44 protein-coding genes and 1 pseudogene (2 of these 45 only partly in view) are annotated in these 57,671 nt (G+C 65.4%); 30 read left to right on the forward strand and 15 right to left on the reverse strand.

Features of this window, described 5'->3' with window-relative positions; translation table 11 throughout:
* Both BRSPCE3_RS13460 and BRSPCE3_RS13465 read right to left on the reverse strand, forming a co-directional pair.
* A protein-coding gene (locus tag BRSPCE3_RS13460) for a hypothetical protein (protein ID WP_244066297.1) crosses the window boundary here: on the reverse strand, positions 1 to 283 show its start. It extends 488 nt beyond the left edge of the window; only the first 283 of its 771 coding nucleotides appear in the window; it begins with the start codon at positions 281 to 283; its stop codon lies off the left edge, out of view.
* Positions 284 to 360: 77 nt separating this feature from the next.
* Entirely contained in the window at positions 361 to 1,905 is a 1,545-nt protein-coding gene (locus BRSPCE3_RS13465) for a sodium:proton antiporter (RefSeq protein ID WP_244066298.1), read from the reverse strand.
* 152 nt (positions 1,906 to 2,057) lie between these two features.
* On the opposite strand from BRSPCE3_RS13465, the gene BRSPCE3_RS13470 reads away from it, so the two are divergent.
* From BRSPCE3_RS13470 to BRSPCE3_RS13480, 3 genes are all read left to right on the forward strand, one after another.
* On the forward strand, positions 2,058 to 2,813 hold the full coding sequence (locus BRSPCE3_RS13470) for a tetratricopeptide repeat protein (protein ID WP_244066299.1): 756 nt from the start codon (positions 2,058 to 2,060) through the stop codon (positions 2,811 to 2,813).
* Positions 2,814 to 2,941: 128 nt separating this feature from the next.
* Positions 2,942 to 4,849, forward strand: a complete 1,908-nt coding sequence (locus BRSPCE3_RS13475; protein ID WP_244066300.1) for a propionyl-CoA synthetase — start codon at positions 2,942 to 2,944, stop codon at positions 4,847 to 4,849.
* 360 nt (positions 4,850 to 5,209) lie between these two features.
* Positions 5,210 to 5,482, forward strand: a complete 273-nt coding sequence (locus BRSPCE3_RS13480; RefSeq protein WP_244066301.1) for a hypothetical protein — start codon at positions 5,210 to 5,212, stop codon at positions 5,480 to 5,482.
* A gap of 105 nt (positions 5,483 to 5,587) precedes the next feature.
* Here the strand turns inward: BRSPCE3_RS13480 and BRSPCE3_RS13485 are convergent, their stop codons facing one another.
* On the reverse strand, positions 5,588 to 6,286 hold the full coding sequence (locus BRSPCE3_RS13485; protein ID WP_244066302.1) for a DUF1013 domain-containing protein: 699 nt from the start codon (positions 6,284 to 6,286) through the stop codon (positions 5,588 to 5,590).
* A gap of 229 nt (positions 6,287 to 6,515) precedes the next feature.
* Here BRSPCE3_RS13485 and ispH point away from each other — a divergent pair, with 229 nt between their 5' ends.
* The 3 genes from ispH to rnhA are packed head-to-tail and all read left to right on the forward strand — an operon-like array spanning position 6,516 to position 8,925.
* Entirely contained in the window at positions 6,516 to 7,490 is a 975-nt protein-coding gene (ispH, locus tag BRSPCE3_RS13490; protein ID WP_244066303.1) for a 4-hydroxy-3-methylbut-2-enyl diphosphate reductase, read from the forward strand.
* A 5-nt stretch (positions 7,491 to 7,495) separates the two neighbouring features.
* Positions 7,496 to 8,476, forward strand: a complete 981-nt coding sequence (locus tag BRSPCE3_RS13495) for a homoserine kinase (protein ID WP_244066304.1) — start codon at positions 7,496 to 7,498, stop codon at positions 8,474 to 8,476.
* Positions 8,464 to 8,925 (forward strand): ribonuclease HI, encoded by a 462-nt coding sequence (gene rnhA / locus BRSPCE3_RS13500; protein ID WP_244066305.1) that lies wholly within the window; start codon positions 8,464 to 8,466, stop codon positions 8,923 to 8,925. The genes BRSPCE3_RS13495 and rnhA overlap by 13 nt, the downstream gene beginning before the upstream one ends.
* Positions 8,926 to 8,961: 36 nt before the next feature.
* Here the strand turns inward: rnhA and BRSPCE3_RS13505 are convergent, their stop codons facing one another.
* Complete coding sequence (locus BRSPCE3_RS13505) at positions 8,962 to 10,152, reverse strand: helix-turn-helix transcriptional regulator (protein ID WP_244066306.1); 1,191 nt, start codon at positions 10,150 to 10,152, stop codon at positions 8,962 to 8,964.
* Positions 10,153 to 10,301: 149 nt separating this feature from the next.
* Between BRSPCE3_RS13505 and BRSPCE3_RS13510 the strand changes: the two genes are divergently transcribed.
* Positions 10,302 to 13,154 (forward strand): calcium-binding protein, encoded by a 2,853-nt coding sequence (locus tag BRSPCE3_RS13510; protein WP_244066307.1) that lies wholly within the window; start codon positions 10,302 to 10,304, stop codon positions 13,152 to 13,154.
* Between the two features lie 134 nt (positions 13,155 to 13,288).
* Here the strand turns inward: BRSPCE3_RS13510 and BRSPCE3_RS13515 are convergent, their stop codons facing one another.
* Both BRSPCE3_RS13515 and BRSPCE3_RS13520 read right to left on the reverse strand, forming a co-directional pair.
* Complete coding sequence (locus tag BRSPCE3_RS13515; RefSeq protein ID WP_244066308.1) at positions 13,289 to 14,515, reverse strand: calcium-binding protein; 1,227 nt, start codon at positions 14,513 to 14,515, stop codon at positions 13,289 to 13,291.
* Between the two features lie 410 nt (positions 14,516 to 14,925).
* Positions 14,926 to 15,411 carry a peroxiredoxin gene (locus BRSPCE3_RS13520; RefSeq protein ID WP_229185912.1) on the reverse strand — a complete coding sequence of 162 codons (486 nt, stop codon included), beginning with the start codon at positions 15,409 to 15,411 and terminating at the stop codon, positions 14,926 to 14,928.
* An 80-nt stretch (positions 15,412 to 15,491) separates the two neighbouring features.
* Here BRSPCE3_RS13520 and BRSPCE3_RS13525 point away from each other — a divergent pair.
* Positions 15,492 to 15,596 (forward strand): annotated as a pseudogene (locus BRSPCE3_RS13525) (ABC transporter permease); the annotation flags it as partial.
* Between the two features lie 26 nt (positions 15,597 to 15,622).
* Here BRSPCE3_RS13525 and BRSPCE3_RS13530 read toward each other — a convergent pair.
* The 5 genes from BRSPCE3_RS13530 to BRSPCE3_RS13550 form a co-directional block, all read right to left on the reverse strand.
* Positions 15,623 to 16,180, reverse strand: coding sequence for a DUF924 family protein (locus tag BRSPCE3_RS13530; RefSeq protein ID WP_244066309.1), 558 nt, complete (start codon positions 16,178 to 16,180; stop codon positions 15,623 to 15,625).
* Positions 16,181 to 16,207: 27 nt separating this feature from the next.
* Entirely contained in the window at positions 16,208 to 17,890 is a 1,683-nt protein-coding gene (locus BRSPCE3_RS13535) for a long-chain fatty acid--CoA ligase (protein WP_244066538.1), read from the reverse strand.
* A gap of 169 nt (positions 17,891 to 18,059) precedes the next feature.
* A complete protein-coding gene (locus BRSPCE3_RS13540; protein WP_244066539.1) occupies positions 18,060 to 19,451 on the reverse strand; it encodes a D-alanyl-D-alanine carboxypeptidase family protein in 1,392 nt (463 codons plus the stop codon).
* 258 nt (positions 19,452 to 19,709) lie between these two features.
* Complete coding sequence (locus tag BRSPCE3_RS13545) at positions 19,710 to 21,488, reverse strand: glucan ABC transporter ATP-binding protein/ permease (protein WP_244066310.1); 1,779 nt, start codon at positions 21,486 to 21,488, stop codon at positions 19,710 to 19,712.
* Positions 21,489 to 21,682: 194 nt separating this feature from the next.
* The gene (locus tag BRSPCE3_RS13550; protein WP_244066311.1) at positions 21,683 to 22,735 is read right to left on the reverse strand and encodes an ABC transporter substrate-binding protein; all 1,053 of its coding nucleotides are present in this window, start codon (positions 22,733 to 22,735) and stop codon (positions 21,683 to 21,685) included.
* A 263-nt stretch (positions 22,736 to 22,998) separates the two neighbouring features.
* Between BRSPCE3_RS13550 and BRSPCE3_RS13555 the strand changes: the two genes are divergently transcribed.
* From BRSPCE3_RS13555 to BRSPCE3_RS13590, 8 genes are all read left to right on the forward strand, one after another.
* The gene (locus BRSPCE3_RS13555; RefSeq protein ID WP_244066312.1) at positions 22,999 to 23,439 is read left to right on the forward strand and encodes a hypothetical protein; all 441 of its coding nucleotides are present in this window, start codon (positions 22,999 to 23,001) and stop codon (positions 23,437 to 23,439) included.
* 125 nt (positions 23,440 to 23,564) lie between these two features.
* Positions 23,565 to 23,972, forward strand: coding sequence for a phosphoribosyl-ATP diphosphatase (gene hisE, locus BRSPCE3_RS13560; protein WP_244066313.1), 408 nt, complete (start codon positions 23,565 to 23,567; stop codon positions 23,970 to 23,972).
* Positions 23,973 to 24,041: 69 nt separating this feature from the next.
* The gene (locus tag BRSPCE3_RS13565; protein WP_244066314.1) at positions 24,042 to 24,623 is read left to right on the forward strand and encodes a YqaA family protein; all 582 of its coding nucleotides are present in this window, start codon (positions 24,042 to 24,044) and stop codon (positions 24,621 to 24,623) included.
* Between the two features lie 48 nt (positions 24,624 to 24,671).
* Entirely contained in the window at positions 24,672 to 25,232 is a 561-nt protein-coding gene (locus BRSPCE3_RS13570) for a hypothetical protein (RefSeq protein ID WP_244066315.1), read from the forward strand.
* A gap of 178 nt (positions 25,233 to 25,410) precedes the next feature.
* The gene (locus tag BRSPCE3_RS13575) at positions 25,411 to 26,382 is read left to right on the forward strand and encodes a nitronate monooxygenase family protein (RefSeq protein WP_244066316.1); all 972 of its coding nucleotides are present in this window, start codon (positions 25,411 to 25,413) and stop codon (positions 26,380 to 26,382) included.
* The gene (locus tag BRSPCE3_RS13580) at positions 26,382 to 27,155 is read left to right on the forward strand and encodes a thioesterase family protein (protein WP_244066317.1); all 774 of its coding nucleotides are present in this window, start codon (positions 26,382 to 26,384) and stop codon (positions 27,153 to 27,155) included. Before BRSPCE3_RS13575 ends, BRSPCE3_RS13580 begins: the two co-directional genes overlap by 1 nt.
* 211 nt (positions 27,156 to 27,366) lie before the next feature.
* Entirely contained in the window at positions 27,367 to 29,490 is a 2,124-nt protein-coding gene (locus BRSPCE3_RS13585) for an ATP-binding protein (protein ID WP_244066318.1), read from the forward strand.
* Positions 29,491 to 29,652: 162 nt separating this feature from the next.
* Positions 29,653 to 30,606: an alpha/beta fold hydrolase gene (locus tag BRSPCE3_RS13590; RefSeq protein ID WP_375709911.1), complete on the forward strand. Its 954-nt coding sequence runs from the start codon at positions 29,653 to 29,655 to the stop codon at positions 30,604 to 30,606.
* 26 nt (positions 30,607 to 30,632) lie between these two features.
* Here BRSPCE3_RS13590 and BRSPCE3_RS13595 read toward each other — a convergent pair whose 3' ends face one another.
* Entirely contained in the window at positions 30,633 to 32,195 is a 1,563-nt protein-coding gene (locus BRSPCE3_RS13595) for an AMP-binding protein (protein ID WP_244066320.1), read from the reverse strand.
* 158 nt (positions 32,196 to 32,353) lie between these two features.
* On the opposite strand from BRSPCE3_RS13595, the gene BRSPCE3_RS13600 reads away from it, so the two are divergent.
* The 3 genes from BRSPCE3_RS13600 to BRSPCE3_RS13610 all read left to right on the forward strand — a co-directional run bounded on the left by BRSPCE3_RS13600 (position 32,354) and on the right by BRSPCE3_RS13610 (position 35,238).
* Complete coding sequence (locus tag BRSPCE3_RS13600; RefSeq protein ID WP_375709903.1) at positions 32,354 to 33,352, forward strand: NAD(P)H-dependent flavin oxidoreductase; 999 nt, start codon at positions 32,354 to 32,356, stop codon at positions 33,350 to 33,352.
* 802 nt (positions 33,353 to 34,154) lie between these two features.
* On the forward strand, positions 34,155 to 34,397 hold the full coding sequence (locus tag BRSPCE3_RS13605) for a hypothetical protein (protein WP_244066322.1): 243 nt from the start codon (positions 34,155 to 34,157) through the stop codon (positions 34,395 to 34,397).
* 109 nt (positions 34,398 to 34,506) lie between these two features.
* Positions 34,507 to 35,238, forward strand: a complete 732-nt coding sequence (locus tag BRSPCE3_RS13610) for a hypothetical protein (protein ID WP_244066323.1) — start codon at positions 34,507 to 34,509, stop codon at positions 35,236 to 35,238.
* 67 nt (positions 35,239 to 35,305) lie between these two features.
* Here BRSPCE3_RS13610 and BRSPCE3_RS13615 read toward each other — a convergent pair whose 3' ends face one another.
* On the reverse strand, positions 35,306 to 35,971 hold the full coding sequence (locus BRSPCE3_RS13615; protein WP_244066324.1) for an O-methyltransferase: 666 nt from the start codon (positions 35,969 to 35,971) through the stop codon (positions 35,306 to 35,308).
* Positions 35,972 to 36,065: 94 nt separating this feature from the next.
* Between BRSPCE3_RS13615 and BRSPCE3_RS13620 the strand changes: the two genes are divergently transcribed.
* Positions 36,066 to 36,698: a TetR family transcriptional regulator gene (locus BRSPCE3_RS13620; RefSeq protein ID WP_244066325.1), complete on the forward strand. Its 633-nt coding sequence runs from the start codon at positions 36,066 to 36,068 to the stop codon at positions 36,696 to 36,698.
* Positions 36,699 to 37,118: 420 nt separating this feature from the next.
* Here BRSPCE3_RS13620 and BRSPCE3_RS13625 read toward each other — a convergent pair whose 3' ends face one another.
* A complete protein-coding gene (locus tag BRSPCE3_RS13625) occupies positions 37,119 to 37,370 on the reverse strand; it encodes a hypothetical protein (RefSeq protein WP_097673702.1) in 252 nt (83 codons plus the stop codon).
* 581 nt (positions 37,371 to 37,951) lie between these two features.
* Between BRSPCE3_RS13625 and BRSPCE3_RS13630 the strand changes: the two genes are divergently transcribed.
* The 7 genes from BRSPCE3_RS13630 to BRSPCE3_RS13660 all read left to right on the forward strand — a co-directional run bounded on the left by BRSPCE3_RS13630 (position 37,952) and on the right by BRSPCE3_RS13660 (position 54,551).
* Positions 37,952 to 39,907 carry a thiamine pyrophosphate-binding protein gene (locus BRSPCE3_RS13630; RefSeq protein WP_244066326.1) on the forward strand — a complete coding sequence of 652 codons (1,956 nt, stop codon included), beginning with the start codon at positions 37,952 to 37,954 and terminating at the stop codon, positions 39,905 to 39,907.
* Between the two features lie 13 nt (positions 39,908 to 39,920).
* Positions 39,921 to 40,307: a cytochrome c gene (locus BRSPCE3_RS13635; protein ID WP_244066327.1), complete on the forward strand. Its 387-nt coding sequence runs from the start codon at positions 39,921 to 39,923 to the stop codon at positions 40,305 to 40,307.
* A 36-nt stretch (positions 40,308 to 40,343) separates the two neighbouring features.
* The gene (locus tag BRSPCE3_RS13640) at positions 40,344 to 40,685 is read left to right on the forward strand and encodes a hypothetical protein (RefSeq protein ID WP_244066328.1); all 342 of its coding nucleotides are present in this window, start codon (positions 40,344 to 40,346) and stop codon (positions 40,683 to 40,685) included.
* A 137-nt stretch (positions 40,686 to 40,822) separates the two neighbouring features.
* A complete protein-coding gene (locus BRSPCE3_RS13645) occupies positions 40,823 to 41,512 on the forward strand; it encodes a TonB family protein (protein ID WP_244066329.1) in 690 nt (229 codons plus the stop codon).
* Complete coding sequence (locus BRSPCE3_RS13650; protein ID WP_244066330.1) at positions 41,509 to 42,024, forward strand: RNA polymerase sigma factor; 516 nt, start codon at positions 41,509 to 41,511, stop codon at positions 42,022 to 42,024. Before BRSPCE3_RS13645 ends, BRSPCE3_RS13650 begins: the two co-directional genes overlap by 4 nt.
* 93 nt (positions 42,025 to 42,117) lie before the next feature.
* Positions 42,118 to 43,104 carry a FecR family protein gene (locus BRSPCE3_RS13655; protein ID WP_244066331.1) on the forward strand — a complete coding sequence of 329 codons (987 nt, stop codon included), beginning with the start codon at positions 42,118 to 42,120 and terminating at the stop codon, positions 43,102 to 43,104.
* A 128-nt stretch (positions 43,105 to 43,232) separates the two neighbouring features.
* Positions 43,233 to 54,551: a filamentous haemagglutinin family protein gene (locus BRSPCE3_RS13660; RefSeq protein WP_244066332.1), complete on the forward strand. Its 11,319-nt coding sequence runs from the start codon at positions 43,233 to 43,235 to the stop codon at positions 54,549 to 54,551.
* A 127-nt stretch (positions 54,552 to 54,678) separates the two neighbouring features.
* On the opposite strand, the gene BRSPCE3_RS13665 is transcribed toward BRSPCE3_RS13660, so the two are convergent.
* Positions 54,679 to 55,143 (reverse strand): MarR family winged helix-turn-helix transcriptional regulator, encoded by a 465-nt coding sequence (locus tag BRSPCE3_RS13665; RefSeq protein WP_244066333.1) that lies wholly within the window; start codon positions 55,141 to 55,143, stop codon positions 54,679 to 54,681.
* A 295-nt stretch (positions 55,144 to 55,438) separates the two neighbouring features.
* Here BRSPCE3_RS13665 and BRSPCE3_RS13670 point away from each other — a divergent pair, with 295 nt between their 5' ends.
* The 3 genes from BRSPCE3_RS13670 to BRSPCE3_RS13680 form a co-directional block, all read left to right on the forward strand.
* Complete coding sequence (locus BRSPCE3_RS13670; RefSeq protein ID WP_244066334.1) at positions 55,439 to 55,921, forward strand: hypothetical protein; 483 nt, start codon at positions 55,439 to 55,441, stop codon at positions 55,919 to 55,921.
* Between the two features lie 272 nt (positions 55,922 to 56,193).
* On the forward strand, positions 56,194 to 56,988 hold the full coding sequence (locus tag BRSPCE3_RS13675; protein WP_244066335.1) for an enoyl-CoA hydratase/isomerase family protein: 795 nt from the start codon (positions 56,194 to 56,196) through the stop codon (positions 56,986 to 56,988).
* Between the two features lie 2 nt (positions 56,989 to 56,990).
* Positions 56,991 to 57,671, forward strand: the 5' portion of a protein-coding gene (locus tag BRSPCE3_RS13680; RefSeq protein ID WP_244066336.1) for a CaiB/BaiF CoA-transferase family protein. 546 nt of this gene lie beyond the right edge of the window; the window shows 681 of its 1,227 coding nt (coding positions 1–681); its start codon is at positions 56,991 to 56,993; its stop codon lies off the right edge, out of view.

The following is a 57,671-nucleotide window of genomic DNA, read 5'->3' on the forward strand; positions in this document are numbered from 1 at the left end:
GCGACACGCCGATCAGGCCGACCCGGCGATGCCGCACGATCCGCCCTGAAGCCGCCAGCCAGCTCTGGAACACGAAATAGAGCGTCCAGGCGAAGAACAGCAGGCCATGCAAATGGACGACAGGGGGCGCGGACAGCGAGCCCCGCGCCATCGGCACCCAGTAGGTCGGGGCAAAGCCGAGCAGGGCGACCGCCATGCACGACAGCGCCATGTAGAAATAAAAGTACTGCGCCTCGACTGTCGCCGAAGCGCGCGGTGAATTGCGATCGATCAGGATTGTCATGATCTTGGGTCTGACAATTCGGGCGACGGTTCAACCGGGCGGGGCTTGCGAACAATGTTGTGAAGTCCGTGAGGCGGTCACGCTTCGACGCTGAGCTCGGCTCGGTCGAGCTCCTCCTCGACCAGATGGAAGGCGTCGTCGCCGATCGCCTCGGTGCGGCGCAGGCTGAGCAGTGCCTGACGGGCCGCGGCGATGGCGCGGCGGCGCAGCGGATCCGACGGCAGCTCGCGCGAGGTCAGGCCGCCGTCCGGGTCGTTCTCGGCGCGTAGCAGCACGGCGCGGTATTCGAGCCGGAGGATCTCGGCTTCCTCGGACGGGTCCTCGTCGATCTCGTCGAGCGCGGCGCGAAACACCACGCTGCGGGCATGGGCGGCCTCGCGCCCGACCGGATCGTCGTCGTCGAAATCCAGCGCCAGGATCAGCGGCCGCAAGGTCAGGCCCTGGATCACCAGCGAGCCCAGCACCACGGCAAACGCCGTCAGCAGGATCAGGTCGCGATAGGGAAAATACTCGGGCAGCGCAAACGCGGCGGCGAGAGTGACGATGCCGCGCATGCCGCACCAGGACACGATGAAGCCGCGCTTCAGGGTCGGCACCGCGTCCACCACATGGGTGGGCAGCCAATGGCGCGCCTTCAACGCGCGCAGCAGCGCCCCGTACGGCATCACCCAGAGGATACGGGCGAGGATCACGACGGCGAGAATCGCGGCGGCAAAGCTGCAATATTTCCACCGCACCTCGTCGTCGAGCTCGGACCAGATCGGGCGCAATTGCAGGCCGATCAGCATGAAGGCGAGCACGTTGAGCACGAAGACGACGGTTTCCCACACCGCATAGGAGGACACGCGCAGCCGCGCCGAGGTGCGGGCCGGCGCGGTGCGGGCGATGGTGATGGCATAGGCGATGATGGTCAGGATGCCGGACAGCCCGAGATGCTCGGCGACGATCCACACCATGAAGGTGCCGCCGAACTGCGTGATGATCGCGCTCGGCGCCTCGGTGATGCGGCGAGTGATCATCATCCAGACCTGCGCGAACAAATAGCCGGCGGCGAGGCTGCCGACCAGCGCGACCGTGATCGACGGCACGAATTCGCGGATCTTCATGTGCTCGGCGGCGACCAGGCCGACCGCGACCCGGTAGATCAACAGCGCGGTGGCATCGTTGAGCAGGCTTTCGCCCTCGAGGATCTTCTGGATCCGGTACGGCAGGCTGACCTGGCGCAGGATTGCGGTGGCCGCGGCCGCATCCGGCGGCGCCACGATGGCGCCGAGCGCGATCGCAACCGGCCAGGGCATGTCCGGGCGCAGCCAATGCGCGACCACGGCAACCGCCGTTGTGGTGACGCCAACCGCGACCACGACCAGCGTCGAGACCGGCAGCCAATTGTTGCGGAGATCGCGCAGCGAGGTATCGAAGGCGGCATCGAGCAGCACCGGCGCGACGAACAGAGCCAGCGCCAGTTTCGGTTCCAGTGCCCAGGTCGGGGCCCATGGCAGCAGGGTCAGCAGCACGCCGCCGAGCGCAAGAAAGGTCGGATAGGGCACCTTGATCCGCCGCGCCAGCGCCGACAGTGCCACCGCCGCGAGCAACAGGCCGATGATCCATTCGAACGTGAGCAAGACGAACCCCCAAGTGCGGCGCGCGACGTGCGGCCCAACAGCAGCCGATCGTCGCAATTGACGTATAATCCAGCGTGTGGTTTGGCGGCAAATGGCACTGCCGGAAAATCGGGGGCGGGGTTCAGCTGCAGGATGTCTTGTCGGTGATGGAAATGCGACGCAACTCTCCAAATCTGGCCGTCGCGCTGATTTGCGCATGTCTGTCGGTCGTGTCAGGCGTTGCGCGCGCCACCGGCAGCGAGCCGGGCGAGGATGTGCGAGCCAATGCCGGTCCCTGCGTCGCGGCGGCCGATGACGACAAGGTCATCGATGTCTGCGGCGCGTTGATCGACAATGAGAAGGCGGCGAGGCCCGATCGCGTCAAGGCGCTGCTGGCGCGGGCTGGCGCCTATGACCGCAAGCAGATGATCGATCGCGCGATCGCCGACTACGACACCGTGCTCAAGCTCGATCCGTCGCTGGCCGATGCGCATAATGCGCGCGGCGAACTGTGGCGCCGCAAGGGCGACCGGCCGAAGGCGATCATGGATTTCGGCGCCGCCGTCCAGCTCGATCCCAATCATGCCGCGGCCAAGGCCAACTACAAATCGCTGTCGCTGGAGCTGGAGCGGATCGGCGCCATGATGGCGGTCGCCGGCAAGCCGAGCTTCGACTGCCGCAAGGCGCGCCGGCCGGTGGAGAAGGCGATCTGCGCCAATCCCGCGCTCGCCGATCTCGATCGCGAGATCGTCGCATCGACTTTCCGCACCGTGCGCGAGGCGCAGAACCCGGGCCAGGCGCGCGACCTGCAGCGCGCGCAGGATCAGTTCATCGCCCGCCGCAACGCCGAATTCGGCAAGCCGGGCTACGACCTGGAAAAGGCGATGCGCGAGCGGCTGCAGCGGATCAACGGGGTCGACGGGTACTAGAGCCCGGCTTTGCAAACGCGCGCGCCGGAGCCGGCCGAAGGTCGCGGTCATTTCGGCTTGAAACGGCGCCGCTTCCCGTGACAATGGTCGGCAAATGACGCGCGACCGCGCGCGAGGGAGAAACCGCGATGAACACCCAGCAGAGCCGGTATCATGAGGTGTATGCCCGCTCGCTTCGAGACCCCGAGGGCTTTTGGGCCGAAGCGGCGCGCGAGATCGACTGGATCGAGCCGGCCAAGAAGGTGTTCGATCCCTCGACGGGCGCCTATGGACGCTGGTTCGCCGGCGCCGTGGTCAACACCTGTTATAACGCGCTGGATCGCCATGTCGCCGGTGGCCGCGCCGACCAGGTCGCGCTGATCCACGATTCTCCGCTGACGGGCACGATCACCAAATTCACCTATTCCGAGCTGCTCAAGGAAGTGCAGACGCTCGCCGCCGTGATGCAGGATTTCGGCGTCACCAAGGGCGATCGCGTCATCCTCTATATGCCGATGGTGCCGGAGGCGGTGGTCGCGATGCTGGCCTGCGCGCGGATCGGCGCGGTGCACAGCGTGGTGTTCGGCGGCTTCGCGGCCAAGGAGCTCGCGACCCGCATCGACGACGCCAAGCCGAAGCTGATCTTCTCGGCGAGCTGCGGCCTCGAGCCCGGGCGCATCGTGCACTACAAGCCGCTGCTCGACGAGGCGATCCGGCTCGCCGGCAGCAAGCCCGAGAGCTGCATCATCTTGCAGCGGCCGCAGCAGGCTTGCGAGCTCACCGCGGGCCGCGACCATGACTGGGCGACTTTGCGCCGCGCTGCATTGGACGCCGGCAAGGCCGCGCCCTGCGTGCCGGTCGCCGCGACCGATCCGCTCTACATCCTCTACACCTCGGGCACGACCGGAATCCCGAAAGGCGTGGTGCGCGACAATGGCGGGCATCTCGTCGCACTGAAATGGTCGATGGAAAATCTCTACGGCGTGAAGCCCGGCGAGATCTGGTGGTGCGGCTCCGACATCGGTTGGGTGGTCGGCCACTCCTACATCGTCTACGGCCCGCTGATCCATGGCGCGACCACGATCATGTACGAGGGCAAGCCGGTCGGCACGCCGGATGCCGGCGCGTTCTGGCGCGTGATCTCCGAGCACAAGGCGGTCGCCTTCTTCACCGCGCCGACCGCATTCCGCGCCATCAAGAAGGAAGACCCCGAAGGCAAGTTGCTCAGGAGTTACGACCTCTCGCGCTTCCGTACGCTCTTTCTCGCCGGCGAGCGCGCCGATCCGCCGACGGTGGAATGGGCCGAGCAGCAACTGAAAGTGCCCGTGATCGATCATTGGTGGCAGACCGAGACCGGCTGGTGCATCGCCGGCAATCCGATGGGCCTGGGCATGCTGCCGGTCAAGCACGGTTCGCCGACGGTGCCGATGCCGGGCTATCAGGTCGACATCGTCGACGAGGCGGCGAAGCCGGTGGCCGCAGGCACCATGGGCTCGATCGTGATCAAGCTGCCGATGCCGCCGGCCTGCCTGCCGACGCTGTGGCAGCAGGACGATCGCTTCCGCGACGCTTACCTCACGGAATTCCCTGGCTACTACAAGACCTCGGATGCCGGCTACAAGGATGCCGACGGCTATGTCTGGGTGATGGGCCGCACCGACGACATCATCAATGTCGCCGGCCACCGGCTCTCCACCGGAGGCATGGAGGAGATCCTGGCCTCGCATCCCGATGTCGCCGAATGTGCCGTGCTCGGCGTCAAGGATGCGATCAAGGGCGAGGTGCCCTGCGGCTTCCTGGTGCTGAAGGCCGGCGTGACCAAGCAGCCGGTCGAGGTCGAGAAGGAGGTGGTGGCGCTGGTGCGCGAGAGGCTCGGGCCGGTCGCAGCCTTCAAGCTCGCGATCACGGTGGCGCGGCTGCCGAAGACCCGCTCCGGCAAGATCCTGCGCGGCACCATCAAGAAGATCGCCGACGGCGAACCCTGGACCATGCCGGCGACGATCGAGGACCCCAAGGTGCTCGACGAGATCGGCGAGGCGCTGAAGGGGAAGGCGTAGGCGCGTCGTTCGTGCCTTGCTCTCGCTTTCGAGAGAGCACGCCGTGTGGCCACCCCTCTCCCTAACCCTCCCCCGCAAGGGGGGAGGGAACCCATCCGCCGGTGGCTCCCTCACGTCGGACCAACCGAAGGGATGCAGTTGCCGCTGCATCACGTGAGGTGAGCACGAGGGCCAGGCTCCCTCCCCCCTTGCGGGGGAGGGTGGGGAGAGGGGTGGCCCCGGGCGCGGTCGACGACGAGCGCACCATCGCCCAATCCGGCCACGCACCCCCGAAACCCGTCGGAAGCAAATCGGCCTTGATTTTGATGGATTGCCGGGTCATCCCGGCCCTGTCATAGCCCACGAGATACGGACCCACGGATGCGATCCATTTCCGCACGCGCGCCCCTCGCATTACTGCTCGCACTGCCGCTGTTGGCAGGCTGCCTCGAACGCGGGCGGTCGCCGATCGCGGAGAGCATGGGCGACGACGACCAGTATTGCCAGGGTGGCGGCAAGGTCGCGGTCGGCTCGCCCGAATATGTCGCCTGCCGCAAGGACCGTGACGTGCAGCGCCAGAACGCCGAAGCCCGCACCGATCGCCGGCAGCGCAATCTCGGCGAATACATGATGAACAATCCGGACCGGCACTGACGCGTCGCTGGCGCGCGGAGTCCCGTCTCTCGCATACACCACAAACAAAAACGCGGCGGGTTGCCCCGCCGCGTTTTCGTGTTCGGCTCGTCGCGCGGTCCGCGCTTACTCTTGGTCGTCGTCGGGCTTCTTGCCGCCGATCGTCTTCAGCTTGGCGAACACCGCATCGACGTTGAGATCGTCGTGGCGCTCGATCGGCTGATCGTCGAGCTCGTCCTTGCGCGTGGTCTCGGAAGCCGGCAGCAGCGTGGCGCCGCCGTAGACGGTCGTGGTCGGCTTCTCCTTGGCGGCGCGCTGCACCTCGAAATCGAGCTCGATCTGCGAGCACAGGCCGAGCGTCACCGGGTCCATCGGGGTCAGGGTCGAGGCGTTCCAGTGGGTGCGGTCGCGCACGCTCGCGATCGTGGTCTTGGTGGTGCCGACCAGACGCATGATCTGGGCGTCCTTCAGCTCGGGGTGGTTGCGCACCAGCCAGAGGATTGCGCTCGGCCGCTCATGGCGGCGCGACACCGGGGTGTAGCGCGGGCCCTTCTTCTTGGCGGCGGTGGGCAGCACCACCTTGCTCTCCTGCAGCCTGAGGCGATAGTTCTGGTCGCGCTCGCCGCGCTCGATCTCCTCGCGGGTCAGCTGGCCGTTGGAAATCGGGTCCATGCCCTTGATGCCCTGGGCGGCGTCGCCGTCGGCGATGGCGCGGACCTCGAGGGGGTGCATTTTGGTAAAATCAGCCACCTGATCGAAGGTCAGGGCGGTATTATCGACCAACCACACGGCAGTCGCCTTCGGCATCAGCGGTGCGTTGCTCATGGCAAATCTCCTTTGTGCTTCGCCCACCTCTGTCGAGGCGAAGCTGGTAGTCATCGGCGATGACGGGAATTATGCGGCCTATATAAGCCCTCCGGGGGGAATGGCGCAATGGGCCAGCAAAATCGCCTTGACAGCGCCCGAAAGCAGTCCCAAGTCCTTACCTTAACTGGCCGTTCCCCGCCCGCCGGCGAGGGGTGATTCGGTCCCGAGATTGCCCCGAGACAGCCTGATGTCAGCGAAAAAACCCGACCTTAGAATCGTGCTTTGTTCCCCCCGCGGCTTTTGCGCCGGGGTGGTCCGCGCCATCGACACGGTCGAACGTGCCCTGACCATTTACGGGGCGCCGGTCTATGTCCGGCACGAAATCGTCCATAACAAGTACGTGGTGGACAGCCTGAAGACCAAAGGCGCCATTTTCGTCGAGGAACTGTCCGAGATTCCCGACGAAACCAACGCCCCGGTGGTGTTTTCGGCCCATGGCGTTCCCAAGTCGGTTCCGGCCGAGGCCAAATCCCGCAATTTCTTCTCACTGGACGCGACCTGCCCGCTGGTGACCAAGGTCCACCGCGAGGCGGCGATCCACTTCAAGCGCGGCCGCGAGATCCTGCTGATCGGGCATTCCCACCACCCCGAGGTGGTCGGCACCTTGGGCCAGCTGCCGGAGGGCGCCGTGACCCTGATCGAGACGGCGGAGGATGCCAAGACCTTCGTCCCGAAGGATCCCGACAACCTCGCCTTCGTGACCCAGACCACGCTGTCGATCGACGACACCGCGGAGATCGTGGCGCTGCTCAAGGAGCGCTTCCCGAACGTCAACGGTCCGCACAAGGAAGACATCTGCTACGCCACCACCAACCGCCAGCTTGCGGTCAAGAAGGTGGCGCCGGTGGTCGATGCCCTGATCGTGGTCGGTGCGCCGAACTCGTCGAACTCGCAGCGCCTGCGCGAGGTCGCCGAGCGCGAGGGCTGCCCGATTGCGATTCTTGCGCAGCGCGCCAGCGACATCGACTGGAGCCGCTTCGAAGGCATCAGGAGCCTCGGCATCACCGCGGGCGCTTCGGCCCCGGAAGTGATCGTCGAGGAGATCATGGGCGCCTTCGCGGAGCGCTACGAACTGCACGTGGAGACGGTCTCGGCTGCGGAAGAGAACGAATTCTTCCCGCTGCCGCGTTCGCTGCGGCCCGACGCTGCCGCGGCGGAATAGACCATATGGCGGTTTACACCGACGTTGCCGCCGAAGACCTCGCGGAATTCCTCAAGAGCTACGACATCGGCGAATTGCTCTCCTACAAGGGCATCGCCGAGGGCGTCGAGAATTCGAACTTCCTGCTGCACACCAGCCAGGGCGCCTACATCCTCACGCTCTATGAGAAGCGCGTGGCGGAGGACGACCTGCCGTACTTCCTGTCGCTGATGGCGCATCTCGCCGGGCGCGGGGTGTCGTGCCCGCAGCCGGCGCGCAACCGCAAGGGCGAGGTCACGAGCCGGCTCGCCGGCCGGCCGGCGGCGATCATCAACTTCCTCGAAGGGGTGTGGCCGCGGCGGCCGAACGTGGCGCATTGCTCAGGCGTCGGCGAGGCGCTGGCCAGGATGCATCTGGCCGGTCGCGACTTTCCGCTGGTGCGCAAGAACCCGCTGTCGGTGTCCGGCTGGCGGCCGCTGTTTGCTCTCGCCGCCGCGCGGGCCGACAGCGTTCAGCCGGGCTTGCACGATTTCATCGCGCGCGAGCTCGATCATCTCGAGGCCGCGTGGCCCACGGACCTGCCGGTCGGCGTGATTCATGCCGATTTGTTTCCCGACAACGTCTTCTTCCTCGGCGACAAGCTTTCCGGCCTGATCGACTTCCCGTTCGCCTGCAACGACATCCTGGCCTACGACGTCGCGATCTGCCTCAACGCCTGGTGCTTCGAGCCGGATCATTCCTTCAACGTCACCAAGGCGCGCGCGCTGCTCAATGCCTATGGCCGCGAGCGGCCGCTGTCGGCGGCGGAAGAGGCCGCGCTGCCGCTGCTGGCGCGCGGCGCCTCGATGCGCTTCCTGCTGACGCGGCTGGTCGACTTCCTCAACGTGCCCGAGGGCGCGCTGGTGCAGCCGAAGGATCCGCTTGAATACGTCCGCAAGCTGCGCTTCCAGCAGAATGTCGCGAGCCTGCGCGACTACGGCATCACACCGGCAGGATGCGCGGCGTGAGCGACAAGCCGCATGTGATTGTTTTCACCGATGGTGCCTGCTCCGGAAATCCCGGACCGGGCGGTTGGGGCGCGATCCTCCGGTTCGGCGACGTCGAGAAGGAATTGAAGGGCGGCGAGGCGCACACCACCAACAACCGCATGGAGCTGATGGCGGCGATCTCGGCGCTGGAAGCCCTGAAGAAGCCCTGCGTGGTCGACCTCACCACCGACAGCCAGTATGTCCGCCAGGGCATCACCGGCTGGATCCACGGCTGGAAGCGCAACGGCTGGCGTACCGCCGACAAGAAGCCGGTCAAGAATGTCGAACTGTGGCAGCGGCTCGACGCCGCGCTGAAGCCGCACGAGGTGCGCTGGCACTGGATCAAGGGCCATGCCGGCCACGCCGAGAACGAACGCGCCGACGAGCTGGCGCGCGAGGGCGTGGCGATAGCGAGGCTGAAGGGCTGAGCCTCCGGATGATGGTCAATCCCTGCCATCTTCGAACTACCCCAGCATCGTAACCAATCTGATCAGCTCTGACTGGCGATGGGTGCTAGTCTTGAAGAACACCGACTTCAAATGGTTGCGCGCCGTTGCGGGAGAGATTTCCAATTGTTCTGCGGCGGCCTGAATAGGCAGACCGCCCCTTAGCAATGCGGTCAACCTTGCCTCTGCAGGTGTCAGATCGAAAGCTCGGGCAATGAGCTTCGCATCCAGCAGCGGGGGTGGCGACAGGTTGGAGAAGACCAGCATTGCACGAGCGCCCAAGAATACGCTGCTTGCGGCACCGTCGACCAATAACACGCGGATCAGGACGGGAGGCTTTGCTGCGCGACGGACCACGATCGGTTCTGTCGGCAGCGCAGCGCCGTCGGGCGACGTCCGGATCAAATCGACAAGGCGGTGATATTTCGCCATTGCATCCTTGTCGCGAAGCGCAAGCCGCCTGTTCCGGACCAGGATGTCCTGATCGAATCCGGCATCAGCCGCGGCGTTGCAGCTCAGCACAAAGCCCTGCCGATTGAGGACGACGGCGGGCCGCTGAACCTTCTCCAGCACGTTGGTCATCGAGGTGAGGGCCACTCGGCCGACCGCCGTCGCCAATGTCGCGGTCTCGGTCAATCTTGGCGCAAGACGGGCGAGTGCTCGCTTGTCCGCCTCGTCAAACGGCTCCTCGTTTTGGGTGCGCTGAATCGTGAGTGCCCATGCGGCGGTGTCCGCCCAAAAGCCGATGCCGGCAAACCATTTGAAGCCGAACGGAAACAGGACTTCGTTGTACATCGGATCAGCCTGGATCTGCTCGGGCGTCAGCAGGTCCTGATCCGTGACGACCTCGCCGGCCATCATGCGCGGAAATCCGATCGCACGCGGGTCTTTAGTGTGCCAATCGTTGGCAAAATAGAACCGGGTGGCTTCGTCGATGGACTTCGTTCGCGGCACGTCCGGTGTTCGGACGTCGCTCTGCAGCAGCAATGCAGCCGATCCGCCGACCGCCGCGCAGATGCTTTCCATCAGCTCAGGCCACAGCAATGGATCGACGACGGCCTCGCCGAGGCGGCGCATGACCTGGGTCAACTGATCGTGGTCTATGGCTTTCGGACTCAATGGGAGCGTCGTTGAACCTGCGGCGAGAAACATCAAGAAATACAGACGGATGCGGACCGGCAATACCGGGACTGCCGCGGATGTGCGCAATTGCCGCACCCAAATGGGTCAGGATCGAATCCCGACCCGCATGATATCCGGATCGAGGCGTTCTTTTCCTAAGCAAGTATCTGACTGAATTGACGATTTGTTCGATCCGGCGGCTCGGATCGAAGTTATTTTGATTGGGGGATTTGGGAATGGGATCTTTTCAGGGGACCGCGGGTGACGACACGGTTACCGGCACAGCTAACGGGTCGAATACCAACGATACGCTTCAGGGGCTCGCCGGAAACGACACCCTGGTCGGCGGCGACGGCGCGGACGCGCTCGATGGCGGTACCGGCACCGATTTCGCGTCCTACGCGGATGCGCCGGCCGGCGTGGTGGCCAATCTCGCCAACCCTGGCCTCAACACAGGCTACGCGCAGGGTGACACGTACACCTCGATCGAAGGCCTGATCGGAAGCAACAGCAACGACACGCTGACGGGCGACGGCAACAACAACCTGCTCCGCGGCGGACTGGGCGCGGACGTCCTCGACGGCGGCGCCGGCAGCGACACCGCGGACTATTTTGCCGCTTCGGCGGGACTGCTGGTCAGCCTGGCAAATCCCGCCAGCAACACCGGCGAGGCCGCCGGCGACACCTATACGTCAATCGAGAACCTCCGCGGCTCGGCCTTCAACGATACGCTGATCGGCGATGCCAATAGCAACACGCTGCGCGGCGGCCTCGGGGCGGATTCTCTCGATGGCGGCGCCGGATTCGATTTCGTCTCCTATGCGGATTCGACGACGGCCATCACCGCAAGCCTGGCCAATCCGGCATCCAATACGGGAGAGGCGGCCGGCGATACCTACGTCTCGATCGAAGCGATCCGCGGCAGCGACTTCAACGACTCGCTGACCGGTGATGGCAACATCAATTTCCTGCAAGGCGGTCTCGGCGCCGACACGCTGGACGGCGGGGCCGGTTTTGATTTTGCCGACTATTTCAACGCGACCACGGCGATCGTCGCGAACCTCTCGGATGCGTCCGCCAATACGGGAGAGGCCGCAGGCGACGTCTATATCGGCATCGAAGGGCTCAGAGGCGGCGCGTTCAACGATCTCCTGGTCGGTGACAACAATAACAATTATCTGCGCGGCGGCCTCGGCGCGGATACGCTGAACGGCGGCGGCGGCCTCGATGTTGCCGATTACAACAATGCCAGCGCGGGCATTGTTGTGAATCTCCGCAACACCTCGTTGAATACGGGCGAAGCTGCCGGTGACGTGTACATTTCGATCGAAGGCATCCAGGGCAGTAATTTCAACGATACGCTGATCGGATACGCGACGGCGGACACTTTATTCATCGGCGGACTCGGCGCCGACTCGATGGTTGGTGGCAGCAGCACGCTTGACACGGCTTCCTACCTGAATGCGACGTCCGGCGTCACTGCGAGTCTCGCCAATTCGGCAGTGAACACCGGCGAGGCGGCGGGAGATACCTATAGCGGCATCGAGGTGCTGGTCGGCAGTTCCTTTGCAGATCATCTGATCGGCGATGGCGGCAACAATCCGCTCGAAGGGCGAGGCGGGGCAGATACCCTCGATGGCGGCGCCGGCTTTGACACCGCTTCCTATCGACAATCAACAGCGGGTGTGGTGGCCAACCTTGCCGACAACTCACAGAATACCGGCGATGCGGCCGGCGACGTCTATAGCTCCATCGAAGCGCTGTTCGGGTCGAACTTCAACGACACGCTTGTCGGAGATGCAGGCGACAACATCTTGACCGGCTCTATCGGCGCGGATGCATTGAACGGCGGGGCCGGCAACGATATCGCTTCCTATTTTCTGGCCAGTTCCGGCGTGGTGGCCAGCCTTGCAAACCCGGCCGCCAACACCGGCGAGGCAGTCGGAGATACCTACACCTCCATCGAGGGGCTCGAAGGCAGCGATTTCGGCGATACGCTGATCGGCGACGGCGGGAGCAATGTCCTCAGGGGACGGTCAGGTAATGACTCGCTGGACGGTGGGGCCGGCACCGATACGGCGTGGTTCTTCGGGAACAGAAGCGCGTACACGATCACCCGAACCAGTCCCACGAGCTCGGTCCTCGTCGCCGGCGAGGGCTTGGACACGCTGACCAATATCGAACTGCTGCATTTCTTCGACGTGACTTTGAACGTTGCGGATCTGCCGATCGCGAACACCGGCACGGCTGGTGCCGACAATCTTTACGGCGGCGTCGGCAACGACTCGCTCGTCGGCCTCGGCGGCAATGATGTCCTGGTCGGCTTTGCCGGCGACGACGTCGGCTATGGCGGCGACGGTAATGACTATTTCTATGCCGGCTCCGGAAACGACATCCTGGTGGGGGATGCCGGCCTCGACGTTCTGCTCGGCGAAGCGGGCAATGACAGCCTCTATGGCGGGTCCGGCATCAATTACCTGTTCGGCGGCGACGGCAATGACGTCGTGGCCGGTAACGGCGGGACCGGAGCAAACGATATCAACGTGATGTTCGGGGAGGCCGGGGCCGACGTCCTCTATGGTGGCGCCGGCTCCAACAACTTCTACGGCGGTGCCGGGGTCGATACCATGTTCGGCGGCAGCGGTCTCAACGTCTTTATCTCTTCGGGCGAGACCGACGGCGACGTCATCTTCGGCGGTAGCGGCAAGAACTACGTCTATGGCTCCAACGGTGGCGATACCGTCACCGGCGGCAGCGACGTTGACGTGTTCCTGATGGGCTCCGGAGCCGACTACATCACGGGCGGCGGTGGAGTGGATTATGCCTGGGGTGGCGGCGGCTCCGATACGTTCACGATCAGCGACAGTACGCCGGAAATCATGGTGATTCAGGACTTCAACACCGGCGGCGTCAACGACATCGTGAAATTCGCCGGCACATCGCTGCATTCGTTCGCGGATGTTCAGGCGGCCGAGTTCTACGCACCCGGCATCAACACCACCATCATCACCGATGCCGCGGGCAATGCGGTCTGGCTGATAGGTCTCGCTCCGGGACAACTGGACGCCAGCATGTTCAAGTTCAGTTAGGACTTGCTCGACCAATTTGTGAAGTGTTCGCGTGCAATTCAGCCCTCACGAGGCGATGCCACGCGAGCCCTGCCGACGAGATCGTGAATGAGACGGCACCTGAGCCGAGGCAGGTGCCGTTCCAGCCCAGGCGCTTAGCTAAATTTGAACATGCTGGCGTCCAGTTGTCCTGGCGCGATCCCGATCAGCCACACCGCACTGCCCGCGGCGTCGGTGACGATGGTCGTGTTGATTCCGGGCGAATAGAACTCGGCCGCCTGGACGTCGGCGAACGAGTGCAGTGACGTGCCGGCGAAATTCACGATGTCATTGACGCCGCCGGTGTTGAAGTCCTGGACAACCATGACCTCCGGCGTGCCGTCATTGATCGTGAACGTGTCGGAGCCGCCGCCGCCCCAGGCATAATCGACGCCGCCGCCACCGGTGATGTTGTCGCTGCCGCTGCCCATCAGGAAAACGTCGACGCCTGCGCCGCCAGTGACCGTGTCGCCACCATTCGAGCCATAAACATAGTTCTGGCCGGACCCGCCGTAGATGAAATTGCCGTCGGTCTCGCCGGACGAAATGAAGATGTTGAGACCGGAGCCGCCGACCATCGTGTCGATACCGGCTCCGCCGTAGAAGTAGTTGGTGCCGATGCCGCCGTAGAGAGCGTCTGCTCCGTCGCCGCCAAACATGACGTTGACATCGGAAGCCGTCGCGCCGCCGCTTCCGATCAATGTGTCGCCGCCGCTACCGCCGAACAGATAGTTGAATCCGGTGCCCCCGTAGATGACGTCGTTGCCTTCCGCACCCAGCAGCACGTCAAGTCCGTCGCCTCCGACCAGCGTGTCGTCGCCGCCATAGGCATAGACATAATCATTGCCGTTTCCGCCATAAGCCACGTCATCGCCGAGGCTTCCGACGAGGACGTCATTGCCCGCCGCGCCGGCCAGCAATTCACCGGTAACCAGGTCGAAGCCGCCGTCGCTGAACGGTCCGGCGGAATAGACCACGGATGTGGTGGTAAGCGTCCCCGGATGGATCGATGAATCTGCAAACAGTTCGGCCGGCGTAATCGACGACGTGAAGGTGAAGCCACCGAGCGATTGGCCGGGCTGAAGGGCGCTGGAGGCGGAGTCTGCGACCCACCGGACGCTGTAGCCGTTGGTGGGCGGTGCGCCGTCCGTGATGCTTGCGGTCCATCCCGACGGAGCGACGAAGGTTGGAATCTCGGTCAGGTAGCCCTGGCCGGGTAACCAGGCGAACCAGAACGTACCGATCGGGGTGGTACCATTATCGATCAAGGTGAGCGTGTATTCGTAACTCGTTGGAGAAAGCTGCTGCACGAGTGATACGAACGCGGATGCATTCTCAGCCATGGCTGCTCTCCCTGATCGGTATTGCCGAGGACAAACTGTTGCAATTTAATGGACTTGAACCGAAGTCAGCGCAGCATCACCGTTCTGCGTGCTGACCAAACACCGCCGCGCCCGGGAAATTCCGGCAGGCTCCCGGGACTGGAGAGAAAAACCAAAACCGGGAAAGCCCGGGCCAAGGTGGGGCAGGCGCAGCGAAACCCACGATCTCGGCGCACGGCACGAATCTGATCTGTGTCGCTGCGGCTATCGCCACGTCACAACCGTCATCGCCCGCGAAAGCGGGCGATCCAGTATTCCAGAGACGGTGGTGATTGAAACGAGAGGCCGCGGCGTACCGGATCGCCCGGTCGATGTGCTCAATTGCGCACAGGCCGGGCGATGACAGTTCGGTTTGCGGCGAAGAAGTCCGCTCAGAGCTGCCCGAGCAGGGTGTCGCCGCCGGAGACCTCGACCTTGCCCGGAGCCGGCTCCTTGTTGAGCTTCTTCACCACGCCGTCCTCGACCAGCATCGAGTAGCGGTGGGAGCGGATGCCGAGGCCGTTGCCGGAGGCGTCGAGCTCCATGCCGATCGCCTTGGCGAAGTCGGCGTTGCCGTCGGCCAGGAAGATCGCTTCGTCGCGCTGGTCGGTGTCGCGCTTCCAGGCGTTCATCACGAAGGCGTCGTTGACCGAGACGATCGCGATGGTGTCGACGCCCTTGTTCTTCATGGCATACGCGTTGAGGAAGATGCTCGGCAGATGCATCTTGTGGCAGGTGCCGGTGTAGGCGCCGGGCACGGCGAACAGGGCGACCTTCTTGCCCTTGAAAATGTCGTCGGTGGTTTTGACCTGCGGACCCTCGGCGGTCATCACGCGAAACTTGGTTTCCGGCAGCTTGTCGCCAACATTGATGGTCATCGTCATTCTCCCTCGGTGAAGCGGAATTGTCTTAAACCCGGCTGCGGAATGGCACAATACGGGCTCGCCGAGGAACGGCAATGCCCGAGACTAAAGCGTTTTCGAGCGAAGTGGATACCGGTTCGCGTGAAGAAAACGCGTCAAAACAAGAATCTAGAGCCCCGTTCCGATTCAATCGGAACGGAAACAGGCTCTGGTCACTGTTCCGTCATCAGCCGGAAAACCCGCCGGCGTCGAGAAAGGCCTGCTCCTCGGCCGTGGTCTGCCGTCCCAGTGCCCGATTCCGGTGCGGGAAGCGGCCGAACCGGCGGATGATGTCGGCGTGGTCCTCGGCGTATTTCAGGTTGTCGGGATGGCAATCATATTGCCGGAACAGCGTCACGCAGCGCTGCTGGTCGGCGAGGTCCTCCGAATGCTCGAACGGCAGATAGAGGAATTCGCGCAGCACTGGGGCGGTCCGCGCATCGACGCCGCGGTCGATGGCGCGCCTTGCCACGTCACGCGCCAGCGCGTCGGTTGAAAAGGTCCTGGCGTCGCCTCGAAACAGGTTTCGCGGAAACTGATCGAGGACGATGGTCAGCGCCAGCGCGCCCTCGTCGCTCGCCTCCCATGACGACAATTCGCCGGCGGCCGCCTTCTGCCAGGTGGCAAGAAAGCGGCTGCGGATTTCGGCGTCGAAGGCGTCGTCCCGCTTGTACCAGCGGTCGCGGCCGGCCTCTCGCCAGAACACGATGACGTCGGCAGGCGTCGCGAGGCGGGCGTCAGTCATGTCTGTCCAACGCCCGCCTGCCCGCCGTTAGGCCGCAGCCTTCTTCTCGTCGCGCAGCTCGCGGCGCAGGATCTTGCCGACATTGGTCTTCGGCAAATCGGTCCTGAACTCGATCTGCTTCGGCACCTTGTAGGCGGTGAGCTGGGTGGCTGAGTACTTGATGATGTCCTCGGCCGTGACGTTGGGGTCCTTCTTGACCACGAAGGCCTTCACCGCCTCGCCGGACCTCGCATCGGGGACACCGATGACAGCGCATTCGAGCACGCCGGGGTGGCTCGCCAGCACTTCCTCGATCTCGTTCGGATAGACGTTGAAGCCCGAGACCAGGATCATGTCCTTCTTGCGATCGACGATCTTGGTGTAGCCCTTCTCGTCCATCACGCCGATGTCGCCGGTGCGGAAATAGCCGTCCGCCGTCATCACACGCGCGGTCTCGTCCGGCCTGTTCCAGTAGCCCGACATCACCTGCGGGCCCTTGGCGCAGATCTCGCCGGCCTCGCCGAGCGGCAGCTCGTTGCCGTCGTCGTCGCGGATCGAGAGCCAGGTCGAGGGGACGGGAAGTCCGATCGTCCCGGAGAACTCTTCGATCGTCGCGGGATTGCACGTCAGGGTCGGCGAGGTCTCCGACAGGCCATAGCCTTCCGACAACGAGACCCCGGTGACTTTCAGCCATTTCTCGGCGACCGGCCTTTGCGTTGCCATGCCGCCGCCATTGGCGATCTTCAGTTTGGAGAAGTCGAGCTTGTCGAAGCCGGGCGTGTTCAACAGGCCATTGTAGAGGGTGTTGACCGCCGGGAAGAAGCTGACCTGGTACTTCGACAGCTCCTTGACGAAGCCTGCCATGTCGCGCGGGTTCGGAATCAGCAGATTGGTGCCGCCGCAGCGCATGCCGAGCAGATAGCACGCGGTCAGCGCAAAGACGTGATAGAGCGGCAGCGCACAGACGATGACCATCTGCTCGACGATCGGCGGTTTCGCCAGCGCCGGCTGCAGCCAGGCGTCGTTCTGCAGCACGTTGGCCAGGATGTTGCGATGGAGCAGGGTGGCGCCCTTGGAGACGCCGGTGGTGCCGCCGGTATATTGCAGGAAGGCGACGTCATCGAGCGTCAGCGCCGGCTTGTTGAGCTTCACGCCACGGCCGGCCGACAGCGCGTCATTGAAGCCGACGGCGCCGGGAATCGACCAGGCCGGCACCATCTTCTTCACCCGGCGTACCACCAGGTTGACGATCACGCCCTTGAAGCCGAGCAGGTCGCCCATGCTGCCGACGATCACGTGCTTCACCGCAGTGTTCGGCAGCACCTTCTGTACGGTGGTGGCAAAGTTCTCCAGCACGATGATCGCCTCGGCGCCGGAATCCTTCAGCTGGTGCTCGAGCTCGCGCGGGGTGTAGAGCGGATTGACGTTGACCACGGCAAAGCCGGCGCGCAGCACGGCGGCGGTCGCGACCGGATATTGCAGCACGTTCGGCATCATCAGCGCGACCCGCGCGCCCTTCTGCAGGCCCTTGCTCTGCAGGTAGGCGCCGAGCGCCGCCGACATCTCGTCAAGCTCGCGATAGGTGATCGCCTTGTCCATGCAGATGAACGCCTTGCGATCGGCGAACTTCTTGAAGCTCTCTTCCAGCAATTCAACCAGCGACGAGTATTGCGTGACGTCGATATCGGCGGGCACGCCGGCCGGATAATGCTTGAGCCAGATGCGCTCCATGGTGGTCATTCCCCTCTCTCAAATATGCTGATGTCCCGGATTGCTTCCGGGTTTCGACCCTTGACCGGGTTTTTCTTGGCCGCGTGTTTTCAGCAGTATTGAGCGATGCCGCGGCCAATGGCAAGCCGCGCTATCGACGCATTGGGGAGGGCAGGGCCGGCCGGAGTTGCTAGCCGGCCGGCTTGTCGGCGGCCTTCGGCTTGGCGGCTGCCTTGGGCTTCGCGGCAGGCTTTGCCGCCGCCGGCTTGCCGGCGGGCTTTGCGGCGGCCGGCTTGTCCGCGGCCGGCTTCGCAGCTGCGGCATCCGGCTTGGCGTTGGCGTGACGCACCGGCTTGGCCGCCGGCTTGTCAGACTTTACGTTATCAGACTTGGCGGCGCTTTTGCTGTCGCCCTTGGCGTCGTCGGCCGCATCGGGCTTCTTGCCTGCGATGCGGGTGTGCTTGCCCTTGGCGCGCTTGGCCGGCTGCAGCTTCTCGGTGTCGGCCTCGACCGCGGCGATCAACGCTGCGCCGGTCTTGGTCGGCCCCGTATAAACCACGACCGGTTCGGACGCCGCCGCCGGCTGCGCCAGCATGTCGGCCGGCTTGGTCGGCATTGCTGCCTGCAGGCCCGAGGCGAAGAAGCTCACGCCGCCGTCACCATTGGTGCTGGAGCTTCCGGCGCTGGCGACGGTGTCTTCGGCGTCCTCGTCGCTGGCGGGCCGCTTGTGCTTGGCGCCGCACATCTCCTCGCGCAGGTTCGGCGGCGTGGAATCGATCGGCACCAGATTGTCGACGGTGCCGAGCGAGGGCCGCAGCCACGCCAGCCCGTTATTGGCAAAGCCGCGATCCAGCAGCTGCGCGGCGCGGATCGCGCGCATGCGGCCCGAGGAGGCGCCGAGCACCACGGCGATCAGCCGCTTGCCGTCGCGCGTCGCCGACGCCACGAGATTATAGCCGGAGGCACAGATGAAGCCGGTCTTGAAGCCGTCAGCGCCGGGATAGCGGCCGATCAGCTTGTTGAAGTTCTGGGTGACGCGGCGGCCGAAGCGGATCGACGGGATATGGACGAAATACTCGTATTCCGGCAGGTCGCGGATGATGGCGCGGGCGAGGATCGCCATGTCGCGCGCCGAGGTGATCTGGCCGTCGGCGGGCAGGCCGTTCGGGTTGACGTAGCTCGTCTGCGTCATGCCGAGCTTCTGCGCGGTCTGGTTCATCATCCCGGCAAAGCCGTCGATCGAGCCGCCGACGCCCTCGGCCAGCACGACGGCCATGTCGTTGGCCGACTTCACCAGCATCATCTTGAGCGCGTTGTCGACGGTGACCTGGGTGCCGGGCCGGAAGCCCATCTTCGAGGGCGACTGCGACGCCGCGTTCGGCGACACCGTAAGCAGGGTGTCGAGCGACACCCGGCCGTCCTTGACTGCCTTCAGCGTCACATAGGCCGTCATCATCTTGCTGAGCGAAGCCGGATACCACGGCATCGTCGCATTGTCGGCCTGCAGCACCTTTCCGGTATCGGCCTCGACGACCAGCAGCGCTTCGGCCTGCGCGATCTGCGGCGTTGCGATGGCGAGCATCGCGACGGCCAGAATCCAATTCAACGACGGGCGCAGCGGGCGAGGAAATTGCACGAATCCGGTTCCGGTCCTTTGAGACCCGCCTTCAAACAAAGGAGGTCTTGCGATTGTGACGTACGGGTTTCAAGCGTGTCCGGCGCCGCATTGCGGCGATGCAAACCCTATACCGGCTTGCCAACAGAGAACAGAGGCCGGCCCATTATATCGTGGACGAAATCGGCTGAATTTCGGCAGCCGCCTCAATTGGAAACAGGAGAATTATGGTGTCTCGATGCCGGCGCGCGCCTGCTCCTGGACCATGAACTGGGCCCGCGCGAGCTCGGCAAAACGCCCGCCTTTCGCCACCAGTTCATCGAAAGTTCCGCTTTCGATCACCCGTCCCTGGTCGAACAGCAGGATGCGGGTGGCGTACCGGATGGTGGAGAGGCGGTGTGCGATCACGAAGGTGGTCCGGCCCTTCATCACTTCGTCGAGAGCAGCATTCACCTTGGCCTCGGTGACCGCGTCGAGCGCGCTGGTCGCCTCGTCGAGGATCAGGATCGGCGGATCCTTGAGCAGCGCGCGCGCGATCGACAGCCGCTGACGTTCGCCGCCCGACAGCATGCGGCCGCGCTCGCCGGCGTGGGTGTCGAACTTCTTTTCGCTGCGCTCGATGAAATCCAGCGCCTGTGCGCGCGCCGCGGCGGTACGCAGCTCCTCATCGGTCGCGTCGGGCTTGCCGACGCGCAGATTGTCGGCGAGCGAGCGGTTGAACAGCAGCGCCTCCTGGAACACCACGCCGATGTTCCGCCGCAGCGCCGTCAGCTTCAGCGCGCGGATGTCCATACCGTCGATCTTGATGATGCCGGATTGCGGATCGAATGCGCGATGCAGCAGCGCGATCGCGGTGGACTTGCCGGCGCCGGTCGAGCCGACCAGGGCGATGGTCTGGCCGGGCAGCGCGGTGAAGCTGAGGTCCTCGATCGCCGGCCGTTTGCCGTCATAGGAGAACGAGACGTCGTTGAATTCGACGAGGCCCGACAGCCGGCCGGGATCGACGGCGCCCGGCCGGTCGCGCACCGCCGGCACCGCATTGAGCACGTCGAAGAATTCCTGCAGGCGCGGCGCTTCCATGAACACATTGTTGATGAAGCTCACCACCTGCTCGAGTTTCTGGATCAGCATGGTGGCGAACGAGACGAACATCACGATCTCGCCGACCGTGGTGAGGCCCTCATTGTGGAGCGCGATGCCGACGGTGAAGATCGCGAGCACCGTGATCGTGGTCGAGGCCCGCGTGATCACGGTGACCAGCGCCCACCATGACAGCACCGGCATCTGCACCGCGAGCAGCTTGTCGGCGACGTAGCGCAGACCCTGCACTTCGGAATCGATCCGCACGAAGCTCTGCACCAGCGCAACGTTGCCGAGCGCGTCGGAGGCGCGCGCCGAGAGGTCGCTGTAATAGGCCTCGACCTCGCTCTGCATGCCGTAGGTCTTGCGCACCACCAGCGTGGTCAGCACGGTGAACACGACGCAGAGCGCGAACAGCAGGATCGCCAGCCGCCAGTTGATGTAGAGCGCCAGCGGCAGCAGCACGACCAGCGACATGATCGCGGCGAAATGCTCGCGGAAGAAGCCGAGCCAGAGCCGCCACAGCGCATCGGTGCCGTTCAGCATCACCTTCATCAGCCGCCCGGAATGGGTGCCGGAGTGGAATGTCAGCGGCAGTTGCAGGATGTGCTCGAAATAATCGGTCAGCACCGCCTGACGCTGGCGGTGCGCCAGCCGGTCGGCCTGCAACGCGACGACCGCGCTGCAGCCGATCGTGAACAGGCCGAACGCCGCCCAGGCCGCGAGCAGCGGCCATGCCGAGTTGGTCGCGAACAGTCCGGTAACCGGCCGGCCCGACAGCACGTCGACGATCTTGCCGAACAGCACCGGCTCGGCGAATTGCGCGCCGGCGAGCAGCATGTTGGCGGCAGCGAGGATCCAGCCGAGCCGCGCCTCCTTGCCGAGCAGTTCGAGGACGCGGGTGTAGAGGCGGAGCATGGACATGCCGGCGGGACTCGTAAGCGGTGGGCGCCCGGTCAGGCGGGATGCAATCTAATCAGGGTTCGTCAGCAAGGGCCAGCGGTGACAGCGCGTCATGCTCAGGGTGAGGTGAGCGGCTCCCTCCGCCGTCGTCCTGGCTTTCGCCAGGACGACGTTGAACATTTGGCGCCGCGCGTCAGTCGTGCATTCACATGCCTTCAATTCCCCAGCCGGCCGTCGACCGGCGGCAGGAATTGCTCGTCGAAGATGTCGGCAGGGTGCGGCCGCTTCTGGAATTTGGTGTCCTCCGCGAGCTGGTCGAGCGCGCGCTCGAAGCGCTCGGCCTCGATGCCGCCGATGCCGTTGCGCTTCACCTCGGCGGTCAGGATGTTGTCGCGGATGACGGCGGTGAGCCGCTCGAGCTCCAGATCGCGCGAGCCGCCATCCATCCGGCTTACCACCTCGCTCGCCGCACGGGCCGGGTCCTTGATCGCGAGGTTGGTGCCGCCGATCACCGCGCGCACGAACCCCTTCACCACATCCGGCTTCGTGGCGGCAAGGCGCGGGCTGACGATCACGGCCGAGCCGTAGGCCTCGCAGCCATAGTCGGAAAAGCGCAGCACCGCGAGATCGTCGGCAGGCACGCCGCGATCGCGCAGATTGATCGCCGAGAGATAGGAGAAGCCGGTCACCGCATCGACCTGGCCCGCGGACAGCATCGGCTCGCGCACCGCGGCGCTGATGGTGTTCTGCTTCACGCTCGCAAGCTTGATGCCGTTTTGCTTGGCGACCGCCGGCCACAGCCGGATCGAGAGGTCGCCTTCGGCGACGCCGAGGGTCTTGCCCTGGATGTCGGTCAGCGCCTTGATGCCGCGGCTCTTGCGGGCAATGATCGCGTAGGGCGCCTGGTTGAACAGCACGAACACCGCCTTCACCGGGGCGGCACCCGGCTTGTCGCGAAAGCGGATCAGCGCGTTGATGTCGACAACCGCGAAATCGCTGGCGCCGTCGGCGACGCGCGCGATGGCGTCCGCCGTGCTGGTGGCGATGTTGGTGCCGACGGCAAGCCCCTCGGCGCCGAACAGGCCGCCGGACGACGCCATCACGAACGGGGCCGCGGCCGCATCAAGCGGACGGTCGAGCGTGAACTGGATGGTCAGCGGCGGCTGATCGCTGGCGTGCAGCGGCGTCGACGCCGGCCACACGCCGCCCGAGAGGCCGATCGTGCCGGCCAGTATCCAGCGGAGAACGGTGGTCCGACTTACCTGCATCATCAACATCCGGGAGGCGAGACAAAGTGCCGCGCCGGCTGCGCCTGCTTCATGACATCGAATGCGCCAGGGCAAGGTGCAATTCAAGTGTCAATTTCAGGCGTTATTTGCAGGCATTTTGCCCCGGGCAAGGTGAACGGCCGATGACTGGCTTGATTCACTTCAGGGTTGTTCAGCTTGCGTTCGGTTTGGGGAACCTAATCTACAGGTGGTGGTTAGCTAACCAGGGCCCGTCGGGCCGGCTTCCACAAAGGATGACTGCAATGTTTGCGCGAAAAGGTGTTTTTTCGTCCATTGGCCGCGCAGCCACATTGGCAACGGTTGCCGCAGTGGCGTTGACGGCCGTTGAGCCGACGATGGCGTTCGCAGGCTCCGCTTCGGCGGGCAAGGCGACCGCAGTGACCACATCACACGGCACGAGCGGCGCGACCGATATCAGCGCCCGCCGTCGATACTATGGCGGCGGTGGCGCGGCTGCCGCGGCTGCGTTCGCCGGCATCGTCGGTACGGGTCTGGCGATCGCCGCGGCCCAGAGCCGCCGCGACTATTACGACTCCTACGGCTACTATGGTGGTGGCCCGGCTTATTACGATGGTGGTCCCGCCTATTATGGTGGTGGTCCCGTCTACTATGGCGGCGGACCGTACTATGGTTACCACCGCTATTACGGGCGCCGCTCGCAGCTGCCCTATACGCCGTACTGACACAGCTCGGCGACTCTCAGAACTGTCACAAAAGCATCGAATCCACCGGCTGTGAGGCCGGTGGATTTTTTGTGGTCGCTGGCGGCGTTAACACGCTGGCGACGCGTTTGGATTAGGGTCGCAGGATGACTGATTCGATCGAGCGGCTTTACCAGGCGGTGATCGCGGCCAAGGATCTTGATCCGGCTACGTCGCGCACGGCACGGCTGTTCCAGCGCGGGCCGGCCAAGATGGCCAAGAAGCTCGCCGAGGAGGCGGTCGAGGTCGTGATCGACGCGATCAGCGGCAAGCCGGATGCGGTGGTCCGCGAGAGTGCGGACCTGCTCTACAACCTCACGGTTCTCTGGGCCTCGGCCGGCGTGAAGCCGGAGGATGTCTGGCGCGAGATGGAGCGGCGCGAGCGGCTGCTCGGGATCGCCGAGAAGCTGCCGAAGTCGCCGGTCAAGCTCCCGAAGTCCCTGCCCAAGACCGCGCCGGTCCCGGTGGTTCGGCGTCGAATTGTCGCGCTGGAGAACCGGCTGCGCAAACGGTAGCCGTAAATCAATCAAATTCGGCTCATTCCCGGCATGGACAAATCCGCTCCATGATGGTTCATCGCGCCCATGTTGAAACGGATTTACGACTGGTGCGTCGACGCGGCCGACAAGCCCTACGCACTGTGGATTCTCGCAGCCGTCGCCTTCGCTGAGAGCTCCTTCTTCCCGATCCCTCCCGACATCATGCTGCTGCCGATGTCGCTGGCGCGGCCGAAGCGGGCCTGGTGGTTCGCAGCGGTCTGCACCGTGGCCTCGGTTGCCGGCGGCGTGCTCGGCTACGCGATCGGCGCGCTGCTCTACGACTCGCTCGGACAGTGGCTGATCCATCTCTACGGCCTGTCCGACAAGGTCGATGCGTTCCGCGCCTCCTACGCCGAGTGGGGCGCCGTCATCATCCTGCTGAAGGGGCTGACGCCGATCCCCTACAAGCTCGTGACCATCACCTCGGGCTTTGCCGGCTACAACATCTGGCTGTTCGTCCTGTGCTCGATCGTGGCGCGCGGCGGCCGCTTCTTCTTCGTCGCGGTGCTGCTCAACCGTTACGGCGATGTCATCCGCGCCGAACTCGAGAAGCGGCTCGGGCTGTGGGTCGCGATCGGCGCGATCGTGCTGGTGCTGGGCTTTGTTGTCGCATTCAAGCTGATCTAGCGCCTGTCGCCTTTGCCGGCACCCGGGCTTCGGTCTACGCTGATTGCGATGGCGGATGGAATTGAGGACCAGATAAATCCCGCGAGGCTCAACCTCGCCAAGACGCGCGTTGCGCTCGCCGGTCTCGTGCTGTCGATGACGCTGGCTGCGATCGGCAGCGGTCTGGCGCAGACCGCGCCGCCGGCGCTCGGCGTGCAGTCCCCGCAGCAGTCCGTCGCGCCTCAGCCGCAACAGATCGAGCTGCCGCCCGCGCCGGTCGAGCGCGAGAACCCCGGACTGATCAACGAAATCGGCAAGCTGTTCGAAAAGTCGAAGTCGGCGCTGCCACCGCTGAAGAGCCCGAGCGAGACCTTCAACGACCTCTCGAACCTGGCGCGCCCCTCGACGATGGTGACCGGACGCGCGGCCTGCGTGGTGGCTGCGAACGGTGCGCCCGACTGCAAGATCGGCGCCGACCGGCTCTGTCAGAGCAAGGGTTTCAAGGAAGGCAAGGGCATCGATATCGCCACCGCGGAGAAATGCTCGCCGCTGGTCTATCTGCCCGGCCACAAGCGCGGCCCGAACGACTGCAAGACGGAAAATTTCGTGACGCGGGCGGTCTGCCAATAGCGGCGGCGCAGCTTGCCTCTGGGATGCCAGATGCGCCCGGAAAACCGGTTCCTGGATGAGGTTTTGTCATCTTTATTGCAGCGCCAAAACGCAATACTTGACACTGGAAAGATTCTTGTTGGTATGACGGTCAGCATTCGAGACCAACCAATCGACCAGCCTTGAGGATCCGCCGCCAATGTCCATGCCTGCTCTGTTCAAGGGCCGCCTGTCTCTTCCCGTGATCGGGGCGCCGCTGTTCATCATCTCGGTGCCCGACCTCGTCATCGCCCAGTGCAAGGCCGGCGTGGTCGGCTCGTTTCCGTCGTTGAATGCGCGCCCGCCGGAACTGCTCGACGAATGGCTGTACCGGATCAAGGAAGATCTCGCCGCCTATGACGAGGCGCATCCGGAACGGCCCTCGGCGCCGTTCGCGGTCAACCAGATCGTGCACAAGTCGAACAACCGGCTCGATCACGACATGGCGCTTTGCGAGAAGCACAAGGTGCCGATGATCATCTCCTCGCTCGGTGCGCGCGAGGAGCTCAACCAGGCCGTCCACGGCTGGGGCGGAATCGTCTTCCACGACGTGATCAACCAGAAGTTCGCACACAAGGCGATCGAGAAGGGCGCCGACGGCCTGATCCTGGTCGCGGCCGGCGCCGGCGGTCACGCCGGCACGCTGTCGCCGTTCCCGTTCGTATCGGAGACGCGGCAGTGGTTCGACGGACCGATTGCGCTGTCGGGCACGATTGCCAACGGCCGCGCCATCCGCGCCGCGCGCATCATCGGCGCCGACTTCGCCTATATCGGCTCCGCCTTCATCGCGACGCAGGAAGCCAACGCGGTCGAGGGCTACAAGAGCATGATCACCAACTCGTCCGCCGAGGACATCGTCTACTCCAACCTGTTCACCGGCGTGCACGGCAACTATTTGAAGCCGTCGATCGTCGCGGCCGGCATGGATCCGGAAAACCTGCCGACCTCAGATCCCTCGAAGATGAGCTTCGGCACGGATTCGTCGGGCGAGCGCGCCAAGCCGAAGGCCTGGAAGGAGATCTGGGGCTCCGGTCAGGGCGTCGGCAGCATCTCCAAGGTGGTGCCCGCGGCCGAGCTGATCGGCCGCTTCAAGAAGGAGTACGACGAGGCGGTCGATCCGGCGCTCGCCTGATGGAGCCGATCTTCCGCGTCGACGGCGACCGCGTCGTCACCAGTCCCGACGCCGCGGGTCCGTGGGACCCGCGGATGCAGCACGGCTCGGCGCCGGCGGCGCTGGTGGTGTGGGCGGCCGAAGCGATCCCGACGGCGGTGCCGATGCGGATCGCGCGCGTCACCATCGACCTGATGCGTCCGGTGCCGGTGGCGCCGCTGACGGTCTCGAGCGAGATCCTGCGCGACGGCCGCAAGATCCAGCTCTGCGGCGTCAGGCTGCTGGCGGACGGCGTTGTCGTGGTCTCGGCCACCGTGCTGAAGATCAAGCATCAGGCGGCCGAGCTGCCGCCCGACATCGCGGCCCTTCCGGTCGAGCTGCCGGGTCCCGACCAAAGTATGGTCGAGCCGGGTAATCTCGCCAACAGCCCGTTCGTGAAATGCATCTCGATGCGGGCGGCGCGCGGCCGCTTCGGCGTGACGGGTCCGGGCGCGATCTGGTTTCGCGTCAACCAGCCGCTGATCGCGGGCGCCGCCGTGTCGCAGGCGATGCGCGCGGTGGTCGCCTCGGATTTCTCCAACGGCACCTCGCCGGCGCTCGACTTCAACCAATGGACCTTCATCAACGCCGATCTCACGGTGAGCCTCGCGCGCGAGCCGGTCGGCGACTGGATCCTGCTCGACGGCGAATCCTGGATCGGGCCTGATGGCGCCGGGCTTGCGATGTCGCGGCTCGCCGACATCAACGGCTATTTCGGCCGGGCCGTGCAGAGCCTCGTGATCGAGCGGCGCTAGCCGGAGGCTCGGCCGGGGCCAAGCACCTGCCCGCGCGGCAAAAATAACGCCGTCCGCCGGGAACGCTTGGCGCCACCAGCGAGTTTCGCTCCCGTTAGGGGGCGCCCATGATGCGTATCGATCCCGCTGCCGGTCATTTGGCGATAGCCGCCCGGCAGCTCCGTGATGTGCCGGCCGGCGCCGACGCCCGGCCGCCGCAGGCGCGGTCGCGATGAAGCCCGGCCCGTCCTCGGAACGCGCGGTCATCCTCGCTGCGAGCGAGCGGGACGCCGTCAGGACGGCGCATCTGATCAAGGAAGCCGGCTACTACGCCAATATCTGCGGCGACCTCGCCGAGCTCGAGCGCCAGGTCGCAAGCGGGGCCGGCCTTGCCATCATTGCCGACGAGGCGATCAGGACCGCCGATCTTGCCGGCCTCACCAGCTGGCTGAACGAGCAGCCGTCATGGTCGGATTTCCCGATCGTGCTGATGAGCGAGAAGGGCGGACCCGAGCGCAATCCCGAAGCGGCGCGGCTCGGCCGGGCGCTCGGCAACGTCACCTTCATCGAGCGGCCGTTCCCTCCGGCCACGCTGGTCAGCCTGGTCGCCGCCTCCGTGCGCGGCCGCCGCCGCCAGTACCAGACCCGCCAGATCCTGGAAGACCTGACCGAGAGCGAGGACCTGTTGCAGACCGCGCTCAACGCCGGCCATCTCGGCGCGCTCGAGGTTCATCTGCCGGATTTCGCGCTCGAGGCGTCGCCGACCTGCAAGGCGTTCTTCGGCCGCAGGCCCGGCGACCCCTTCACCTATCGGGATCTGCAGGACGCCGTGCATCCCGACGACCGCGTCCGCCGCAACGACATCGTCGAGCAGACGCTGCGCAGCGGTGGCGACTACCGGATCGAATACCGCAACATCTGGCCCGACGGCACCCAGCACTGGGTCGACGTCCGCGCCCGCGCGGTGCGCCGGGCGGACGGCAGCATCCGCTCGCTGGTCGGGGTCTGCTCCGACATCACCGCGCGCAAGACCGCGGAGATCGAGCGCGAGGCGCTGCTGGCGCAGCTCGCCGCCGAGCGCACCGCGCTTGCCGAACTCACCGCGACGCTGGAGCAGCGGGTCGAGCAGCGCACCGCCGACCTGATGAAGGAGGTCGCCGCGCGCGAGCGGGCGCAGGAGCAACTCCGCCATGCGCAGAAGATGGAGGCGATCGGCCAGCTCACCGGCGGCGTCGCGCACGACTTCAACAATCTCTTGATGGCGGTGATGGGCAATCTCGATCTGCTGCGCAAGCGGATGCCGGAGGATCCGCGCCTGCGCCGCCTGGTCGACGGCGCATTGCAGGGCGCCGAGCGCGGCGCCTCGCTGACGCAGCGGCTGCTGGCGTTCGCGCGGCAGCAGGATCTGCGCGCGGTGCCGGTCGATCTCGGTGCCCTGCTGCGCGACATGAGCGAACTGCTCGAGCGCTCGCTCGGCCCGCGCATCGTGCTGCGGCTCGACATTCCCGAGGGACTGCCGGCGGCCTGCGTCGACACCAACCAGCTCGAGCTTGCGGTTCTCAACCTTGCGATCAACGCGCGCGACGCGATGCCGGATGGCGGCGTGATCGAGATCCGCCTCGCGGCCTCGCAGAAAGGCGATCCGGCGCTGCCGCCGGGCAATTACCTGAAGCTGTCGGTGATCGACAGCGGCACCGGCATGTCGCCGGACGTTCTGAAGCGGGCGATCGAGCCGTTCTTCTCGTCGAAGCCGGTGGGCAAGGGCACCGGGCTCGGCCTCTCGATGGTGCATGGGCTCGCGGTGCAGCTCGGCGGCGAGCTGCAGCTGTCGAGCGCGGTCGGCGAGGGCACCACGGCCGCGCTGCTGCTGCCGGTCGCGACAGCGGCGCCGGAAGCGGCAAGCCCCGTGCCGGCGCTGCGCAAGGTCAAGCGCTCGGCGGTGATCCTGCTCGTCGACGACGATCCGCTGATCGCGATGTCGACCATGGAGATGCTGGAGGACCTCGGTCATCGCGTGATCGGCACCAGCTCCGGACAGCATGCGCTCGACGTCCTCGGAAGCGACCAGGAGATCGATCTGATGATGACCGATCACGTGATGCCCGGCATGACCGGCATCGAGCTCGCCGCGGCGGCGCGCAAGGTGCGGCCGCACCTCCTCGTCCTGCTCGCCACCGGCTATGCCGAATTGCCCGAAGGCATCCAGGTCGATCTGCCGCGGCTGGCCAAGCCCTACCACCAGGATCAGCTGCGCGAGCGGCTGGAGCAGCTGCTGGCACAGGGGGCGGGGCAGCCGATTGCCGCAACCGGCGCCGACAGTCTCGCCACGCTTTCCAATCTCTCCCCGTCACACTGAGAGCCGCGATTACAGGGCGTCTCGACGCGCTGCCGCTAACTGCGGCCGACAATGTCGCAAACGTGATCTGCGCGCGATGGCCAGGTGGAAAGATAAACGCGTCACCGGTGTTCCTCACCTTACGTCGACCAACGACGAGCACCGCGCGAGAGCTGCCCGATGATGACGTTTACCCGACTGGCGATCTCTGCCGTTCTGGCCGGCCTGGCCATGCAGGCGTCGGCAAGCGACCTGCAATCGAGCCGTCGGTCGATCTCGTATCGCACGGTGGACGTTCTGGGCCTCAATATCTTCTACCGCGAAGCCGGGCCGGCCGACGCACCCGTCGTGCTGTTGCTGCACGGCTTTCCCTCCTCATCGAGGATGTGGGAGCCGCTGCTGCCTCTGCTCGCCGACAAGTACCATGTGATTGCCCCTGACTATCCGGGATTCGGCAACAGCAGCGCGCCTGCGCCGTCCAGCTTCGAATACACCTTCGACAACCTCGCGCGCGTGACGAACGAGTTCACGACAAAGCTCGGTCTTGGTCACTATGTGCTGTTCATGCAGGACTATGGCGGGCCCGTCGGCTTCCGCCTGGCGCTTGCGCACCCCGAACGTATCAGTGCCATCATCATCCAGAACGCGGTCGCCCACGAACAGGGTTTGGGCCCGGTTTGGGAAGCGCGCAGGAAATTCTGGGCGGATCCGGCCGGCGAGCTCGACAAGCTGAAGGCCAACTTCACCTCCGCCGAGGCGACGCGTTTGCGTCATGTCGGCACGAGCCCGCATCCCGATCGCTACGATCCCGATCTGTGGATCGACGAAACGGCGTTTCTGTCCCGACCGGGCCAGGCCGACATCCAGGCCACGCTGTTCCTGGATTACCGGACCAACGTTGCTTCCTATCCGCTCTGGCAAAAATGGCTTCGCGAGACGCAGCCGCGAACCCTCGTCCTCTGGGGCAAATACGACCCGTCGTTCACCGTCGCCGGCGCAACCGCTTATGCCGGGGATGTACCGAAAGCCGAAGTGCACATCCTGGATGCAGGACATTTCGCGCTCGACGAAGCGACCGACGAGATCGCCGCACTGGTTCTCGACTTCCTTGCGCGTCTGGACCGGCACGAGCAATGACGGCGATAATTTGCGCGATCGTCGCCTCACCCCACCATGCGGTCGCGGCCGGACCAGAAGCGCGCTTTCAGCACCTTCTTGTCGACCTTGCCGACGCCGGTCATCGGCAGCTCCTTGACGAACTGGATCTGCTTCGGTGCGTGCGCCGAGCCTTTCTTCGCCTTGACCAGGCCGATCAGCTCGTCGGCGTTGGGTGAAGCACCCTCGCGCGCCACCACGACGGCGGTGACGGCCTCGCCCCATTTGTCGTCGGGCACGCCGACCACGGCGACCATCGCGACATCGGCGTGCTGCGACAGCACATCCTCGACTTCGCGTGGAAAAATGTTGAAGCCGCCGGAGACGATCATGTCCTTCTTGCGGTCGAGGATGAACATGTAGCCGCGCTCGTCCTTGCGGGCGATGTCGCCGGTGTGCAGCCAGCCGCTTTTCAGCGTCTCCGCCGTGATGTCGGGCCGCTTCCAGTATTCGGCCATCACATGCGTGGCGCGCACGCAGATCTCGCCGGCCTCGCCGGTCGCGACCTCCTGGTCGTCCTGATCGAGGATCTTGACCTGGCAGGCGGTGATCGGGAAGCCGCAGGACAGGAACAGCTCCGGTGTCTTCGGGTCATGGTCGGCCTTGCGTAGCACCGAGACCGGATAGCATTCGGTCTGGCCATAGAGCTGCGAGAACACCGGGCCGATCCGCTCGATGCCTTCGACCAGCCGGCTCGGCGACATCGCGGAGGCGCCGTAGAGCAACAGCTCGAGCGAGGAGAGATCGGTCTTGGAAAGCGCCGGATGATCCAGCATCACATAGATCATGGTCGGCACGAACAGCGTGAAGTTGATCTTCTCGCGCGCGATGGTCGTGAACACGGCTTCCGGATCGAATCCCTTCAGCATGTGCACGGTGCCGCCGCGCATCAGCGTCGGCAGCACTTTCGTACCCGCGACATGGCTGATCGGCGCGACGGTCAGGTAGCGCGGTGTCTCCGGAATCTCGAAGTCGGCGAGGATGGCCGCGGCGAAGCCGCCATATTCGCGGTGATAGCGCAGCGCGCCCTTGGATTTACCGGTCGTGCCGCCGGTGTAGTTCAAGGTCGAGATATCGTCCGCGCCGGCGAAATTTTTGGCGGTCGCGCTGCCGGCATCCTCGACCACCTGCAACAGGTCGGCGCCGTAATCCGCCGGGCCGAGCGTGAATACGGTCTTCAGGCCAGGGGCTTTCGCCGCCAGCTCGCCGCCGCGGTCGAGAAACGTGATGCCGTCGACGATCAGCATCTCGGCCTCGGAATCCTCGATCTGGAACAGCTGGTCGTCGAGCGAGCCGAGCGGGTGCAGCCAGGTGATCGCGAGCCGCGACAATTGCGCGGCGACCCCGGCGCACCAGCTGTCGGCGCGGTTCGCGGTCAGGAAGGCGACGCGGGTGCCCGGCGCAAGGCCGAGCCGCATGAACACGCTCTGCATTCGTCCGATCAAATCGGTCGCGCCCTGGTAGCTGAGCGAGCCGCCCGGCCAGGCGAAGGCGGTGCGCGACGGATAGCGCGCCAGCGCCCGCAGGGTCTGCTCGCACACCGCCGGAAATGCATAGAGCGGATTGCTCATGTCGTTGTCCCTCCCGCCTTTGTCTTTGGCTTCTCTCGTGCCAATGTTGGCGATAACGCTAAAGCATGATCCGGAAAAGTGGAACCCGGTTTTCCGAGAAGATCATGCTCAAACAAGAATCGAGAGCGAGATGCGATGTAGTCGCATCACGATCGAGTATGATGCAGGGAAGAAACAACTTGTCCGCTGATCTTCTTGCGCGTTTTCGCAACCGGCTTCGGCTGCCGTTGATTGCAGCACCGATGTTTCTGGTGTCCGGTGCCGAACTGGTGGTAGCCGCCTGCCGCAACGGCGTGATCGGCTCGTTTCCGACGGTGAATTGCCGTGAGACGGAACAGCTCGATGCGTGGCTCGGCGACATCGAGCAACGCTTGCAGGCGCATGAAGATGCGAGTGGCGTTGCTGCAGCACCGGTCTGTCCGAACCTGATCGTGCATCGCTCCAACACGCGGCTGGAGCAGGATCTCGCGGTGCTGCTGCGGCACAAGCCCGAGCTTGTGATCACCTCGGTCGGCTCGCCCGCGCCGGTACTTAGCCCCCTGCACGATGCCGGCGCGCTGGTGTTCGCCGACGTCGCCTCGATCCGTCATGCCGAGCGCGCGGCAGCGGTCGGCGCCGACGGGCTCGTGCTGCTCACCGCGGGCGCGGGCGGGCAGACCGGCTGGCTCAATCCGTTCGTGTTCGTCCGCGCGGTGCGCAACTTCTTCGACGGCCCGATCGTGCTCGCCGGCGGCATCAGCGACGGCCACGCGCTGCGCGCCGCCGAGGCGCTCGGCTGCGACCTCGCCTATATGGGCACCAAGTTCATCGCGACGCGCGAGAGCATGGCCGATGCGCGGTACAAGCAGATGCTGGTCGAGGCCAGCGCCGACGACATCCTGCTGACGACCGCGTTCACCGGCCTGCAGACCAACATGCTGCGTCCCTCGATCGAGGCCGCCGGTCTCGATCCCGACGATCTGCCGGCGCGTGGCGCGATCGACATCGGCAAGGATATCGACATCGGCGCCCGCGAAAGCCGCCCGAAGCGCTGGCGCGACATCTGGAGCGGCGGTCATTCCACATCGGGGGTGACTGGGGTGCTCGCGGTCGACGATCTCGTGGCGCAGACCATCGCGGAATACGAGGCGGCAAGCGCGCGGGTGCGGCTCGGCTGACCCGCGGAAACATGGTATTATCGCGCAAGCGCCACAAGGCTTAAAGCGAGCGACCCCAGCAACCTTGGGGGCCTGTGTGAAGGGAGGCTGGCTGCTGGGGTCCTCTACCGGCCCGATGCGCCGAGCGCGGTTGCTGTCACTCCACGTACATAACGACGCCAATGATGACGAGCGGGCTTAGTCCGAGGAGCACGATGCAAATGCTTACGAGTAGGTCTCTGCCCATGACACAACTCCTAGCGTTCAGGAGCGTATGCATGATGGAATGCCGTGGGCCAGTGCAGTTTGTGCCTTCAGCAACAGAGCGAAACAGAATCTCCGCCCAGTGCTTAAATTTCCTCCAACACCACCTGCTCAAGTTCCAGTGCCGCAACGCACGCAAGAAAGAAGAGCACGACGCCCTGAGCGAAATGGACGGCATTCGGCGCGCCCGCTTGTGGCGTTTGCGCCATAATACCGCGGAAACATGGTCCCGGATTTCACCGAGCCTCCCGCTTCTCCTTCCCCCTGAAAGGGGGAAGGTCGGGATGGGGGGCAGCCGCAGGCGATGCTGCAAGCTCAGAGAGCGGATCCCCACCCGCTTTGCTCTGACGAGCAAAGCGACCTCCCCTTTCCAAGGGGAGGTTTGAGCATCCGTAGGCGCGGACGGAGCGCAGCGTAAGTCCGCGAACAACCGATGCGAGACGGCCGCTCAAACCCGGCCCGTTCGCTTAACGCGGCATTAACCATGCCAGTCCCAACTATGCGTCATGGGATGGTCCGTCAGCCACGGCTGGCCGCCCGGCAGTTGTGGGAATGCGACATGGCTTTTGAGGCGCTCTCCAAGACCCAGGCCTCACTCGATGAGCTCCGGACCCGGGTGTTCTATGCCCTGCAGCGGCATCCGCTGTGCCGTCAGGTCGAATTCGACATCGTCAGCACGCCGCGCACGCGCCGCACCAACTGGACGGTCAGCATGCACGCGGTTCAGCCCGGGGCGCTGTGGACCGCACATGAGATCGTGGCCGACATCCAGGAAGCCTACGAGCTCGACGTCGCGGCCTGATTTTCGGGCCGTTTCGGGACGATTTCACCTATTTGGCGCCGTCATGGCACGCTAACGCCGCATTTCGCGCGCAGTTTGCGGTGACACCGGCCCGGCAATGGAGTTGTTTTTGACCAGAGCCATCACCCTCGCCGCGCTGACCAGCCTCCTCCTCGCCGGCGCTGCGATCACAGCCATTCTCGGCCGTGACAGCCTGCCGGCGGCGCAGGCCGACATTGGCCCGGTCGCCAACCGGGCCAGCAAGCAGGACAAGCTCGCGGTCACGACGCTTGCCGCTGCCTCCTTCGAGGCGCCCCGGCCGACCGAGCCATCAGCCCAGCCGTCGCCGCTGCTGCTGCGGGCGCAAGCCGCCATTCCGGGCGCGACCGATACGGTGCGTCAGGCCTATGCCTCCGCGGAGCCTGCCGATCTCGGCCTGCCGAAGTTCAACGATCCCGTCGATGCGGCCCAGCCCAAGATCGCCGAGCCCGCACCCGCGCCGGCTGCCGCCGCGCCGCCGAAGCCCAAGGCTGCCGCCAAGCCGGCGCCGCAGAAGAGCTACACGCTGCTCAGCGATGCGCAGATCGCCGGCATCAAGGACCGGCTCAAGCTGTCGTCGTCGCAGGAATATTACTGGCCGGCGGTCGAGACCGCGCTGCGTGCCGTCGCCCGGAAGATCCACGCCAAGCGTCAGGGCGATCCCGCCGCGGGCACCATGCCGATCGACCCCGACTCCGAGGAAGTCCAGCAGCTGAAATCGGCGGCGATGCCGCTGCTGTTCCAGCTCCGCGAGGACCAGAAGAACGAGGTGCGTTCGCTGGCGCGCCTGATCGGCCTCGAGCGCGTCGCCTCGATGATCTAAAGCCTGATCCGGAAAAGTGCGAACGGGGTTCGGATCGCACCGAACCCGCGCTTTTTCAACATCCGCTTCAGCCGAGCCGCATCGACAGCTCGACGTCGTCGCCGAACGGCGTCGACAGATAGCCGTTCGCCGGCGAGCGCACGCGCGCCAGATAGTCGGGGCTGTAATCGGCATTGTCGGCGACGACGAAGGCGCCCGGCTTCAGCCGGCTTTCCACGAGATCGAGGATATCGGGATAGAGCGCCTTGGCGCCGTCGAGCAGCACGAGATCGATCGTATCGGGCAAATCGGCGCGCAGCGTTTTCAGCGCATCACCCTCGCGGATCTCGACCAGGTCGTCGAGGCCGCCGGCGACGAGATGGTCCCGCGCCCGCGCCACCTTCGACGATTCGAACTCGCTGGTGATCAGGCGGCCGCCGCCATTGTCGCGCAGTGCGGCGGCAAGATGAAGTGTCGAGATGCCGAACGAGGTGCCGAACTCGACGATGTTCCGCGCCCGCGCGCCACGCGCCAGCATGTAGAGCAGCGCACCGGTCTCGCGCGAGACCGCGAGCGGCACGTTGTTGAAGCGGCCGTAGAGCGTGCGGTAGTCGGTCCTGCTGCGCATCAGGCGCGCCTGTTCCTCGTCGGAAAGGTCGGCCACCGCGCGCCGGGTTTCTTCCCTCGCGGCGGAGGCTTGCTCGAACAGGCGGTCGAGCAGGCCTGTGAGCTCGGGTGAGATGAGGGCGGTCATGTCGGTCTCCGGTGCAAAAAGCGGCGCGTCCTTGCGCCTCGCCAGAAATACGAATATTTATTCGCATTCGCTAATCGCATTCCCCAGGACGCCCATGGCCGAACGGCGAAGCTCTTCAATTTCCTCGCGAAAACAGCCACAACAGGCCCGCTCGACCGAGCTCGTCGCGGCGATCCTCGATGCGGCTGTTCAGGTTTTGACCAAGGAGGGCGCGCAGCGTTTCACCACGGCGCGGGTGGCCGAGAAGGCCGGCGTCAGCGTCGGCTCGCTGTACCAGTATTTTCCGAACAAGGCCTCGATCCTGTTCCGGCTGCAGAGCGACGAGTGGCGGCAGACCACCGGGCTGCTGCGCGACATTCTCGAGGACAGGGCGCGGCCGCCGCTGGAGCGGCTGCGCGCCTTGGTGCACGCCTTCATCCGTTCCGAATGCGAGGAGGCCGCGGTGCGGGTCGCGCTGAACGATGCCGCGCCGCTTTATCGCGACGCGCCCGAAGCGCGCGAGGTGCGGGCATCCGGCGAGCGCATCGTCGCTGCATTCATGCGCGAGGCCTTGCCGAAGACGTCAGACGCCGTGCGCGCGACGGCCGGCGATCTGATCACGACGACGTTGAGCACGGTGGGCAAGGATTTTTCAGAGAGCCCGCGAACGCATGCCGAGATCGAGCGCTATGCCGACGCCATGGCCGACATGTTCTGCGCGTATCTCGAGAGTCTCGGAAAGCGCTGAAGTTCACGAATAGTATTTGGCGACCAGCAGAAAGCCGAGAACACCGCTGGTCACGGCGAAAACCGCCGCGCCATTGCAGAGACTGACGTACGCGGCCGACCAATAAGAAACCGTCCGAGAGGCCGTCGCGACTATTTTCGGTTTCTGAGGCAAGCGAGTGCATTCCTGAAAAAGGCGCCGCCACCTGGTCAACACAGGTGACGGCGCCCGTCTGAGGGCTTCAGGGCGAAACCCTGAAGCAGCGTAAGCGGCGATCGTGAACGGTTCGTATACCGCTCGGCGTCGCAAGCATTCATATCAGCAGATGTTCGAGAGTTCCCTAAAGCATGATCCGGAAAAGTGCGCCGCGGTTTTCCGACAAGATCATGCTCAAGCGAAGAGCTAAAGCGCGATGACGATTCGACCCGATCTCATCGCGCTCTAGAACGAAGCGTAGGCATTGCGGAATGCGATGGCGCCGGCCAGCGAGCGCGGCCGCGTGCGCACGGCATGGCCGTCGTTGCCGCTCTGCACGATCCACTGGCCGTTCTCGTGACCGACGATCTTGCCGACGTGGTGACGCCAGACCACGATCGCGCCGACCGAAGGGCCGCCTGCATTGCTGCCGTATCGCGCCCAGGAGCGCGCCAGATTGTATTGCGGGCCCGGATCGCTGCCGACCTGCGTGCGCATGAACCAGCCGCACCACGCGGCGGGGCGACCGGAATGGGCAGTGTGCCGATGATGATGACGGCCGCGAGCTTCGGCAGCGGATGAAGCGAAGGCCAGGAGCACGGCGACCGCCGCGAGAGTTTTACGCATTACAAAATCCTCTTGTTGTTGGCAGACCATCCTGGTTGTGGGAGGGGTGCAGTGCTGATCTGCGATTTGGTTGCGAAGCGACCGCATTGGCCGGACGACGCAAAACAGAGGCGGGGACATGGCCCGCGTGGGCCTTTAAGAAACGGCCTATGGCCAAAATATGGCGGCAAATTCCGTCTGGCGGCCGGGATATTGCCGAAGGCTTCGGGCGTGATCGGCGGCTGTCTCAAGCGTCACGTGCAGCGCCGATTCCGTTCGCGCGATCTGCAGCGCAGCGCGCGGCGATGTGTGAATGCAGCGTTGCCAATCCCATGCCGATTTCGCGGAGCAGCCCATCTGGCGCCGCACGCTGACGCGTCTGTGTATTGACGGGGCGCGAGATCGGGGACGACATTCGCGTCAACCAACAACGAGCTCGTAGGCATCTGGTCTAAGTTCCCGGAGAGGACACCATGTCGAAGCGAAGCAGCTCGCGCCGCGATGGCGCGCCCGATTCCAGCCGCCGAAATTTTCTGAAAGGTGCAACGATCGCAGGGGCTGCAGCGCTCGGCACGCCGGCCGCGGCCAACACAGCGATCTCAGGCTTTCCGGAACAGCGTCGCAAAGCCGCGCTGCCCGGTCCGAGGCTCGCGGCCGCCGATGCGTCGCCGCCGCCGGCCGATCCGGTCAATCAAAGTTCGAGCGGCGGCGACTTCATGGTCGACGTGCTCAAGACACTCGACATCGATTATCTCGCGATGAACTGCGCCTCGAGCTTCCGCGGCTTGCACGAGGCCGTCATCAATCATGGCGACAACAAGAAGCCCGAAATCATCACCTGTCCGCATGAAGAGATCGCGGTGCATATGGGCCAGGGCTACGCCAAGATCGAGGGCAAGCCGCTCGCCATGATCTGTCACGGCGTGGTCGGCCTGCAGCATGCCTCGATGGCGATGTACAACGCCTGGTGCGACCGCGTCCCCGTCATCGTGATGGGCGGCAACATCATGGAAGCCGACAAGCGCGCGCCGGGCGCCGAATGGCCGCATTCGGCGATCGACCCCGCGGCGCTGACCCGCGATTTCGTCAAGTGGGACGACCAGCCGGCCTCGCTGCAGCATTTCGCGGAATCGGCGCTGCGTGCCTACAAGATCTCGACCACCCCGCCGATGGCGCCGGTGATGCTGTCGCTCGACCAGGAGCTGCAGGAAAACCCGATCGAGAATCGCGACCGCCTGCGGATTCCGAAATTCACCCCGGCAACGGCGCCGCAGGGCGACGACGCGGCGCTGGCCCAGCTCGCCAAGATGCTGGTGGCTGCGGAGAACCCGGTGATCCTGTGCGACCGCATGGCGCGCACGCCGGCCGGCATGCCGCGCCTGGTGGAGCTGGCGGAAACCCTGCAATGCGCGGTGATCGACAATTACGGGCGGATGAATTTCCCCTCGCGCCATCCGCTCAACCAGTCGTTCCGCCGCTCGATCCTGTCGCAGGCCGATCTGATCGTGGCGATGGAGGTCAACGACATCTGGGGCTCGCTCAGCGATTTCCACGATCGCATCGTGCGCAGCTCCGAGCCGCGCTACAAGAAGACGGCGAAGATCGTCGCGCTCGGCACCCGCGGCCTCTACATGAAAGCCAACTACCAGGATCTCGGCCGCTACCAGGACGTCGACCTCGACATCGCGGGTGACGCCGAGGCGAGCCTGCCGGTCCTGATTGAGCAGGTCAAACGCGGGATCGACGAGGGCCGCAAGGCCGTGTTCGAGGCGCGCGGCAAGAAGCTCGCGGCCGCCAAGCTCGCCACCGTCGAGCAGGCGAAGCTTGATGCCACGATCGGCTGGGACGCGAGCCCGATCACCACGGCGCGGCTGTGCGCCGAGCTCTACAGCCAGATCAAGGATGAGGACTGGTCGCTGGTCGGCACCTCGATCGGCCTGTCATGGCCGCACCGACTGTGGAATTTCACCAAGCCGTACCAATGGAATGGGCTCGCCGGCGGCGGTGGTGTCGGCTACACCCTGCCGGCCTCGCTCGGGGCTGCGCTCGCCAACAAAAGGCACGGACGGCTGACGGTTGCGATCGGCGGCGACGGCGACTTCATGTTCGTGCCGTCGACGCTGTGGACCGCCGCGCATCATCAGATCCCGCTGCTGTACATCGTGCACAACAACCGCGCCTATCATCAGGAATACATGTACTTGCAGGCGATGGCCGCACGCCACGGCCGCGGCATCACCAATGCCGATATCGGCACCACGCTAAAGGATCCCTTCGTCGACTATGCGACCGTTGCCAAGGGCTTCGGCGTCTATGGCGAGGGACCGATCAGCGATCCGAATGCGCTGGCGCCCGCGCTGAAGCGCGCGATCGCCATGGTCAAGAGCGGGCAGCCGGCGCTGCTCGACGTCGTGATGGACCAGCGGTGAGGCGGAGATGGCGATGATGAGGACATCCGTGAAGCATCTTGCCGTCGTTGCCGCGATCGCGGGGGCGTTCACACTCGGCAACGCCGTTGCATCGCGCGCCGAGGACGCGCCGGCCGGCGATCCCGTCAACGGCAAGCGGCTCTATCTCGCCGATGGCTGCTTCGAATGCCACGGCCGCGCCGGGCAGGGCGGCCGCTTCAACTATCTGACGCCGGCGCTGGCGCAGATCGCGCTGCCGGTGGAGTCCTTCATCGCGTTCCTGCGCGAGGCCCCGAACGACATGCCGTCATTCTCCGCCGACGTACTGTCGGACAAGGACGCCGCCGACATCCACGCTTATCTCAGCTCACTGCCGGGCCGGCGCGACGCGAAGGATATTCCGCCGATCCTGAACCAGTGAGGGGAAGGGATTTCGGCGGTCCGTCGTCGCTCTCGCGTGGCTCTGGCTTCGCCGGGCCGCTTCCCCCGTGCCGCCTTCGCAAGGCGTCATGCCCCCGCGCTGACCGCGGCATCGAACTCCACCGCCGCGACACAGCAGGCGGCTCCGCCGCCGTCGCAAGGAAGCGGTCAACCGTCGATCATCATCGTCGAGGTGCTCGGCTATGGTGGCGGAGAGGGATCTTCGGCGCCGAATCCGGATCGCGATCAGCAGCGCGATGAGCGCGGTCAGCGCAGCCAAAATCCGGATAGCGCCTATCAGGTGCTTGGGGCCGGGGAGATGACGATCGATGAAGCAAGGCAACTGATCGCAGATCGCCGGCGTCAGATGCGGCCGTAGTGCCCGATTGGCAGTGCGGACAGCCGGGTCCGCGTCGCTTCGGGCATGTCGGCCTTCCCGCGTGACATGAGATTGTTACACAGCCTGCCTATGGTCCGCGCCCGACCATGACAGGCTTGTAGACGCGAGGAGCCGAGTTGACCGCGGATGCGCCAGCGCGAGCCTGGAGCGCTCGGCTGTGCCGTGCTCTGATGTTCGGCGTCTGTCTTGTCCTGGTGCCGCCGAAATCATCGGCACAGGAGGCGCAGATCGACTTTGATATCGCAGCCCAGCCGCTGGCGGCCGCACTCGAGCAGTATGGCGCCGTGACTGGTCGGAACGTCCTCTACAACAGCAACCTGACCGCCGGGCTGCATTCCAGCGCCGCGCGCGGGGCCATGACGGCGGACATCGCGCTCGCGCGTCTGCTCGCGGGCAGCGGCCTGTCGGCGCGCGTCCTCGGGGAGACGTCTTTCGTGCTCTATCCTGCACCGGCAACGGCGCAGGCGGCGCTGCCGGTCCCGGTGAGTCATTATTATGCGCGGCTGCAGAGCGGCCTGCGGACCGCACTGTGCGCGGAGGCCGATGCACGGCCGGGACAATATCGGGTCGCGTTGCAGTTCTGGATCAATCCGGCCGGCAATTTGGAGCGGTTCGCGCGGCTTGGCTCGGCCGGCAGCGCCGCGGTCGATGCGGGTATCGATCACGCGCTGCGCCGGATGCAGGTCGACGCGCCGCCGCCGGCGGGCCTCACCCAGCCGGTTACCCTGGTGGTCGTCCCGCAGGGGCCCGGCACGACGATGGCCTGTAACGGTGCTCCGGCGCGCCGGGCCGGCGCGACGCCATGACCGAGGCGTCGCTGACGCTGATCAGACGCCTGCTGGTCGAGCGCTATGATGAACTCAAGCGTCGGCTGACACGGCGGCTGGGGTCTTCCGAGCTCGCCGGCGACGCGCTGCAGGATGCCTGGCTTCGCATCGCCCGGGCGGATTCGGTCGGCGTCGTCCACAATCCCGGCAACTACATCTTCGGCATCGCCATGAACGCGGCGCGTGATCGCCAGCGCACTGCCGATAGCCGCAACCTCAGCGCGGCCGAGGTCGACGGATTGCTCGAGATCGCCGACGGCGCGCCCGATCCGGAGCAGGTGGTGGGCGCGCGTTCGGACCTGCGCGGGCTGGAAGCCATCCTGCGCGAGCTGCCGCCGCGCCGCCGCGCGATACTGCTCGCCGCGCGGCTCGACCAGATGCCGCGGCAGGAGATCGCACGCCGCTTCGGAATTTCCCTGCGCCTGGTCGAGCTGGAGCTGCAGCGGGCACAGGAGTATTGTCTGGCGCGGCGCGATCGGAGCGGCGGGTAGCATGCGGTTTCGCCCGGCTGGAAACGTCTTCTTGAGAGCGATGGCGAAGACCGCCGCGTCTCGGCGCCGTTTGGCACGGGGCGGACGCCGGCCATGAGCGCGATGGACAGAGACGACATGGGACTTGATCCGCTCAAGCGGGAAGCGGTGGGTTGGGTCCGGCATCTCACCTCCGGACAGGCCACGACGGCGGACGGCGAGGCGCTGCGGCGCTGGTGCGCCCAGAGCGCGGAGCATGGCGCGGCTTTCGCCGCCGCGAGCCGGCTGTGGCGAGACCTTGCGCCGGCCGGCCGCAATGTCCGGGCGGCAATGATGACCGAACAGCCGTCGCGTGCTTTGCGCCCGTTCAACCGCCGTGCATTGCTCGGCGGCGGGCTCGCGGCCGCCGCCTCGGCGGCGGCCGTCTATGGGCTTGCGCGCCCGCCGCTCGGTCTGTGGCCGGCCTGGTCGGAGCTCGCGGCTGATTACCGGACCGGCACCGGCGAGCAGCGCCAGGTGGCGCTGCCGGGTGATGTTTCGATCCAGATGAACGTGCAGACCAGCATCGCGCTGCGACCCGCCGATCCAGGCGTGGCACGGCTCGAGTTGCTCTCCGGCGAGGCGGCGTTCGCGACATCCGGGCGCAGCTTCGGCGTATACGCAGCCGACCGCTGGATTCTCGCCGACCAGGCGCAGTTCGACGTGCGCTATGTGTCGGCCGGCGGCGAGCGGCCGGTCTGCGTGACCTGTCTCAAGGGCGAATTGCGGGTCCAGCGTGGCGCCCAGGCGACCGCCCTCAAGGAGAGCCAGCAACTGCGCTACGACGCGCGTGGCGAGACACTTGCCGCTGCCGATATCGAGGCTGCTTCCGCCTGGCAGCGCGGCTTCCTGCTGTTCCGCTTCACGCCGCTATCCGATGTGGTCGAAGAGATCAACCGCTACCGGCCTGGCCGCATCTTCATCGTCAACGCCGCGATCGCGGGATTGCCCGTCAGTGGCCGCTTTCGCATCGATCGCATGGACGAGGTTCTGACCCAGCTCAAGCAGGCGTTCGACGCGCGTGTGCGGTTGCTGCCCGGCGGAATCGTGCTGCTGAGCTGAGCGCGATCCCGCGCTCTTCCGACCGCTCTGCGGCGACACGGAACTGTCACAAAAATTCCTTGCGGGTTCGCGTGCGGCTTCCCGTCACGCTGGTGTGACCTCTGCGGTGTTCGCTGGAAGGACTTGTCATGCCGGTTCGAGCTCAAGCCACCCATCATTTCCGTGCGCGCGGTGAAACCGCCGTCGCGCTGCCGCGGCGGATGTCCCGCGGCGGGTTGATGGCCGGCACGAGCCTCGTGACATTGTTGCTCGCGGCATATCCTGCGGGCGCGAGGCCGCTGACCGGCGCCTGGCCCGTCGCGGCGCCGCTTTACGCGGCCGATGCGGCAGCCGCTGCGGCCCAGCAGGCGGCCGCAGCGGCTGCCCAGAGCTCTGGTGCGTTGACGCGGGCCGCCCAAGCGATCCAGGCGTTGCAGGCGGCACAGGCGGCCGCGCGCGCTGCCGCACAGGCCACCGGCACCTCGCGGACCTTGCCGCAGCAGGTGGTGCCCAATGGTCTGGTGCCGGGCGGGCTCCAGGTCGCGCCAGGCGCTGTGCCTGGATCAAACCTTTGGTCTGGCGCCAATCTTCCGACTCAGGCGAGCGCCGACGGACGCACCAGCGTCGGCATCACCCAGACCGCGCCGCAGGCAATCCTGAACTGGCAGAGCTTCAATGTCGGCGCCCGGACCGACGTCGTCTTCAACCAGCAGGGCAACAGCAGCTGGGTCGCGCTCAATCGCGTGATCGGCAACGCCGGGCCGAGCCAGATTCTCGGGCATATCAAGGCTGACGGCCAAGTGCTGCTGATCAATCAGAGCGGCATCATTTTCGGCGGCGCCAGCCAGATCAATGTCGGCTCGCTGGTGGCATCGACACTCAACATCACCGATCAGCAATTCAAGACCGGCCTGCTCAATCGCTCGCCGTTCGACAATTTCGGCAATCTGCTGGCCCCGATCCTCGCCAACGGCAGCGGTCCGACCGGCGACGTCACCGTCGAGGCCGGTGCGGTGATCGTGACGGCACCGCCCGCATCCGTCACCACCGGCGGCGGCAACGTGTTCCTGTTCGGCGCCAACGTGCAGAACAGCGGCAGCATCGTCACGCCGGGCGGCCAGGCCGCGCTTGTCGCCGGCACGTCGGTTTATGTCACGACAAGCGGCAGCGCGAGCCAGCAGGGGCTGGTGTTCAACGTGCTCAATGGCGGCACGGTCAGCAACACCGGTCTGATCGCGGCGCCGACCGGAAGCATCACGCTGGTCGGCATGGATCTGCAGCAGTCCGGCGCGCTGGTGGCGACCACCTCGGTCAACCAAGCCGGCTCGATCCTGCTGTCGGCGCAGCAGGGACTGCAGGGAATGTACGGTTACGACAGTTCCTCGCATTACGCGGTGTCGACGCAGACCGGCACGGTGCGGCTCGCGCCCGGCAGCCTCACCGCGGTTCTCCCCGAGGAGGACGGTCTCACCGCGATGGACACCCAGCCCCAGGCCCAGTCGCGGATTACGGTCGAGGGCGGCTTCGTCAACGTGCAGCCGGGAGCTGCGATCGTCGCGCCGTCCGGACGCGTTGCGCTTCAGGCGTCGAGCCATGGAGACCAGCTTTATCTGCAGGACAATCCGGACGCCAAGATCAACGCGAATTCCAACCCCGACGGGGCGCGTGTGCTGGTCGACACCGGATCCCTGATCGACGTTTCAGGGTTGCAGGCAGTGCCGGTCGCGGCGTCGAGCGATGTGGTGCAGGTCAACGTGCGCGCCAACGAGCTGCGTGACTCGCCGTTGCAGCGCGGCGGCATCCTGACCAGCAAGAACGTGTGGGTCAACGTGCACGATCTCGACCCGGTGGCGCCGGATCGGGTCTACACCGCGGGCGGCCTGCTCGAGGTGTCGGGATGGCTCGGGCAGGTCGCGCGTCCCATCGACCAACGGTTGACGACGGGTGGTTCGGTGATCGCCTATTCCACGGGCGACGCCATCCTGCGGCCTGGTGCGTCGATCGATATTGCCGGCGGCTCGCTCGCGCATCAGGCCGGCTATCTGCCGGTCACCCGGCTGGTCGGCTCGGACGGCAGGATCTACAGCGTCAATCAGGCTCCCGCCGACCTGACCTACGTCTCGATCGGGGTCGGCTTCACGGTCAATCACGCTCATTGGAACGTCACGGAATTCTACGCCAATCCGCTGGTCCCCACGCAGGTGTACCAACCGGCCTATCTTGAAGGACGCGCCGCCGGCTCACTGAGCGTGATTGCGAACGCGGCAGAGGTCGATGCCTCCGTTGTTGCGGCGACGATCAATGGACCCTATCAGCGGACCGCCAACACGATACCGGCCGGTGCCGCATTCAGCATCGGGGCGTCCTCGAGCATCATGCCCAACAGCGTGGTCATCGCGCCGTCGGTCGCGCCGCCGGACATTTCCAGCGCGACCTCGCCGTTGCCGCCGTCCTGGCAGCAGACAGTCTATCTGTCGGCCGATCTGCTTGACCAGGCGAACTATGGCAGCATCACCATCAACGCCCGGGGCGGCGTGACCGATCCGGTGAGCAACGCCGTATCTCCCGCGATCAGCCTCGTGGGCGGCGCCAGGCTTCAGGTTGCCTCCGGCGGCTCGATCACCCTGAATTCAAGTGTGGCCTTGACTGGCGGGGGAATTTCGATCGACGGCCAATTGGTGGCACGCGCCGGCTCGGTCACCGTCAATGCCGCGCAGCAGGGAACTGTAGCCTTCACCGGCGACGTCGAGCTGCATCCGGGCAGCGTGATCGATACGCGCGGCCTTTGGGTAAACGATCGCACCGGCGGCAATGATACTCCGCCTGCGCTCTACAACGGCGGCAACGTCAAGCTCGCCGCCTATGGCAGCGTCCGGATCGACGACGGGGCGGTGATCGATGCGTCGAGCGGCGGCTGGATGCAGAGCACAGGCCGGATCAAGACCAGCAACGGCCTGCCGGTCGGAACCGGCGGCAACATCACGCTGATCGCCGACGGTTTCGGCGCGACGCTGCACAATTCGACGACGCTCGCGCAGACCTACCCGGGCCGGGTCTATCTCGATGGTACGCTGCGATCCTACGGCTTCACCCTCGGCGGCACGCTCAGCATCGCCACGCCCGCGATCCAGATCGGGGGAGACGCCATCCTTCCGCTCCGCACGATCAACAGTATCAACGCCGACGGGACCAGCACCCTCACGCCGGTTGATCCCGCCAGCGTGATGCAGCTGTCGCCCGGCTTCTTTGCCAGCGGCGGCTTCAGCCAGTACGCGCTCTACAGCTACCAGAACCTGACGGTCGCGGGCGGCACCAATCTCGAGCTGCATGGAGTCAATCTGGTCCCCAATGCGCAGGCCGTCCTGGCACCGACCGGCAGCGATGTCGCGAGCATCGCGACTGCACAGACGCTGCCCTCTTATCGGCAGCCGGCGCCCGTCAATCTGGTCCTGAGCGCGATCGACGCCTTCAACGGCAATCTCGATGTTCAGCGCGGCGCCGTGATCAATGCCGATCCCCAGGCGACGATCTCCCTGCACGCACGCCATCAGTTGACGGTCGACGGCACCATCAGCGCGCCCGCCGGAACCATCAATCTCGATTTGACCGGGACGACGGGAACCTGGGTCGCGGTCGGATCTCCGGTCGGCGTGCCGCCCAACAATGGGCCGTCCTATGCAGCCACGCAGACGCTGTGGATCGGCGCGGACGCAAGGTTGCTGGCGCCGGGCCTCGTGACATCGATGCTCGATGCGTCAGGGCGTCCGGTGAACACCGTGCTCGGCGGCGGACAGGTCAACATCAATCAGGATGCCCAGCCCTCGCTCTATTATCCCTATCTGGCCACCCAGCCTTATGGCGAGCAACCGCTCGGTGTCGTCGTGGCGCAGGCCGGGGCGATCATTGATGTGTCGGGGACGTCGGGAGCGGTACAGCAGGTCGCGGGTCGATCCGGTCTGATCCAGACACAGATTGCGACTCCGGGCGGCGGCATCGCGATCCGGGCATCGCTCGGTCTGCTGTTCGACGCCACAATGAAGGGGCAGGGCGGCGGGGCCGGGGCTGCGGGCGGCAGCCTGACGATCGATCAGATGATCGGGAGCTATGTCGCCGACAGCTCCGGAGTCTCGCAGTTCGTACAGCCGGTGTTCCAGACCATCGTGAGCCAGGCTGCGCCGCTGATGACGACGGGCCTGTCGCAGGGCCAGGCGGTGCCGGGCGGCCTGCTCGGGGACCTCTTCATCGGCGCCGACCAGATCTCCAGCGGCGGCTTCGCGTCGGTGTCTCTCGGCGCCGTCGATGCCCTGGTGTTCAACGGCAACGTCAACCTCACCGCGGCGCGCAGCCTGACCATCAACGCCAGCAACATCAGTGCGACGCCGGGCGCGAGCGTCCGGCTCAGCGCGCCCTACGTCGATATCGGCGGCGGTCAGCGCAACATCAATGAATATACCAGCAGCAGCTACGTTCCTCTCGGCAGCTACAGCGCAGTGCCGGTGGCCGGTACGGCGCATCTCGAGGTCAATGCCGACCTGATCGACATCGAGGGCACGCTGCGCAGCGGTGCGAGCTACAGCTACGTCACGAGCTTCCTCGACTTCAGCACTCCGGTTCGGCAGACGGTGTCGCTGCCCGGCTTCGCCGGCATGGCATTCAACAGCCTGGGTGACATCCGCCTGGTTCCGGTCTCGAGAAATTCGCCCTCCTACGCCACCAAGCCGACGACGATGACGACCGCCGGCGACCTGATGTTCACGGGGACGGAGATCTACCCGATCAGCACCGGCCCGGTCAGCAATGCATACACCAGCATCGCGAGTGGTCTGTTCGTGATCCAGGCGACAGGGCCGAACAGCGTGGTCAGCTTTGCCAGCAACGGCCAGGCGCCCTACGTGCCGCTGTCAGCGGGCGGAGCGGTACAGATCGTTGCGCCGACCATCAATCAGGGCGGCGTCCTCGTGGCGCCGCTCGGCCAGATCACCTTCGGCGATCCGAATGACCCTGCGAGCACACGCGCGATCAACCTGCTGCCGGGAAGCATCACGTCGATGTCGGCGGGCGGCATGCTGATCCCATATGGCGCGCCGCTCGGCAACACCGACTGGATCTACGGCTACGACAACAGCGGCACGCCGAACACGATCAGCGCGCCACCCGCCAAGACGATCTCGTTCTACGGCAAGGCGTTGACGGTCGCGGGAGCAACCGGCGGGGCGGCCACCGCGCGCATCGACGAGTCCGGCGGCGGCGATCTCTACGGCGCGCAGTTCGTCAGCGGCGCCGGCGGGTCGGTCGACACGCTCGACGGTATCAAGACGTTCGCGATCCTGCCGAGCCTCGGCAACCGCTATGCGCCGCGCGACCCGCAGATGCAGCTCAGCGATCCGACGCAGGCGGCATCCGCGCCGGTTGCGTTGCAGGTCGGTCAGCAGGTCACGCTGAGCGGAATTCCGGGGCTGCCCGCGGGCACCTACACCTTGCTGCCCGGGCACTATGCGTTGCTGCCCGGCGCTTACAAGATCACCGTCGCGGCGAGCCAGACCACCGCCACCGGACTCTCGAATTTGGCGCAGCGTGACGGCTCCTACCGTGTGCTCGGCTACGGCGAGGTCGCCAATACCGGCTTCCACGATGCGCTTCCCTCGGTCTTCATCGTCACGCCCGGAGCGGTAGTCCGCCGGCAGTCGCAGTATGCCGAGACCACGGCCAATCAGTTCTACGCGTCCAAGGCGGCGGCAAGCGGCATCGCGGCGCCCTATCTGCCGCTCGACGCGGGACAGCTCGTCATCAATGCGACCGACAGCCTCTCGTTGCCGGTCACCGGCGGGTTCGGCGACTTCACGGCTCCGGCGGGCGGCCGGGGTGGACAGGCCGACATCGTGGCTTCGAATCTCGAGATCCTTGCGCCGGGGGGCGCCGCAGCGCCGGGCATGACGGGGTTGCAGGCCAGTGCGATCGACAGCATCGGCGCGCAGAGCATTCTGATCGGCGGCACGCGCAACCTGAACGGCAACGTGCTGACCATCACGCCGGCGGCGCAGCAGCTCCGGATCGATAGTGGGGCGGTGCTGACCGCGCCCGAAATCATGCTGACGGCGAGCAGCGCGATCACGATCGGCGGCGATGCGCAGATCGACACGACGTCGTTCGGCGCGATCTCCACCCTGTTCCCGAACGATCCGAAGACCGGCAAGACTCTCGGATCGATTGCGCTGGCGCGCGTCGGCGGAGGTGGAGCGGGCGCATTCGTGCTGGCGTCCAATGCGCCGGTGCTGCCGGTCACGTTGCCGGCAGGAAACGGTGGCGCGAGCAAACTGAATATCGGCGCAGGCGCGCAAATCTTTGGCGGCAGCGTGCTTGCGCTGAGCGCCTCGGACAGGATCACCATGGATGCGTCCGCCCGCCTTGCGGCGCCGACCGTCATGGTCAGCGTGCCGGTGATCAATTTCGGCACCGGAGGCACGTCGGGCTTCAACCTGAGCGCCGGCCTGCTCGCGCAATTGTCCGAAGGCGATCCGCTGCGTCATCTGCCGGCGACCGGCACGCTGATGTTGTCGGCGTCCTCGGCGATCAACGTCTACGGCTCGGTCGATCTCGGCAATCTGGATACGGCGACCGGTCAGCCCCTGCTCGCCGGACTGACGTTGAGCGCGCCCGTGATCAACGGGTTCGGCACCGCCACGGACCGTGTCAGGCTCCGCGCCGACGCGATCACGCTGAACGGCGGCGCAACGGGTGCAGCTTCGACGGGCAGCGGGCAAGGCGCCTTCGAGATCGATGCGACGCAGCTGACGCTGGGCGGCGGCGGCAATCTTGCCTTCGGTGGCTTCGGCACCGTGACGCTGGCGGCCTCCGAACAGGTCATCGGCGGTGTCGCCTATGCGGGCCCGATCTTCGCGGGCACCATGCAACACATCGGCACGGTGGCCTACGCTCCCGGCCAGGTGATGCCGGGCACCTTCAGCGTCAGCGGCGATCTGACGATCGCGGCGCCGCTGGTGACGGCGCAGGCCGGTGCGGTGACGCAGCTCGTCGCCGATGCCGGTACGGTGCGCTTCGCCGCGCTGCCCGCCGGCGCCGTCCAGCCGGCCGTCAACTCCAACGGCGCGACGCTCTCGGTCTCGGCGCGGGGCATCGTCCAGGGCACCACCATCGACCTGCCGTCCGGCGCGATCACCTTCACCGCGCAGAACGGCATCACGCTGCAGGCCGGGTCGGTCACCAATGTCGCCGGCGCGGTCACGCCGTTCTTCGATGTGGTGCGAATTGCGCCGGCCGGCAGCGTGACGCTGCAGACCGTGAGCGGCGATGTCGCGGTTGCTTCCGGGGCGATGGTCGATTTGCGCGGCGGCCGGCTCGGCTCGGTGACGCTGTCGAGACTCGATGTCGTGGATTCCGACCAGGGCGGCAACGCAGGAACGCTCACCATCGTCGCGCCGAACGGGACCGCGCGTCTCGACGGGCAGCTGCTGGCGGACGCCGATCCGCGCTATACCGGCGGCACGGCGGTCCTCGCGCTCAAGTCGGGCGACGCCGGCGCGCTGCTCGGCAGCATCGCAGGTTTCTCGGGCGAGCAGGCGCTGACGCTGGCGACCGGTGACATCAATGTCGGCAACCTCACCGCGCGTCATGTCGAGCTGACCGCGAGCAGCGGCAGCATCACCGTCACCGGCCTGATCGATGCCAGCGGCGGCAGCGATGCGACCATCCGCCTGATCGCCGGCAACAATCTGGAGCTGGGCGCGCAGGCGGTGCTCAATGCCGGCACCGCGGTCGCCAAGGGCGGCGCGGTGTTCCTCGGCCTCGCTGGCGACAGCACCGGCATGCTGACGCTCGACGCCGGCTCCACGATCAATGTCGCGGGAAGCGGTCCGCAAATCGTAAACGATGGTGGCGTCACCACCAACAATGGCGGTCAGGTCTGGCTGCGGGCGCCGCGGACGGCAAACGGTGTGCGCATCGGCAACAACGGGGTCCAGGTCACCGGCGCGCGCGAGATCGTTGTCGAGGCGGTCAAGACCTATGACGTCAGCGGCACGCCCTATGTCGACGCGAACCTGGCGGCGGCCGATGCCGATGCTCAGGCGTATGTCGCTGCGGCCGCGATCAAGACGGGCATCGGCACGCTGACCGGAAACTCCGTCACCGCCTTCCACCTGATGCCCGGCATCGAGCTGCGCAGCAGCGGCGATCTCCAGCTGCTGCAAAACCCGTCCCCCACCAATTCCGGAATCGATCTGCACACCTACCGCTACAATGGCGAGCCGATGGTGCTGACGCTCCGCGCGGCCGGCAACCTGCTGATCAACGGCAGCATCAGCGACGGTTTCGCCGCGCCGGTGAGTTCGCCGGACGGCAGCATCTTCGCGATCGCGGCACCGCTGCCGGCGGGCTCCGGATCAGCGACGCTGCGGCTTGTCGCGGGCGCGGATCTCGCCGGTGCCGATCCGCTGGCGGTGGTGCCGGCCGTGCTGCGTCCCGCGGCCACGGCGGCTAATCCCGAGCCGGGCTCGATCGTGTTCGCGGCGCCCTATCTGATTGACTCAAACGTCAATGACAGCGGCGTCGTCGTCCAGATTCCGAGCGTGCTCCGCACCGGCACGCGCGATATCGAGCTTGCTGCGGCCGGCAACATCGACATCCAGACCGCGTTCGGCATTTATACCGCGGGCGAGCCGGTAACGCCGAATTTCACGGCGGGACAGCGCGCTCTGATCATGTCTGCCTACACGTACACCTACGACAACTATCTCGGATATACGTTCGATGCGGACTTTAATCTGAAGGCGTACGACTCGCTGTATCCCCTCGCATTCAACGCCAGCTATGCGAGCGGCGGCGGCAATCTCACGGTCAAGGCGCATGGCAGCCTGATCGGCGCCGATACGAGCAATAATGGTGTGAAGAGCTATGCGGCCTCCGAGCTCGACACCTTCTGGCTCTGGACCGAACCGACGGCCGTCAGTCCGACCTGGTTCGTCAATTTCGGCACCTACTACCAACCCTATCTCGATTTCGCGACCGACTCATTTCCATCGGTGGCCGCGTTCAAGGGGCTCGGTGCGTTGGGAGGCGGCAACGTCCGGGTCGCGGTCGATGGTGATCTGAAGGCCGTCGACATCAGCGTGCCCACGACCGGCGGATTGACCGGCACCGGTGCATTGTCGGTGTACGGCGGCGGCAATCTCTCGCTGACCGTCGGCGGCGCCATCAACTACGCCAATCTGCTGGTCGGGCGGGGCACGGCCGACATCCAGGCCGGCGAGATCGGGATGGCGCCGCTGGACACCTCTTCTCTGACAATCGCGCGGGTGGATCTGTTGATCGGCGACGCCCAGTTCAACGTGGTGTCCCGCCGGGGAATCAACGCGATCGTCGGCGATCCGACACGGACGACGCAGCAACCCGACCCTGCGAGAACCGGCTATCGCATCCCGGCCGGCCTGGAGGGCAATGGGCCGCCCACTTTCTACTACAATCCGGTGTCACCCTACGGCTTCTTCACCAGCATGACGGCCGCCAGCGCCTTGACCGAATTCGCTGAAGGCGGCGACATCACGGTGCACGGTGATTTCGCGCCACCGATCTTCGAACTGACGGCGGCCGGCGGCTCGATCCGCGCCGGCTCCATTACGGCGAGCGGCTCCAATTTCAATTATCTGGCCGCACTGGCCGCGCCGACGGCCCGCCTCGATCTGCTGGCCCAGCAGGACATCGTCAGCTTCGGCGTCAGCATGACGGCGGCCCATCTGGAGTCGCAAATTACCGGTACCTCGGCGCCGACAGGCAGCGATTACGCGAGCACGCTGTCCAATCCGGCCTACGACACGTTTGGCGGCGCGTTGTCGCTGCCCTCGAACCTGGTCCAGTTCGACAATCCGCATACCGTGCACGTCTATGCGGTCCAGGGCAGCCTATCGAGGCTCGCGCTGGCGACGTCGGAGCGCGCACAGGTGCGCGCCGGCCTCGATATCCTTCAGCCGATCATCAATATCGAGAACGCCGGGCCCGGCGACGCCTCGCTGGTGCAGGCCGGACGCGACATCGTCAGCTGCCAGCCGTGCAGCCTCGCCTACACGGACGTCTTCAACATTCGTGTGGAGGGGCCCGGCTCGCTATCGGTCCTCGCCGGTCGCGACATTGTCGTGCAGAAGGGCCAATACGGCACGCAAGGGGTTGGCATCACGTCGGTCGGCAACGCGGACAATCCCTTGCTGCCGGCGATCGGTGCCTCGATCGGCATCGCGGTCGGCACCGGCGCCAACGGGCCCGATACCGCGGCCTTCATCAATCTCTATCTCGATCCGCAGAACACCGATGCGACGACGCAAGATTATCTGTCGCAGCTCACCAGCCACATGAGCGGGATCGAGGGTATCGCCCTCAGTCGCGACCAGGCGCTCGCCGATTTCCGCAACCTCACCCCGGCGGCACAATTGCCGTTCATCGAACAGGTGTATTTCGCCGAGCTCAGGGCGGGCGGCGAGGCGGCGGCCAAAGGGCTTGGCGCGGGCGGCAAGGGCTACGATCGGGCCTACCGGGCGATCGAGACCTTGTTCCCCGGCAGCGTGATCGGCGGCAGCACCACGGCCTATGCCGGCAATTTGTCGCTGTTCCAGCTCGCACGCGTCCGCACCGAGCAGGGTGGCAGCATCGACATCCTGGCGCCCGGTGGCGCCGTGTCGCTCGGCATCGAGAACCAGACGCCCGACCTGAGCGGGCAGACCGACACCGCGCGCCCGGGCCTGCTGACGCTCGAAGGCGGCGACATCAACATCTTCACCGATCGCAGCGTGGTGGTGGCGCAGTCGCGCGTCTTCACCGAGCTCGGCGGCGACATCCTGATGTTCTCGACCAACGGCGACCTCAACGCCGGCAAGGGCAAGCAGACCTCGATCGTGACGTCGCCGCCGTTGGTGATCTACGATCAGTATGGCCACGCGGCCAAAACGCCGAACACGCCGCAGACCGGCGCCGGCATCGCAACCCTGATCGGCGTTCCCGGGGTTCCGCCTGGTAACGTCGACCTGTTCGCGCCGCACGGCACGATCGATGCCGGCGAGGCCGGCATTCGGGTGTCGGGCAATCTCACCCTTCAGGCGTTGCAGGTGCTCAACATCGCCAATATCCAGGTGCAGGGCATTTCGGTCGGCGTGCCGGCGGTGCAGGGGCCGCCGGTGGGCGCGCTGACCGCGGCCAACAACACCGCGGGTGCGGCCCAGCAACCGACCGCGGCGGCACCGGCCGCCAGTACCGGACAGCCCTCGGTCATCATCGTCGAGGTGCTCGGCTATGGCGGAGGCGATGGCACGCCGGAGCCCGACGGCAACGACCAGCGCCGCGGCGGCACCGAGCGGCAGAGCTATGATCCGAACAGCATGTTTCGCGTGGTCGGCAGCGGTGAATTGACGGCCGAGCAGGCGCGGCAGCTGACTGAGGACGAGAGGCAGCGTCTGTCGTCGCGCTAGCGATACCGTGCGGGCCGGACTTCACGATCGGCGGTGTAGAGAACGCCTAGGTCGTTCACGTCAGCGTCCGCATCGGGCGCTAAGGCGTGATGGCGTTATCAGCGGCGGCAGGAACCGCACGTCGACTTCATTTGACGCGCGAAATTTGCGTTCCGGCGCGATCAAGCAAGGCGTTGAGTTCGATCAATGCGTTCGATCCGAGTGCAACTTCAACCTGAGCACGCGCCTCGCGCCAAAGGGGAAACGCCTTTTGCAATGTCCGTTTCCCTTTTTGCGTGATTTTCACAACCCGCACGCGGCCGTCCGAACTGCCACGACCGTCCGTCGTCAGACCTTGCGCATCCAGCGCCTTGAGATTCCTGTTCAATGTGGTCGGATCAACACCCGCTTGTTCGGCGAGCTTTCCGATTGACAATCCGTCTTCGTCGGCAAGATCGGCTCGAAACAAATACGCGAGCAACCCAAACTGATTTGCGGTCAGTCCGGCGCCCGCGAGCACGTGATCGTATAGCTGCGTAATCTGTCTGGTCGCGCGCCTCATCCGCAGACAAGGACAGCTCATAACTTCCTTAAGCTCCTTCAGCCCTTCCATCCCGTACCCTTTGGCCCGACTACGAACGTCAACCTGCAGACAATTTATCTGCATATGCATAGAACGAGATTGGGAGTCAATGCGTTCCGGCCACGAAGTCGGGACGCCGGATACCCTGGAGTTCGAAAAGTCAGTTAGCGAACGCACGCGTCGCCGGAAGATGCAGCCTCCCACGTTCGGGCAGCCGCCCGGTCAAATTTGACAATGGGCATTTATCTGCATATACAGATAAATCTAGTCATGTTGTGCGGACAGGCGCGATCCGCGTGTCCATGTGCCTGCTAGGAGCCGTCCAATGCCGCCACGTTTTGCGTTCCGCCTCAGCGTACCGTTCGGCTTGATGGCATGGGGGATCGTCACGGCACTTTACATTTGGCCCACGTTGCGCGGGCTCTCGCCAGCAGACGCAATACGCCCGCTGCTCCTTCTGCACAGTTTCCGATACCTCGGTCTTGCGTTCCTGGTGCCCGGCACGGTCTCGCCCGAGCTGCCTGCTGCTTTTGCAAGGCCGGCCGCTCTCGGTGATCTCATTGCTGCACTGCTCGCGGTGCTCGCGCTCGGCACCCTCGGAAGTCCGTTGGGCACCTCGCTGGTTTGGGTATTCAACATCTGGGGTAGCGCTGACCTGTTGTATGCCTTCTACAACGGGGCTCGCCTCGTGAACGACGGCAAGCTTCTGGCGACGCATTTCGGAGCTGCTTACTTCATTCCGACCTTTTACGTGCCTCTGTTATTGATCACGCACGGTCTCGTCTTTTGGCTCCTCGTGTTCGGTTAGCCAAAGCAAGATGCCCGATTGAGGGATGCCCATCTCAGGGGCGCCGTGGTCGCTCTGCGGGATCCCTGGTCCATTGTTTTCGAAAATTGTCGGCGAACTCGCTGGGAGTTCTGCAAGCGTTCCGCCGTCCAACCGAGCGATCGATGTGGCAGTCGCATTTTCAACGTCGGCCCATTTGTAACTTGTAAAAAACAAGTCGCAAGTTTATACGTAGTCAATAAGATGGATGTCGCGGCGTGTCGTTGCCAAGCGATGCTGGAGAGGAAATCCAAATGACGGACAGCGCACCGATTGCAAGAGAGCGGCATGGATTGGTTACGGTCCTTTCCATGGTTCATAAGCCCTACAATCTGATTGGTCCTACGCTGATCAACGCGCTTCTTGCGGAGCTGCGAGAAGCGCAAAACACCGGAAGCCGGGCAATCGTGATACGGAGTGGATTGCGCCACTTCTCTGCTGGGGCCGATCTCGCTCTTTTCGGCGCGCGCCTGGAGGGCAAGGGCAACGGAGGAGCGCCAGGCGGCGGGTGGTCCGGAATCGACTTTCTCAAGGAAGTCGAATTGTTGCCAATACCCTTGGTCGCCAGCGTGAACGGCGTCTGCCTGGGAGGCGGAGTCGAGCTGGCGCTTGCTTGCGATTACATCATTGCCGGAAATTCCGCCAAGATCGGGTCGGTCGAGTCCGCGCTCGGCCTTCATCCTCTGATGGGGGGGATCCAGCGGCAGGTGCAACGAATAGGAATGGCACGTGCCAAGGAAATGTCGATGCTCGGGCGGCGATACGATGCGGCGACGCTCGAGCGCTGGGGGCTGATCAATCACGTGGTTCCCGACGACGTGCTCGACAAGACGGCGCTGGCGATTGCCGAGGAACTGGCCCACGGCCCCACGGTCGCGCATGCCGCAACGAAGCAAGTCGCCTACATCGCGGCCAATCAGGGCGTGCGGGCCGCCGACGAGCAGATGGGCAAGCTGCAAGAACCGATCTGGGCATCGGATGATTTGCGAGCCGGTTTGACTTCCTTCCGTCAGAACGGTCCTGGCCTTGCCAAGTTCGCGGGGCGATGAACATGAGCGGACCGTTGTCGAATGTTCGCGTGGTCGATTTTTCGCGTGTGCTTGCAGGACCGTTGTGCGCGCGCACGTTGCTGGACCTCGGCGCTGAAGTGATCAAGATCGAGCCACCGCGACCGGACGTCTCGCGGTTTGCGCACCCCGCCAAGCCGGGGATGTCGGGATATTATGCGCAACAGAACGCAGGCAAGCGTAACGTCAGCATCGATCTGAACGCCGAGGGCGCTCGCGAGATTGCGCTGCGGCTCTGCGACACCGCCGACGTCATCGTTGAGAATTTCAGGGCCGGAACACTGGCATCATTCGGCCTCGATTATCAGACGATCGCAAGCCGCAATCCCCGCGTGATCTATGCGTCGATCACCGGTTACGGCCAGGGTGGGCCGTGGCGCAGCCGGATGGCCTATGCGCCGACGGTCCAGGCGGAAAGCGGCTTCACCTCGAACAGCCTCCGGCACTATGGCGGCGATCTGAGTGCCGAGCGGACCGACAGTCTGTCCCACGCCGACGTCTACACAGGGTTGCAGGCGGCGATCGCGATTCTTGCGGCGCTCCAGAGCCGCGAAAAGTCCGGCAAGGGGCAATATATCGACGTCGCGATGGCCGCGACATTGATGGCCGTCAATGAACGTGCGCACGTCGATCTCGGGGACTTCGATCTCGGTGACGAGCCAACG

This window comes from Bradyrhizobium sp. Ce-3 (genome assembly GCF_022835695.1).
GTDB lineage: Bacteria > Pseudomonadota > Alphaproteobacteria > Rhizobiales > Xanthobacteraceae > Bradyrhizobium.

What these genes read in the sequence shown, in the direction of transcription:
- BRSPCE3_RS13470 (WP_244066299.1), top strand. Translation starts at nt 2,058, where the DNA reads ATGCGACGCAACTCTCCAAATCTGGCCGTCGCGCTGATTTGCGCATGT.
- BRSPCE3_RS13475 (WP_244066300.1), top strand. Translation starts at nt 2,942, where the DNA reads ATGAACACCCAGCAGAGCCGGTATCATGAGGTGTATGCCCGCTCGCTT.
- BRSPCE3_RS13480 (WP_244066301.1), top strand. Translation starts at nt 5,210, where the DNA reads ATGCGATCCATTTCCGCACGCGCGCCCCTCGCATTACTGCTCGCACTG.
- BRSPCE3_RS13485 (WP_244066302.1), bottom strand. Translation starts at nt 6,286, where the DNA reads ATGAGCAACGCACCGCTGATGCCGAAGGCGACTGCCGTGTGGTTGGTC.
- ispH (WP_244066303.1), top strand. Translation starts at nt 6,516, where the DNA reads ATGTCAGCGAAAAAACCCGACCTTAGAATCGTGCTTTGTTCCCCCCGC.
- BRSPCE3_RS13495 (WP_244066304.1), top strand. Translation starts at nt 7,496, where the DNA reads ATGGCGGTTTACACCGACGTTGCCGCCGAAGACCTCGCGGAATTCCTC.
- rnhA (WP_244066305.1), top strand. Translation starts at nt 8,464, where the DNA reads ATGCGCGGCGTGAGCGACAAGCCGCATGTGATTGTTTTCACCGATGGT.
- BRSPCE3_RS13510 (WP_244066307.1), top strand. Translation starts at nt 10,302, where the DNA reads ATGGGATCTTTTCAGGGGACCGCGGGTGACGACACGGTTACCGGCACA.
- BRSPCE3_RS13515 (WP_244066308.1), bottom strand. Translation starts at nt 14,515, where the DNA reads ATGGCTGAGAATGCATCCGCGTTCGTATCACTCGTGCAGCAGCTTTCT.
- BRSPCE3_RS13520 (WP_229185912.1), bottom strand. Translation starts at nt 15,411, where the DNA reads ATGACCATCAATGTTGGCGACAAGCTGCCGGAAACCAAGTTTCGCGTG.
- BRSPCE3_RS13530 (WP_244066309.1), bottom strand. Translation starts at nt 16,180, where the DNA reads ATGACTGACGCCCGCCTCGCGACGCCTGCCGACGTCATCGTGTTCTGG.
- BRSPCE3_RS13535 (WP_244066538.1), bottom strand. Translation starts at nt 17,890, where the DNA reads ATGGAGCGCATCTGGCTCAAGCATTATCCGGCCGGCGTGCCCGCCGAT.
- BRSPCE3_RS13540 (WP_244066539.1), bottom strand. Translation starts at nt 19,451, where the DNA reads ATGCTCGCCATCGCAACGCCGCAGATCGCGCAGGCCGAAGCGCTGCTG.
- BRSPCE3_RS13545 (WP_244066310.1), bottom strand. Translation starts at nt 21,488, where the DNA reads ATGTCCATGCTCCGCCTCTACACCCGCGTCCTCGAACTGCTCGGCAAG.
- BRSPCE3_RS13550 (WP_244066311.1), bottom strand. Translation starts at nt 22,735, where the DNA reads ATGCAGGTAAGTCGGACCACCGTTCTCCGCTGGATACTGGCCGGCACG.
- BRSPCE3_RS13555 (WP_244066312.1), top strand. Translation starts at nt 22,999, where the DNA reads ATGTTTGCGCGAAAAGGTGTTTTTTCGTCCATTGGCCGCGCAGCCACA.
- hisE (WP_244066313.1), top strand. Translation starts at nt 23,565, where the DNA reads ATGACTGATTCGATCGAGCGGCTTTACCAGGCGGTGATCGCGGCCAAG.
- BRSPCE3_RS13565 (WP_244066314.1), top strand. Translation starts at nt 24,042, where the DNA reads ATGTTGAAACGGATTTACGACTGGTGCGTCGACGCGGCCGACAAGCCC.
- BRSPCE3_RS13570 (WP_244066315.1), top strand. Translation starts at nt 24,672, where the DNA reads ATGGCGGATGGAATTGAGGACCAGATAAATCCCGCGAGGCTCAACCTC.
- BRSPCE3_RS13575 (WP_244066316.1), top strand. Translation starts at nt 25,411, where the DNA reads ATGTCCATGCCTGCTCTGTTCAAGGGCCGCCTGTCTCTTCCCGTGATC.
- BRSPCE3_RS13580 (WP_244066317.1), top strand. Translation starts at nt 26,382, where the DNA reads ATGGAGCCGATCTTCCGCGTCGACGGCGACCGCGTCGTCACCAGTCCC.
- BRSPCE3_RS13585 (WP_244066318.1), top strand. Translation starts at nt 27,367, where the DNA reads ATGAAGCCCGGCCCGTCCTCGGAACGCGCGGTCATCCTCGCTGCGAGC.
- BRSPCE3_RS13590 (WP_375709911.1), top strand. Translation starts at nt 29,653, where the DNA reads ATGACGTTTACCCGACTGGCGATCTCTGCCGTTCTGGCCGGCCTGGCC.
- BRSPCE3_RS13595 (WP_244066320.1), bottom strand. Translation starts at nt 32,195, where the DNA reads ATGAGCAATCCGCTCTATGCATTTCCGGCGGTGTGCGAGCAGACCCTG.
- BRSPCE3_RS13600 (WP_375709903.1), top strand. Translation starts at nt 32,354, where the DNA reads ATGATGCAGGGAAGAAACAACTTGTCCGCTGATCTTCTTGCGCGTTTT.
- BRSPCE3_RS13605 (WP_244066322.1), top strand. Translation starts at nt 34,155, where the DNA reads ATGGCTTTTGAGGCGCTCTCCAAGACCCAGGCCTCACTCGATGAGCTC.
- BRSPCE3_RS13615 (WP_244066324.1), bottom strand. Translation starts at nt 35,971, where the DNA reads ATGACCGCCCTCATCTCACCCGAGCTCACAGGCCTGCTCGACCGCCTG.
- BRSPCE3_RS13620 (WP_244066325.1), top strand. Translation starts at nt 36,066, where the DNA reads ATGGCCGAACGGCGAAGCTCTTCAATTTCCTCGCGAAAACAGCCACAA.
- BRSPCE3_RS13625 (WP_097673702.1), bottom strand. Translation starts at nt 37,370, where the DNA reads ATGCGCACGCAGGTCGGCAGCGATCCGGGCCCGCAATACAATCTGGCG.
- BRSPCE3_RS13630 (WP_244066326.1), top strand. Translation starts at nt 37,952, where the DNA reads ATGTCGAAGCGAAGCAGCTCGCGCCGCGATGGCGCGCCCGATTCCAGC.
- BRSPCE3_RS13635 (WP_244066327.1), top strand. Translation starts at nt 39,921, where the DNA reads ATGATGAGGACATCCGTGAAGCATCTTGCCGTCGTTGCCGCGATCGCG.
- BRSPCE3_RS13650 (WP_244066330.1), top strand. Translation starts at nt 41,509, where the DNA reads ATGACCGAGGCGTCGCTGACGCTGATCAGACGCCTGCTGGTCGAGCGC.
- BRSPCE3_RS13655 (WP_244066331.1), top strand. Translation starts at nt 42,118, where the DNA reads ATGAGCGCGATGGACAGAGACGACATGGGACTTGATCCGCTCAAGCGG.
- BRSPCE3_RS13660 (WP_244066332.1), top strand. Translation starts at nt 43,233, where the DNA reads ATGCCGGTTCGAGCTCAAGCCACCCATCATTTCCGTGCGCGCGGTGAA.
- BRSPCE3_RS13665 (WP_244066333.1), bottom strand. Translation starts at nt 55,143, where the DNA reads ATGGAAGGGCTGAAGGAGCTTAAGGAAGTTATGAGCTGTCCTTGTCTG.
- BRSPCE3_RS13670 (WP_244066334.1), top strand. Translation starts at nt 55,439, where the DNA reads ATGCCGCCACGTTTTGCGTTCCGCCTCAGCGTACCGTTCGGCTTGATG.
- BRSPCE3_RS13675 (WP_244066335.1), top strand. Translation starts at nt 56,194, where the DNA reads ATGACGGACAGCGCACCGATTGCAAGAGAGCGGCATGGATTGGTTACG.